A 41,899-nucleotide genomic window follows, 5' to 3' on the forward strand; every position below is an offset into this window, starting at 1 on the left:
TTGCCCAACTGCACCGAACCGCCGGACAGCGTGGTGGCGCCGGTGTAAGTGTTAGCGGCATTGAGGATCAGTTGACCCGTGCCCGCCTTGGTCAAGCCGCCGGTGCCCGAGAGCACGCCGCCCAGGGTCAGCCCGGTATTGGCGCCCTGGACGGTCAACCCGCCGGTGCCCAGCGTGAGCAGGTTAGCCAGCGTCAGGTTATTGGCCGTTGCCTCGATAACCCCGCCATTGGCGGTGATTGCCCCAGTACCGAACGTCGCACTGTTATCGAACTGCGAAATGCCACCATTGAGCGTTGTGCTGCCGCTGACCAACGGCCCCTGCAGCGTCCAGGTGCCGCCGTTGATGGTCAGGTTGTTGAAGTTGACATAGGTGGCGCTGGACGCCGTGCCAGTGCCGCTGCTGCCGGTGGCGCCGGGGTTTTGCAGGATCAAGGTGTTGCTGCCGTTTGCGCCGCCATCCACCTGGCCGGTGGGGGCAAACGTCAGGTTTACGCCCAACAGGCCGCCGAGGCTCAAGCCGATACCGCCACCCGAGGACACGCTCGACCCGGTCACCGCCGTAAAGGTGTTGGTGCTGTTTGCTCCCATCGACACGCCGCCGGAAATGGTCCCGCTGTTGACGAAGGTATTACCCAAAGTGGACGCCTCGAAGGCAACCCGCCCGGTGAGCGTGCCACTGTTGGTCATGTTGACCTGGCCGCCACCTTGCACGGCGACCACTGGCGTGTCAGAGGCAAACAACGTAAGACCCAGCAACGAACTGGAGCCGAGGGTGCCGGCGTTGGTGAGGGTGGTGGTGCCACCGACGCCATTCGTGACGTTCAGCGCCGCACCACCCAACGAAGTCAGATTAAGCCCCAGCAGTGCGCCGGTACCGCGGATGATCCCGGTGGCCGTGTTGGTGATATTCACCGTACTGGCCGCGGTATTGCCCACCACCACACCGCCACTGAGCACGGATACAAACCCGAGCAGCGCCGGGTCGATGGTGCCGGAGTTGTTCAGTGTGGTGTTGTTACCGGTCAGGTTCAACGCAATGCCGCCCAACGTTGCGTTGAGCTGCGCGCCAGGGTTGACGTTGACCGTCAGGTCATTCACCGCACTCGAGAAGGTGTTCAGAAACAGCGGTAACGACGGCACCCCCGTACACGTCACCGTGGCACCCGCCGTGGGGCTTGCGGGCGAGCAGGCCGCCATCGCTTCGGGGCTTGCAAGGCCTATCACCAGCCCCGCTACGCCGAGGCGAATAGCAAGAGAAAGCGCAGAAATACGAGGTACAACGGCAGTAGCAAGTCTTTTATCCACGCTCAACTCCTTGTGGTCCAAGCCTTTCATCCATGGGTGCGTACAAGCTCAACTTTATTGATCCACACGCATCGAATTCGAGATACCTGACCGTGGTGACAATTGATCCAATTTGTCGAAACGGTAGTAGACCTACAGAAAAGTCATTGAATTAAATGGTATTAATACTTTCGTAAACTCCCTGTCAGAATGGGATTACAGCCAGCATCCATTGACTGTCGCGACATAAATACAAGTTTCCAAATGTAAAAAAGGCGCTAATAACGCCCTGTTGATTCGCTTTAAAGATCTGGGAGATCTCAATGCCCCATGAAGGCAACCTGTTACAAGCAGCCGTGGTGTTCCTGCTCGCCGCTGTGTTGACCGTGCCTTTGGCCAAGCGCCTGCAATTGGGCGCCGTGCTGGGCTATCTGTTTGCCGGTGTGATCATCGGCCCGTCGGTGCTGGGCCTGGTGGGCAACCCGCAGAGCGTGGCGCAATTTTCTGAACTGGGCGTGGTGTTGCTGCTGTTTATCATCGGCCTGGAGCTGTCGCCCAAACGTTTATGGGTGATGCGCAAGGCGGTGTTCGGCGTCGGCCTGGCCCAGGTGGTGCTCACCGGCGTGGTGATGGGCGTGGCGGCGCTGTGGCTATTTGGTCAGCCGTGGAACAGTGCAATCGTGCTGGGCCTGGGCCTGGCGCTGTCCTCCACTGCCTTTGGCCTGCAAAGCCTGGCCGAACGCAAGGAACTCAACCAGCCCCACGGGCGCCTGGCCTTTGCCATCCTGCTGTTCCAGGACATCGCGGCGATCCCGCTGATCGCCATGGTGCCGCTGCTGGCCGGCAGCGATCACCCGACGACCGAAGCCCAGGGCGTGCAACACGTGCTGCAGATACTGGGCAGCATCGCCGTGGTGATCATCGGTGGGCGCTACCTGTTGCGCCCGGTGTTTCGCATCGTCGCCAAGACCGGCCTGCGCGAAGTGTCCACCGCCACCGCGCTGCTGGTCGTTATCGGCACCGCGTGGCTGATGGAACTGGTGGGTGTGTCCATGGCCCTCGGTGCCTTCCTCGCCGGGCTGCTGCTGGCCGATTCGGAATATCGCCACGAGCTGGAATCGCAGATCGAGCCATTCAAGGGCCTGCTGCTGGGCCTGTTTTTTATCAGCGTGGGCATGGGCGCCAACCTCAGCCTGCTGCTCAGCACGCCGTTGATGGTGATCGGGCTGACCTTGCTGCTGATCGGCCTGAAACTGCCGCTGCTGTACGCCGTGGGCCGGCTGGTGGGTGATCTCAACCGCGAAAGCGCCTTGCGCCTCGGTATCGTGCTGGCGGCGGGCGGTGAGTTCGCCTTTGTGGTGTTCAAGATCGGCCGCGACCAGGGCCTGTTCGAACCGCACCTTTACGATGTGCTGGTGCTGACCATCACCTTGTCGATGGCGGTGACGCCGCTGCTGTTGCTGGTGTGCCCCAAGCTGTTCAAACACAAGGCCAAGACCGTGGAGGTGCCGGAGGAATACCGCACCATCGAAAGCGATGCGCCCCGCGTGGTGATCGCCGGCATGGGCCGTATGGGCCAGATCGTCGCGCGGATCCTGCGCGCGCAAAACATCTCGTTCATTGCCCTCGACACCTCGGTGGAAACCATCGAGCTGACCCGCAGCTTCGGCGGCATGCCGGTGTTCTACGGCGACCCGCAGCGCCCGGAAATCCTGCATGCAGCCAAGGTCGACCAAGCCGAGTTTTTTGTGATCGCCATGGACGACCCGGAAATAAATATCAAGACCGCCGCCCTGGTGCGCAGCCTTTATCCGCACATGAAAATCATCGCCCGCGCACGTAACCGCCAGCACGTTCACCGCCTGGTCGACCTGGACGCCTCGCCGGTGCGCGAGACCTTCTACTCCAGCCTGGAAATGAGCCGTCGCACCCTGGTCGGCCTCGGCTTGAGCCAGGCCCAGGCCGATGCACGCATTGATCGATTCAAAAACCACGACCACCAGTTACTCGCCGCTCAACACGCGGTGTATGACGACGCGGCCAAAGTATTGCAATCGGCCCAGGAAGCCCGCACGGAACTGGCGCGGCTGTTCGAGATGGACCGGCTTCAAGAGGAGTCCGACAAGGTGTGAACTTAGGGATGAACGATATTGCGAAATTTCTGACAGAATACGCCGCAATTTCGTTCATCCCTGGAGCGTTTCATGGCCACTTTCACCAAGACCGCCGTCCTGCTGGCCCTTGCGCTTACCGCCGGTAGCGTGTTCGCCGCCAGCAAGTCCCCTGCCACCCAGACCATCTCGACCTTGGGCGGCAAGTTCACCTTCAACCTGCCCAAGGCTTTCGTCGCTGACACGTTGCCGACTGGCAAGGTCGAGGATGGCACCGCCGATACCCAAGGCACGCTGTACGCGAACTCGACCACGAAAAGTGTCGTGATCGTCGCCGAAACCGTGCGCAACGATGGGGCAACCATCAAGGACAATGACCCGCAGTTTCTCGATGGTGCCGTGGCGGACTTCGTCAAGGACCAGAGCGCTGCCCTGCCCGACTTCAAGAAGCAAAACGAGAAGAAGCTGACCTTCAAAGGCCTGGGCCTGCGCCAGGTGGACAGTACGGCGACCCAAGGCGGTGGCAAGACCCTGAACTCCACATTCCTCGGCGGTTCGGGCAACCATCTGCTGGTGATCCAGGCGATTTCGCGGGCGGATGACGTGAAGGGGCATGCTGAGCTGGTGAAGCAGATTACCGGCGGCAAGTAACCTGGTTTAACAAACAACACACATCAACTGTGGGAGCTGGCTTGCCTGCTCCCACATTGTTTAACCGCGTTTTTACTTCAAACTATTTTCCAGCCAGGCTTTGAGGTCCTGTATTTCAGCCGCGCTCACGGTATGCGGCATGCCCATATACCCATGAAACTCAGGCTTCAGCCCCAGCCCCAGCAACACCTCATTGGCGCGGGTGGCCGACGCATACGGCAGCGCCTGGTCCAAGGTGCCATGGCCGATAAAAATCGCCAGCTTATTCAATGACTCATCAGGCTTGAGCTCAGCCTTGAGCACCGGCAACACGCTGCCACTCAGCGCCGCAATCCCGCGCACCATGGCAGGCTTTCGCAAACCCACCTCATACGCCATGATCGCGCCCTGGCTGAACCCCACCAGGAACACCCGATCGCTTTGAGTGTGGTACTTGGCCGTGGCCTTGCTGACAAAGTTTTCAATCAGCTGGGCGCTGCGCTGCAAATCCGCCGTCTCGCCGTCGTAATCACCCTCCCCGGGCTTCTTGGCAAACCAGCGATAACCATTGGGATCCACCGGCATCGGCGCGCGGGCCGACAAATAGGTCCAGGTGGACGGCAACGCGTCCTTGATGCCAAACAAGTCTTCTTCGTTGCTGCCAAACCCGTGCAGGAAGATCACCAGGGGTTGGTTGCGCGCATCACTTTGCGTCTGCTCCAGGTAGGCCAACGGCAAGTCCGTGTGCAAGGCATCATCGGCGTGGGCGGCACCGGCGACTAACGCCAGCGTCAGGGCGAACAGTTTGAACATGGGCATCAACCTCAGGGTTTGCGCAACAGATACGTGTCCATGATCCAGCCATTCTCCAGGCGCGCAGCCTTGCGCACCCGTTGGATTTCGTCGGCCACTTCACTGACTTTGCCGCTGATCAGTATTTCATCCGGGGTGCCCAGGTAGGCTCCCCAGTAAATATCCATATCCTGGTCGGCCACAGTGCGGTAGGAGTCCTCGGCATCAAGCATCACCACCAAGGTATCGGCATCACTTGCCTGCCCCGCCGCCAGCCGGCGCCCGGTGGTGATCTCGATCGAGCGGCCGATACGGTTGAGCGCCACCTTATGCTGAGCCGCCAGGGCCTGCACGCTGGTGATGCCGGGGATCACTTCGAACTCAAACTCACAACGGCCGCTGGCCAGAATCGCCTGCAGGATGCGGATGGTGCTGTCGTACAGCGCAGGGTCGCCCCACGCCAGGAAAGCGCCCACTTCACCGTCGGCCATTTGCTCGTTGATCATGCGCTCGAAGGTCAGCTGCTTGTCGCGGTTCAGGTCCTGCACGGCGGTGGTGTAGTCGATATCACCGCGCACGCGCTCGGGGCAGTCGGCCTCGACGAAACGGTAACCGGGCTCGGTGATGTAGGTTTCGCAGATCTCACGGCGCAGGTCGATCAACTTGTCTTTGCTCTGGCCCTTGTCCATCAAAAAAAACACGTCGGTGCGGTTCAGCGCCTTTACGGCCTGCATCGTGATGTAGTCAGGGTTGCCGGCGCCAATGCCGATGATCAGGATGCGTTTCATGGGGTGCTCTCATTGCGGGGCGTGGATTTTGCCATGTTCATGGCACTCGGCGTGAGTTTCCAGGCGCAGGCGCCATACAGTGTTGAAGCGCAGCTCGGTGGCGGACAGCGGCTCGACGTCGATCAAGTAGAACTTCGAGAGGGGAAATTGCATGACGTACAGCAAGGCGGCACGGATCACGAAGGGGTGGGTGACGGCCACGACATGGCCGGGGTGGCTTTCGAGGGATTTGATCCAGTGCCCAACCCGCGTGCAGAGCTGCTCTACCGATTCACCGCCATGGGGTGCGGCGGCGCTGTCGGTCATCCAGGCCGCCAAGGCGTCGGGGGCCAATTGATCGATGGCCTGGCCTTTCCAGGCGCCGAAATCAACATCACGCAAAGCATTTTCGATCTGCGCGTCGGCACCGAACAGGCCCGCCGTCTGACGGCTTCTGGCCTCGGGCGCGCTGACTAACCGCATGGTTTTCTTGAAACGCCCGGCCAGGGATAACGCCGCTCCTTGCCAATCCATCGCGACAGACTCGTCATCGGGAAAACGCCCGTGCTTTTGCAGCGGCGTGACGGCATGGCAAATCAAGGTCAACCGGGTGGCCTGCATCACTCTTCACTCTGTTTCATGGCGCAGTCCGCGGAGACTGGCGAGGTTGTCTCGATATATTACAACACACATGAAACAGGATGCCTCTCGGTACTCAGCAGCCCGTCAATCAAACCACTCCCGCCGCCCTTCAAACGTCCCCACAATCAGCTCCACCACCATCCGCACCGCTTCAGCATCATGCGCCTGGGCATTCACCGCCAGCCACACCTGACGCTGCATGGTCTCGCCCATCAACCCGGGCAACGCCACCAACCCACGGTCGAAGCTGCCCATGTAGTGCGGCAGCAGGCCAATGCACGCGCCGCAACGAATCATCTCCAGCATCAGCGAATAGGCCTGCACTTTCACCACCGCCGCCAAGCGCTGTTCGACCACGCTGTTCCAGGGTTGCAAGGCCTCGACCTGCACATCCGGCTGCCACTGCACCAGCATGTAGTCATCCAGGTCTTCCACACTGTCCGGGCGCGTGGTCAACCGCGAATAGCGCTTGGCGATATGCGGCAAATACTGCAAAAGCGCCAGGCGCCGCGGCGGCTCGGTGGCAAAACTCGGCCCAGGTACCGGCCCGTCGGCATCCGACAGCCATAACACCACGTCCACATCCACCGCCTGCAACGACAATTGGCTGTCGATGGAGATGATCTCCAGACGCACACTGGCATTGCGGCGCAACAACGCGATCAGGTCGCGGCCGAGGATGTCATGCAGGATCGGCTCAGCAACGGCCAGGCGTATCAGCGGCTGTTGCACCATCACCGGCAGGCGCCGCTCGCGAGCCAGGCTCACCAGTTGCGCTTGCAGTTGCAAGCCGTCGCGGCTCAGCGCCAAGCCATTGCCTTGATAGCTGAACAGTGAACGGCGCAGTTGCTCTTCCAACTGCGCCAGGCGCTTGCGCAACAGCGTGGCCTTGATATTCAAACTGCGCGCGGCTTGCATAAAACAGCCACACCGCGCGCTGACCAAAAAGTAGCGCACCACCTCCGGCTCGATCTCCTCTGCCAGGGCCAGCCAGGTGCTGCGCGGCTCGTTTGGCGCGCGATAGGCTGCAGCCCCCTGAGGGCCGGACGGTTCTAAATATGCCATGGGAGACTCCCTGTCGTGTCGGTCGATACATCCAGTGCCAAGCCAGGCCGGTGTTATTCCAGCACCTTGTTCAGTTCGGCACCGTCAATGCTCAACGTCGCGGTATTGAGCATGCCTTCCAGGTAGGCCTTGGCGATCTGTTCCTGGCGTTGGGCGCGCAAGGCTTGGGTGAGGCGTTCGCGCAGCTCATCAAGGCTGGCGGTGCGTGCCGGTTGCTGGCCGGTCAGTTTGAGCACATGAAAACCGGCCGCGCTTTGCAGCGCATCCGACACCGCGCCGACTTTGAGGCGCGAAACCACGCCACGTACTTCCGGCACCAGTTGCTGCAACGGTTGCAACCCGGAGTCACCGCCTTGTTGAGCGGTGCCAGGGTCCTGGGAATATTGCGTGGCCAGGGCGGCAAATTCAGCCGGTGCAGCCTGGGCCTTGCGGCTCAGTTCCTGGGCCTGGCGGCGCACGCTGTCGAGGTTTTGCGGGTCATTGACGGCGAGGAAAATCTGGCTGACCCGGTACAACGGCGGCGTCACCCATTGGGCCTTGCCGCTGTCGTAGGCCTGCTGCAATTCAGCTGCGCTGGGGTAGTCGGCCGGCACTTGGCTGACCGACAGCATGTAGTCACGGAACACTATCTGCTCAGTGGCGGCACGGGTCTGCTGCTCCACCTCCGGGCGCTGACGCCAGCCCTGGGCATCCGCCTGTTCGAGCACGGCTTTTTGCGCCAGGCGTGAACGAATCCAGGCTTCCAGTGCGCCACGGTTGCCGCGCAGTTGTTCGCGGGTTTCAGCCGGCAAGCCGGCCAGCACCGTTTGCAGTTCAGGCAGACCGATCTGCTGGTTACCCAGACGCGCCACCGCCGGGCCTGCGCCTTCGGTGTTCACGCCCGGCGCCGGCTGCTGAGCGGCGACCGGGTCAGCACCCGGTCGCAGACTCAACCCTACCGCCACGACCAGCAATGTCAGCGCACCGGCGCCGACCAGCAGGGTTGGTTTTTTCACAGGACAGGCGCCTCTTCATCCACTGGCGCAGCGCTAGCCTGGGCCTGCAATTGCGCGGCTTGCTGGCTGTAATCGCGCAGGTACACGATAAATTCCTGCAGCAGTCGGTCCCACAATTCCAGTTGGCTGCGCAGGTGCGCGGCGCCCACGCCGGCCACCACCACGTCCATTTCCATCAGCAAAAATTCACCCTGCAACGACAGGCGGGCAAAGCGCCGCGAGGCGTTCCACACCTCGGCCAGCCCCTTGGGCAGTTCACCTTGTACTCGCAGCGCGCAGCTGTAGGTGAAGTCCACGTAGCTGCCCTGCTCGGCCGCCGCGTTACCAAAACGCACGGCAAAACCGATGCCCTGGCTGGCGCTGAGCAGTTGCACGATGCCGTTCTGTTCGGTCTGGTTGACCCGGTAGCCGGCTTCCTGCAGCAACTCGGTGAGGCTTTGCGGGGTGACGCTGGAGATCAATTGAACATCGCTCATAGTGTCTCTTCCTTGTTGATCATTGATTAAGGGCGGTGTGCGGAGCATCAAACCGATTAAGGTATAGCTCATCTCCAAAACCCTGGGCCAGTTCCTCGAACTTGACCCGCGCGCTGCTGGCGAACGGCTGGCGGATGCTCATCACCTCGGCCACGTCGATTTTTTCGTAAGCCGCCAGCAGTTGCCGGGCCACGCCGTACATCTGTTGATTCTTGGCTGAACATTGCTGCACTTGTGTGTCACGTTCGCTCAGTTGCGCCTGCAGGCGGGCACGTTCGGTTTCCTTGCCCTTGGCCAAAACCAAGAGCTCGTCATAGGCCTTCTTGAACTTGCCGATCTGTTCATTGCTCGCCGCCACTTGGGCTTGCGCCTGGCTGTGCAGGCTCTGTTGCTGGCCGGCCAATTGCTCGGCCGCACCCCTGGCCTTTTCCAGCTCGGCCGTCAATTGCTTGATCTGCGCCTGGGCCTGCTTGGCCTGTGCTTCGGCGGCGATACGCGCGGCACTGGCCTGGGCCTGCTCGCTTTGCGACGCCTGCAACTGTTGGGTGGTGCTACGCAGTTGAGTGCGCAGGCGCTCCTCCATGCCTTCGGCCGAAGCGCCCGTGGCCACCAGCACCAGCAACAGCCCGCCTAAGATTCGCGTGTTCATGTGGCATCTCCCTGCGCATCAAAAGCGCGTGTTGAGTTCCAGTTGCATCACATCCACTTCAAACGGCGCGCCATACACTTCGGAGGCGCTCAACCAACGGGCGCTGGCGTAGATGTTCTTGTCGATGCCGTAGTTGCCGCCCACGAAATAGCCCTTGGCGTTGGTGCCGCCCAGGTGAAACGAGGAATCATTGAAGCCATCCGGCAAGGCGTCGGGCTGGATGTATTTGTAGCCGGCCAACAGGTTCCAGTCGCCGCGCTTGCGCATCTCGAACGCGTTGCCGAGGGTGAACTGCACCATCGCCGCATTGCCGCCGCTTTCAAACTGGCCCTTGCTGTTGATGTTGTTGACGATCTGGCCTTCGCTGCGCTTGAGCATCTCGCCCTTGTCGTAGGCCAGGTTGTGGATGTAGTTGCCTTGGGTGCGCAACTTGAAGTCGCTGGGCAGCTCGGCGTCCCAGGCCAGGTTCAGGTCGAGCACGTCGAACTTCGAGGCCAGGCCCACAAACTGCGGCTGCGGGGTCAACCCAGGTGTGGCCGGGTTGGGGGTGATATCGCGCAGCAGGAACACGCTGTTGCCCTTTTGCATAAAGGCCAGGCGCGAGCCGTCGCTGTCGCAGGCGGGTTGGCCGGCCCACGGCCTGCACGGGCTGGAGCGTTGGCCTTCGATATCGTCGAAGTGGTAGTACGCCATCGCACCCTTGAGGCTGTTGCTGCGGTTGATCTTCCAGTTGGCGCCAACCTGGCCGCCGAACAGCCATTTGGTGTCGCTGTCTTCCTTGTCGAAACCGTTGCTGCTGGACGCGTCGGAGGTGTACTCCACGGGGAATACGCCGAGGGTGCCGAATACGCCCCACTCGCTGTTCAGCGCATGGTTGAAGTTGGCCGCAATACCATCGAAGTTCAGGTCCGGCGAGTACAAAATGTCGGTGGAATAGAACGGGTTGGCGAAACGCCCGGCGGTGAGGGTCACGTCCGGGGTGGCTTTCCAGCTCAGGTAACCCTGGTCGAGCCAGATGTCCTTTTTACCGAAGCCGCCGCCCAGGGTCTGGGTGGTGGACACCGGGTTATTGTCCGAGCCGGTGCCGATGCGGATACCGGCGGTCCACTCCGGCGTAATCAGCGCTTTCATGCCCAGGCGAGCGCGCAGGCGAAACAGGTTTTCGCGGTCTTTATTGGCGTTAAGCAATGGCGGCAACTTGGTGTTGGTGTCTTTGTTGACGTCATACGGGCCGCTTTCATTGAGCTTGGCGTAGTCGACGATTTCGTTGCTGTTGTTGCCCGAGAAGTAGCGCGACTCGTCACGCAGGCGAATATCGCCGTCGAAGCTGACACGCGACACCCAGTCCGGGAAAGTATTGGGCTGCGCCCAGTTTTCCTGCTTGGCGGTGGCCATGACTTCGGCCTTGACCTGGTCACGGATCTGGTCACGCACCGCTTGCGGCACGTACTGCACGCGCACATCACCAGGCGCCGCCGTCGGGCCGCTGGCAACCACCGGCGCAGCAGCGGCTTGCCGGGCCTGCTGGGCTTGTTGTTCGGCCTGGGCGATCAACCCGTTGGCGGCGTCCTGGGTCAGCACACCTTGCTGCACCAGCAGGCGGATCAGGTTGATCGTGACGTTTTCCGACGGTGCAACCGGGGCAGCCGTCGCCTGGCCAACCAGGGTCGCGATGACCATGCCGACCGCCAGGGTCAGTCGATTCACGGGGGAAATCATGTATACGCAACTCCTGTAAAAACCTGCAAGAAATGGGTGTGATCAATCCGGGCGTCGGCCCTTGAGCGACAGGCGCACCGGCATCGTCACGGCTGCTGGAACGCGTTGTGTGGCATGGGTTGCGCGCAAGGCGGCGAGCACTTGCGCGTCGGTCTCGGCATCGCCGCTGGACTTCACCAGCTCTGCACGCACAACCTCGCCTGCGGCGCTCAGCCACAAATCGGCCTGCACCGCATACGCCTTTTTGCGTAACTCGGGGTCATCCCTCAGCAGCCGTTGAAACAGCCCCGCCAGGTACTGTTTGTAGGTGCCGGTGCCCAAGCCGCCGCCACCGGAACCGGCCATGCCGCCGCCCTTGCCGGCGCCGATGTTGAACGCGTCGTTGCCGGACTGCGCATCGCCATCGATCTGCATCGGGTTGGCCAAGTCATCGGCGGGCGAAGGCGGGGCTTCTTCCGCCGGCTTGAACTCTTCGGGCTCAGGCGTGGGCACCGGCTCCGGGATTTTTTCTTCAACCTTGGGCTCGGGCTCCTTGGGTTTTTCCGGTGGTGGTGGCGGCGGTGGCGGCAACGGGATAATGGTCGGCACCTTCGGCGCTTCGCGGCGCACGCCACTCATGTCATTGGCCCACTGCCACAGGAACCAGGCCGCCAGGGCGGCCAGCAGCAGGCCAGCGCCCCACTTCAGCGGGCGCAGCAGCTTGTTCTTCACGGGCATGGGCGGGATCGGCATCTGTGCGGTCATGGTTCAACCCTGGCTCGGCTTGCCGGTGACCAGCCCGACCTGGGACAGCTCCAGCCGGCGCAGCAAGTCGAGCACCTCGATCACCTTCTGGTACTGCACCATGGCGTCGCCGCGCACAATCACCGGGAAGTCCGGGTTCTGCGCCTTCTCGATGCGCAGGCGCTCCTCCAGCTCGCCCAGCGTCACCGGGTAGGCGTCGAGAAACACCTGGCCGCCGTCGTTGACGGAGATGGCCTTGGTCTTGGCCTCGGACAGCGACACCGAAGCACTCGCCTTGGGCAAGTGGATCTGGATACCCGACACCTGGGCGGTGGCGGTGAGGATAAACATCACCAGCACCACCATCAGCACGTCCACCAGGGGCGTGATGTTAATAGTGTCGACGGCGGCGTCATCGTCATCGTCGTGGGCGGCATTTACGGAAGCCATGCTGATTCTCCTCAGGCCGGAACGGAGGCGTGGTGGCCGCGCGAGTGGGCGGCTTCACTGAACTGGCTCTCGCCGTGCATTTCCGCCAGGCGGGTGATGAACTCATCGACAAATACGCGCATATCGGCGCTGACTTCCTTGTTGCGCGTGATCAGGCGGTTGTAGCCAAACAGCGCCGGGATCGCCACGAACAGGCCCATGGCCGTGGCCAGCAAGGCGGCCGCCATGCCGGGGGCGATGGCATTGATGTTCACGTCACCGGCCATGGCCGTGCCGAGGAACACCACCATGATCCCCAGCACCGTACCCAGCAGACCGATGTAAGGGCCGCCGGCGATGGCATTGGAAAGGGTCGACAATTTCGAGCTCAGGGCCTGGTTTTCGCGAGTACGCACGCCGTCCATGGAGCAGCGGATTGCTTCGATGGTGGCCGCCGAAACCGATGAGGTATCTGCGCCCTGGGCACGGCGGGTGCGGATCTCCTTGACCGCCACCAGGTACAGGCGCCAGAGCGAAGAGTGGCCCAGGCGCTCGGCCAGTTGGGCGTCATCGGCATACATTTCCAGGCGGGTGCCGATCTGCGCAAAGTGCTCACGGAAGATCTCGTTGGCACTGCTCACGCGGCCGACCTGACGGTTCTTGCGCAGCATGATGAACCACGACTGAACCATCATCGCCACCAGCACCAGGATGATCACCCAGGCGTCAATCGGCACGGCCTTGAGCAAAAAGCCCAGGCTGCCGAAACCGAAGCCCGACTGTTCTTCATCCACGCCATACGCCACCAGCTTGGATTCGGCGCCCTGGGCGCTCGCATCGGCCAGCAGCAACGCGGCCGGGCGCGACACTTTCGACAGGCGCAACTCATCCATGGCGCCAGCAAACGGCAGGTGCGTACTGCCCGCCTCCGGCACATCGGCACCGATCGCCGTCTGTGTAGTGAAGGCCGGCAGGGCCACGGCCAGGTTCGCGGTTTCGCGGCCATTGACGTACAGCGCGACTTTTTCACCCTCGGCGGTGAACGCCAGGTGTTGCCACTGGCCCGGGTTCAACGGTTGGGTGGAGACCGCGCGCTGGCCGTCGATTTCCACAAACGGCGTGCCTTGGTTCAAGCCCAGCAACAGGCTGTGGGGGCCATCGCGACGGGCCAGGACGATTTGCTCGCCACTGGCCTGGTCCAGGCGCAGCCAGGCACTGAAGGTCAATGCACTGCCGGCGGCGTGTTGCAGGGATGGGCTGGCCGGCAGCATCAGCGGCTGGCCGCCAAACTGCAGGGCGCGGCCGATCACGCCATCGATGCTGGCGCCGGTGGCGTTCAGCGCGGTGTTGCTGTAGGCCGTGGTGTCCCGGGCCGGGGTGCCGTTGGCCCCGTCAAAATGGTAGACGCCGGTGTAGTTCGGATCGAAGGTGAGTTGGCCGTTGGCGATGGCCGGGGCTTTTTGATTGCCGTAGTACATCCAGATTTCCTGGCGCTGGCCGCCTTCGACCTTGGGCACGTCGACCCAGATCAGCGCCATGCCCATCAGCGGGTCGAAGCTTTCGACCTGGTGATTGAACACGGTCTTGTCATCGGCGCTGACAAAGCGCAAATCGCTGCCATCCTCCTTCACCCCATCGAAGGTGAAATTACCGGTGTGCAGGCGCACCAGCAGCGCAGTGCGGCCCAGGGCTTGATTGATGGCCGCGCCTTGGGCGGTGGTGTCCACGGTAATCTGTTTGCGGTAGTGCCAATCGTCCTGCCACCAGGCATGGGCGGTGGCCGGAAGCGCGAAGCCCAGGCAGATCAACAGGCTCAGAAATAGGCGTTGCATGGTGAAGTCTCCGGGAGAAAAGGTCAGAAAGTCGCCTGCACACTGAAGTGCAGTCGCGAGTCCTGTTTCTGGGTGTTCGGTCCATCGAGCAGCGGGTAGCCCCAGTCCAGGCTGCCGGATAACCATTTGCTCAAACTGGCGCGGGTGCCGAGGCCGACACTGGCCAGGCTGTATTCGTCTTCTTGCTCGGCCAACGGCTTTTGCAGGCGCAGGCGCGCGCCTTCGGCGAACGCGTAGAAGCGCCATTCCTGCACGTAGCTGCCAAGAAACTTGGCCAATGAGGGCGTGCGCATTTCCTGGGAGAACAGGAGGCCCTCGTCCCCCGTGCGCTCTGCCGCCAGGTAGCCGCGCACCGAAGTGGCGCCACCGGCGGAATATTGCTCGTTGGACACCAGCGGCCCGGAGGCCAGTTGGAAACCGCCCTTGGTTGCCGATTGCCAATCACTGGCGAAGGTGTAGGTGTACGTCGTGTCACCTTTAAGCACCGCAAAACTCGGGCTGGCCTTGTAGCGCTTGTATTCGAATTCCTGGGCATCGCTGCCGTAGCCGAAGAACGCACGGGTGCCGACCACCAGGTTCAGGCCCAGGCTGAGGGCCGATTGCTCGCTGTAGCGATAGCCGTTATAGCCGAAGGTGAATGGCGCATATTTGAGCGGCACCTTGTCGGCATTGCTGCCCAATTTGAGCTGCTCGTCGAAGTCCTTGAAGTCCACGCCGAAGGAGAACGAATTGGCCCAGTTATCACTGGCCGGCAGGTTGTAGATCGCCGACACACCGTAGGAATGGCCTTTGCCCAAGACGTTGCTGCCGCCGATGGTGGCGATGTTGCTGTCGGACTGGTAGCCGGAGAACTGCAAGGTCCAGCGCTCATCCAGCGGCGCGCTGTAGGAACCCGACCAGACCTTGGCATTGCTGCTGTCCTGGGGCGCGGTGAAGTAGGTCAGCGAGATGCTGTGGCCCATTTGCCAGAGGTTGTCGTAGCCCAGGGTCGCCACGGTGCGCAGCTTCTCGGTGTCGGCGCTGTAGTCGTTGTTCAGGCCGATGCTGGCGTGCCAGGGGTTCTGGTCTTCCACTTGCAGGTCCACGTCCATGGTGCCTGGCCGCGCGCCTTCGCGTACCAGCGGCGTGACCTGGCGCCCGACGCCCCGGTTAAGCCCGGCGAGCTGGGTTTGCACACTGGCAAAATCCGGCACCGCGCCCTCCTTGAGCGCCGGCACGTCTTCACGGATTTCCACCGGCGAATAGTGTTTGGCGCCGACCACGCGCACGCGGCCGACCTTGGTTTCGCTGACTTGCAGGTAGACGATGCCGTCATCGACCTTCTGCTCCGGCAGCTCCACAAACACCGACTGATAGCCACGCGCCTGGTAGATCTTTTGCAGCGCATCGCGAGCGCCTTCGATATCACCGAGGGTCTTTTGCGGGCCCAGGAACGGGTACACCGCTTCCTCGATGGCCGCCGCATCCAGCACGGTATTGCCGCGCACGAAATATTCGTTGACGTCGACCCGCCGCGCTGCGCCCTCCTCCTCGGCCAGCGCGGGTTGGGCCAAGGCCCCCAGCGTCAGGCACAGCGCCAGCGTTGACTTGAACAGATGCTCCACACGGCCCCCTGGTTGTCTAAAAAAGTGGCGCGCCTTCACCGATTGCACGGCGTTCGGCCTGCTCAATTGCTGGTGGTCGAAAGATGGCTGTGCCGGGCCAGCCAGGTGTGCAACAAGGCAAAGTTCAGTGAGAACTCCGGCATGTGCAGCAAGGCGCCACAAAACACTTCACCGATGATTTTCTGGATCAATTGCACCGCCTGCGGGTTGTTCAGCAGGCTGGCGATGTCACGCTGCAGGGCGTGGAGGCTCCACACCTTCTGGGTCAGGTCGAGGCCGACAAACCAGCGAAACAGCAGGTTGTAATTGAGCTGCTCGTGCAGTTGCTGTTCGCTGGGCACCGAATACAGCAGTTGCAGCAACAGGATGTGCACCACGGTGTGCGGCGCGATCAACATACCCGGCTCGGGCTGGAGCCAGTCGCGGTACTGTTCGAGCACGTCGTCGATCTGCGGGCGCAACAACACCAGCGAGTGGCCCGCCGGGATGTAGCTGGAGACTTCCTTCAAAGCGCCTTGCCAATCGTCCTGGGAGACGATCCACACCCACGGCGCGCCGTAGCGGTATACCGAAACCGGCTTCTTGCGCGCGGCTTCGACGATCTTCGACAGGCGCTGATCGAGCTCCTGCATGCCGACTTTCGAATAACGTTCCATAGTTCCCATTGCCCCACTCCTGGCGTCCTGCTGACGGCTTTGGAGGCGACTTTTGATCGCCTGCAGCGCGTTACATAGGCAAGACGGGAGTGGGTGGGGGCTACCGAACTTTTGTCATGAAAGCTTCATTTGGGATTGGTTCGGGGGCAATTTTTGCTGAGAGATTGTAGGGGTGTATATCCGTTATTCAGGTAACGGCGGCTATTGGTTGCGCTCTTACAGCGGGTCACTTTTGCAAGGACCGGAATGCCGGCCCAGTCAAAAGTAACCAAAAGGTCCTCGCCCCAACACTCGGTGCCTCGCTATGGCTCGGCATGCCCGCAATCCGCCAGTGATTTGGGGGGCGATTTCAGATCAAGATCAAAAGCGCAGATCAAAAGACCGCTGACTTCGTCAGCGAAAAGGATGTAAGAGCAACAGCAACAGCAGAGCCACACTCGATCAAAGGTGGGAGCTGGCTTGCCTGCGATGGCATCAACTCTGTGAACCTGATGTACCGAGGTGTCTGCATCGCAGGCAAGCCAGCTCCCACAGAAAAGCAGTTCTTCAGTGTATTCAGATTGGTTACTTTTGGCTGGGCCGGCATTCCGGGCGTTTGCCAAAAGTGACCCTCTGTAAGAGCAGAACCATAGGTCGCCATCACCCAAATAACGGATATACACGCAAAAAAAAGGGGCAATCACCGATCGCCCCAAACCTTACAACGAGAGGTCCCGCAAAAACCCTTACAAACTAATCTGCCTACGCTCCTCGTCAGTCAACCGCGCCCGCGCCTGTTCACTCAACGGCCCCGCGCCCAACACCTGCACCGGACTGCCGGGGTTATACCCCGAGGTCTTTTGCTGGCCCGCAGGCTGCGGTTCACGCTCCACCGGCTCAGCGCCAAAACCCAACACCTCCACCGTCACGATCGAAGCCCTGCCCTGCTTCGCCGCCGCCTGCTGACTGCGCGCCGCGTCCTCCGCTGCCTGGGAAGCCGCCGCCCCCGCCGCACTCGCCGAGGTCATCGCCCCAGTGTTGACCGCCGCCGTCACCGGCACCCCGGACGACTTGCCCTGGGTCTGAATATTGGCCGCGTTCACCACGCGCAACGCCGCAATGTTGACGTTGCCCGAAACACGAATCCCCGCCTCGCCCGCATCAATGGTGCCCGCCGGCGCCAACAGGTCGATATCACCGGCCGGCACTTCGGCAATCGGCGCCAACGTCGCAATACCCGCCCCCGCACTCGGCACGTTGGGCGACAAGGTCACATTGCCCCAGTTGTCATACACGCGTTTCGGCGGGGTATAGAGCACGGTGGTTTTCGATCCCCGACCGGCGTTGATATCACCGGCATCGGACCACGCCAGAATCGAGCCGCCAAAGGTGGTCATGATGCGGCTCTGGCCCAACAGGATGCTGCCCTGGGCATACAACTGAATATCCCCGGCACCTTGAGTCAGCACCCCAGCGGTCGCCGGCGGCGCAGTCCCTTCAATACCGAACACCTGCTGCCCGCCAGGGCTGAGCATCTGGATATCGCCGCCAAACCGGGTATGCACCCCGGCACCGCCATACAGGGTGATATCGCCGTCATACACAATCGGGTTGCCCGCCACGTCCTTGCTCGGCAACAACCCGTCGATAGCCGCGCGGCTGCGCAAAAAGCTGCCGGAACGCGGGCCTGCGCTCAGGTTAAATTCACGACCGCCCGCGCGCACTTCAGCGAAATACACCGAGCGCGCAAAAATGCGTTGCTGCTCAGGCCCCAGGCCGGCGAAGTACGCCCGCGCCTGATCGGCATCACCACTGAAGGCATAGCGTTCCTTGAGCCATTGCAGCAGTTCGGTCTCGTAGGTTTTCACCACCTTGCCCGTCTGCCCGGCCAGGGGCACACCGTCGAGCGCTTGGTTGGCGCGGTCCAGGTAAGGCGTGACGAACTTCAGGTAATCCAGGCCATTAGGCCCTACCCCGGCTTCCAGCACGATAGACGCACCTGGCCGGGAATCCCCCACCGCCACCGGGCCCAGGCTGGTGATGGAGGCTTTGTCTTCCATCAATAGATTACGCCCGGCACTGACTTCCAGGGTGCCGGGGCCGGCGACGTTGAAGCTGCTGTAGGTAATGTCGCGCCCGGCAGACACCACCGAGACATCCTCGGGACGGTTATGCACGAACAGGTTGCCGCGGCTTTCGCCTATGTAGTCGCCGTTGTCAGCAAGCAACGCCGGAAACACCGTGGATGTGCCCAGATACGTGCCTGAGCCGACAATATCGCGCCCCGCTCGCATCCACACCGGACCTGCGGATTCATAGCGGACCTGCCCTTGCCGACCGCTGCTGAACGTGATGATTTCACCACTGCGCAAGCCGACGATATCGCCTTGATTGGCATAAAACCTGGCCGGCTGTGTCTGGGCTGGCGGGCGCGCAAGATCGGTTGGGCTGCGCAAGGCAAACAAGGAAAGATCAGCCTGTATCGCGTCACCGCCCAGGTTGTCGATGACGCGATTGAACCCGTTCCTGCCAACAAAGGCTGGCGCCAAAGGCGTCGCTATGGAACTCAGGCTGTCACCCGACTGGTTGACTGCATAGCCACTGGCGTAGATGGAATCGCCGGCCAACATCGCCAGCCGCCCCTGGCTCGATGGCGCCAGCAATAACGAGTAAACGGGATTATTGGGCAGCGGGCCAACGCCCAACGCGGACGCACCGAGATAGATGCTGCCATTGGCTGCCACCACGCCCAGTTTGGAAGGGAAGATAAAACGCCCATCGGAGCTTGAGTAGTTCTGCCCTTGCAAAGGCGCAAGGATGCCTGACCTGGCAAGCGACATGCTCTGCACGCTAGGCGTCAAACTGCCACCTGCGGAAAAAAGGTCAATGGCCGTGCGATCGGTCCACAGCGAGAACCAGGTGGTCCCATTGCCATAGTCTGTGCCGTTGTAACTGAATGCCTGGGTATTTTCGGTAGAAACACGTCCTGGATCGCCTGTCCCCGCCAGCACCAAGTCACCTCGGGTCGACAGGTTGGCCGTGGCGTCCCCCAACATCAACGTGATACCGCCCGTGGCCGTGCCCAGGCTGGCGGTGTACGGTGAGTAAGCACGGCTGTCCTTGGCATCCTGAGATCCGGGCACTTCACCGTAGTTCAAGGCAATGCCCCCCAGGCTGCCTGCTTGCAGGTTCAATGCACCACGCAGGTTGGTCAGTACGCCGTTGAGGCTGAGCACCTGCGCTTTATAATCGGCTGACAACGTAGCGGATTTATCACGGCTCGCGCGGGCATCCAGCCCGGGGTTCAAATCACCGCCCATGCGCACATCCAGATCACCGCCACCGGTGAGCAGCAATTGCCCGTCGACCACCCGGCCAGTGCTGCCAACAGCCAGCACCAACCCTTCGCTGCGCGGTGCTCTGACTGCACCGGGATCGCCGCGACGAACGAGCATGCCGGCATCGCTGCCCAAGTCCAGGGTCAGGTTGCCACCGCCCAGGGTGCCTACACCTGTGAACCCCACCAGGCGTGGAAGCAGGTTTATCTGTGCGCGGTCTTCGAGTTCGATGTTGGCACCACTGTCGCTTTTAACGTAAGTACCAAAATTGATCCACCAACTGGCAGGTGTCGGGGTCACACCCGCAGTGTTTCCGGTACCTTGGCGCCACAACCAATTGCCCAGGTTCGCACTGTTGAGTTGAGTGCGACCGTCATTGGGCATGATCGCGTCGGTGAGCGGCGTCCAAACATCGCCTGTCAGGCTACCACCCGTGCGCAACAACAAATTGCCGCCCCCATCGGGATACCAAGCGGCATAGGGGCTGCTTTTATCGACAAGCGTTTCATACGCCTTGGCCGCGCTGCCCAGCACCGTTCCATCCGCTGAGGTGGCGCGAGCGCGATCAAACTCAGCGGCGGCACTGCCTGCACGAGAAGCACTGGAGGCGCCGGCGGTATAAATACCATAGGGCGACTTCATCGCCACATTGCCCGCGGCTATCAAGTCCAGATCCCCGGTGCCGGTGCGCAGCACGCTAAAGTGCTGGCTCACGGGTGAGACCCGTTTCACCGGCCCGATGGTGACCTGCTCAGGTATTGCTGGAATCGGTTCGCCCAGGGAAACGCACAAATCAGGGTCGCAGGTGCCTTCGTCCTGAGGCGATACCGGCTGGCCCGGTACAAAGCCGAAGAGTTCCCCGAGGTCGCTCCATACGTACTTGACGCGAATACACATGTCGGGTTCATCACACAATCCCGACTCGGACTGCGACACTGGAGTCCCTGCCTCGTAACCGAACAGCTCGGCGGCCAAATCACTCCAGTACCATGCCCCTCCCGGCCGCGCCGGTTGCGCCGGGATGATGATTTTGTCGTGGGTCTCATAGATTCCGTAGTGCGTGTCGGCCAGGGTCAAGTCGCCGGCGTAGGCTGGCTGGATCGCACGGGTATCAGCCGCCTGGGTATCGGCACCGGACACCAGGCGCAATGACCACGACTGCGAGCCCTCGGCCAGCATCGGTGCCACGGCCCAGTTCTGGCGCGCCGTGGCGCCGGTCACGGTGCGCAACGGTACCGACACCGCACCATTGGGCAACTTGACGTCTGTACCATACGGAATCAGCGCCCCGACCTTGAGGGCCATGTCACCGGCCAGCAACACACCGTCCGTTGCACTGCCCGTCACGCCCCCACGGCTGGGCAGTGGCACGCCCGCCGGCCAGGTCATGGCGCGCAGCGAAGCCGCGCCGGCCAAGACCGTGCCCGCCTCCAGTTGTGTTCCGGCCGCCAGCACCACAGGCTGCTGCAATAAGGTGCCCGCGGCGTACAACAGGTTGCCGCCACTGTCGCGCACCGCCGCGCTCAACACCGTGTTGGCCGGCAGGGTCAGTGGCGCGTCGAGTGTGCCTCGGGTCGGCAGCACAGTGCCTTGGGCCAATGCAGTGGCCTGGATCGGTAACGGGTAATTGAGGGTCTTGCCCGTGGGGAATGCGCTGCCGTTGGCGAGTACCACGCCAGGGCCGGGCACAATCACATCGGCACCGAACCCTTGCAGCCCCGGCGTCAGCACCCAGCCATTATCGTCGGGCGTCTTCGGTGGCGGCGCAAAGCCATCGTTGATGCTGCCGTAGACATCCAGGTTGCCACCGGCACGCACCACCAGGCTGCCCACCTCGCCCGAGCCGTACACCGAAGTCTTCGGCGTGTTGGGGTTGACGCTGGCGTAACGGTAGCCGGAAAGGTCCAGGTCGCCGCTCACCACCAGGTCGCCCTGGGTGACGATCTCCACACCTGGGCGCAAGTGGAACGCCTCGGTATAACGGCTGTTATTCAAGCCCGCGAGCTTGCCCTGCATCAGCCCGGCGTTGTTAAGGGCGTTGTTTATGAAAGCCTCGGCAAGCGCGTGCTTTTGCGTGAGGTAGTTCTGGTCAATCACCTGATACGGTCGGCCACTGGCCGACGGTTCTGTGCCCACCGGCGCATCGCTGTAACGGGCCACCGCGTTGACTGCAATGGAGCGGGCGCCCTGGATGTTGACCTGCCCGCTGGCGTCGATGGCCACGTCATTGGCATTGAGCCGCGGTGCGTTCAATTCCAGCGTGCCCCGGGCCACGCCGTCAGAGTGTCCCGGACCACTGCCCGGGGCCGCAGCGGTGCCGTGGCGCAGGTCGATACGCGCGCCATCGGCCAAGGTCAATTGACCGTCGCCACTGTTGAGTTCCACCATCGCTCGGTTCGGCGCATCGATGATCTTGCCGTAGCTGTCGACCCGCAATACGCTGCCGTGCGCATCCAGCAGCGCGCTGCCGGCAAGGGTCACGCCCTGCTTGCCGGCCAGGCGAATACTGCCGACCCGCTCGCCACTGGCATCGATGGTGCCCAGCACCGTCAGGCTGCCGTTATCCACCGAGACATTGACTTGATTGGCCTTGAGTTCATCGCCAATCACCAGGTTGCCCTGCTTGAGCTGGAAGCTGCGCGAGCCAACGACCTGGCCCTGGTTCAAGCGCTGGTTCAAGGCGGCAAAGTCCCCTACCTGCTGCGCGCGGATATCCACCCCACCGGCTTTGTACGGCACCAGGGTGCCACCGGCATCGTAATAACCGCTGCTGCCGGCGCGAACCTGCCCTTGCAAGTCGACCTGCCCGGCACCGGCGTCCACCGCCACAGCCTTGAGCAAGCCACCCTGATTGAATTGCGCAGACAAGTCGATCAGTGCACCTGTCGCCTGGCGAATGTTGCCGTGACGGCTTTCCAGGCTGACATCACCGCCCCAGCTGTATTTACTCACATCGCTGATTTGCACTTTGCGACCACTGAGGTCCAGGCGTGAAGCCGCGCCAAGGGTCAGTTCTTCATCGGCGCTGAGGGTGAGCTTGCCGCTCGGCAGCACCACCGAGGTATCCAGCGCCACGCTGCGACCGGACAGCAGCAGCTCGGCGCCCAAGGCGTCGATGGCCGCCGCCTCTACCGGCGCTGTGCCGCTGGCCGGGGCCCGCACAGTCAACGCGCCACCGACAGTGATGCGATTGACCGAGCCGGCTTCGCCGGTCAACAGCGGCGTGCTGATGTTCAGGTTGCCGCCACTGTAGGCGAAGCCTTTGCCGGCCTCGTACGCACCCTGGGCCTGATGTACCGTCAGGCTGCCTTTGTGGTTGGCCGTGATACGTTCGCTGGCGTTGAGGTTGACCGTGGCAAAGCCCAGCGTCATGCGGCCATTGTTGGCCAGGCTGTCGGGCTGGGCATCGCGGCCATAACCGAACGCGATGCGCCGGGCCTGCAACGCCAGAGTGCCGCTGCCGGTACCCGCCCCATTGCTGATCACGGCTGGCGGTGTGCTGGTGGCGCCACCCCATACCAGGGTGCCGGTCTGGATCAGCGCCACATCACTGGCGCTGCCGTACCCATAGATCGCAGGCGTGGTCAGCAGCAGCTCATCGAGCAGCGACTTACCCGAACTGTCGAGGGTGCTCAGCGTGGTGTTGCCATAAAAATTCAACGATTGCCCGGCGGTCAGCGCCAGGCTTTGCAAGGCCGGTGCACCGCTGGAAGCATCGCCGCGCAGCAGGCGGTCCAGCACCTGCTGGTTGAGGGTCAGGCCCGACGGCAGCACACCCCGCGCAGCGGCGTCGGCCAGCGCTTGGGCACTGCCGACGTTGATCCCACCCACCGCCAGGGCCAGATGGCGGGTGCCATAGCGCACGCTGTCACTCAAGGCAAACCGGTTGGTGGTGGCAAAGGCTATCGAGCCTTCGGAATAGAGTGATGCGTCGCCGCTGCAGGCACTCAGGCTGCATTGGCCGATAAGAATGCTGCCCGGCCCACTGGGGCCGTCACCGTTTACCGGCGCCAGCATCTGCAAACGTCCATTGGAGACTGCCAACACGCTGCGGGTGCCCGGCCGGTAGATAAAACCATCATCGGAGTCATAGGCGGCCTTGCCGCGCCCCAAGGTATTGATCGACGCACCTTGCTCGATTTCAATCGCGCCCGATGACCTGCCCGACACCAGGAACACTTCCGGCGCCGCCAGGGTCGCGTCCTGGCGCACAACCACCGAGCTCGCGGTGATGGCTGCCAGGTCGGACCTGACGAAGTTGCCACCTTGGCCATACACCACCGTCAGTTCACCGCCCACCACCAAACGGGCAGCCCCCAAGGCATTCAAGTCGCTGGCCCGCACCGACGCCATCAATGCAGCGCTACTGGCCGTTGCGGTGTCAGAAACCACTTCTATGTCGCCACTGGACAGCACCGCAACAGTGGCGCCAAAACCGCCCTGTGCGGGTTTGAAGCGCCCCTCACCATCAAAGCTGAACCCCAGGTCTTTTTGACCGCCCACCAGTCGCAATCTCAGGGTTTTGGCATCGGCTTCAAGCGCAGCACGTGGCACACCCAGGCGTGCCGCATCCGCGCGAATAAAGTCTGCGTAAGCGGTTTCGTTGTACTGGGAATAACGGCGCAATACCTCAGCCGGAGTGACAATCAACTGGCTCGATAAACTGTCACGAATGTGAGTACCGGCAACCGACAGCAAGCCTTCGGTTGACCAGGAACCGTTATTCATGGCCGCGGCGCTGTGCATCGCGCCGCTGGCGAACGGCGCGGCCAAGCCGTTGATCTCCAAACGAAACGCCCCTGGCAACAGGGCGTAAGTGGACGGCAGCAAGGTGTAGGTCCCCTGTGGCAGGCCAGGCACACCCGCACCGATATTGATTTGCTGGCCGACCAGAGGCTGGGTCGCGCCCGCTTCGCCGCCGCTCGGCGCTACCCAGGGCTGGCTGCCGGGGACAATCGCATAGATGGGGTTGGTGGCCAGGCCCGGTAAGGAAAAGCGTCCGTCCGCTCCGATTTGCACCAAGGGGTTGTAGCGCGCATCCGTGGAACCGCCGCGCCCGGAAACGAATGCCGCGCCAAGCAATTGGCCGCCACCGGAAAGGTCCAGCACTGCGTCCCGTTGCACATTCAGCGAGCCGCCCGCCAGTTGCACACCCACCGCCGCATTACCTGTACTGCGGGTGCCGCCAACGCCCAACAACTCTACCTGCTTGCCGTCGTAGCGCCACGTCACGCCGTCGACTGTTCCACCATAAGGCAGCACCAGGCCACCTGCGCTGACAGAGGTCAGGCTGCCCGGCAACAGATTGATCACTTTGGTAGCGCGCGTAATACCACCGTCCACACCCAAGCTGAGACTGCCCATAGGCGCGCGAAGCACACCGCCTTGCTCGATGGTCGAGGCGTTCAGCGATAGGCTGCCGAACACTGAGTAAGGCAGCGCCGGGTCCGTACTGCGCACCCGGCCAATGCGCAACGTACGCGCCGGGTCAAATTCACCGCCGGTGTTACCTGCCGTCACCTCGGCAACGGCCCCGGTCGCCGGGTAAATCTGCGCGGCGATCAGGTTCAGGTCGGCTTGGGTGGTCAGGGCGGTTTGGGTTTTGTCGGCGCTTCGGGCCAGAAAGCGCATATCCCCCTGGCTGACCAAATGAGCCTGGTCAAAGGCACGCCGGTCAATACCGTTGGCCAACGCTTTGGAGCGCTCGGCATGGGCGCCGAAATTGACGCTATCACGCACATCCAGCACGTTCGACGCTTCGACGCTCAACAGGCCAGCCGTACCTTGAGTGGAAACGCCGCCCTGGACCGTCGGGCGCACCAGGCTGTCGGTGGCGCTGTTGTTGTTGCCCACCCCGGCAAGGCGCACATAGGGTGCGGTCAAAAACACCTGAGACGGCTTCGCGGCGCTATCGGTCAAAGCCATGGCCCCTGAATACAGGCTCAGGCTCTGCCCCAGACGCAAGGACACATCACCGTCAAAGCTGATCAGGCCGTTGCTCAGCAGCGACAGGTTGTCGAAACCGCCGGCGCTGATCTGGTTGGCCGTCAGCCGTCCGTACCCGTAGGTCAAGCCGCCCGCCACCGCTTCGGGCGTACTGCCGATCGGTAAAGGCGCGCCTGAATCGGCGGCACTGACGATCAATTCACGCGCCTGGCGCACACGGGCAACGGCGGTATCGAGGTACAACGGCGCTTCCAGGGCCACGTTCAGGCTGCCACCCGCCGCACCGGCGCCGCCGCTGTTGGCGCTAAGCGTGCCGTCCAGATAAAGGCCATTGTTGGAAGCCAGGGAGATGTTGCCGCCACGGCTGGCGACCACTGTGGGGCCGGCACCGGACATGTCCAGTAGCGCCTGGCTACCAGAGGCGTCCAGGCGTGCGCCTTCGCGCACCACCACAAACAGGTTGGCCGCGCTGGCGATTCCGGTGGCCGGGTCGATCAGCCCGCCAATCACGATAGTGCCGCCCTGGCCCACCACGCCGTAGCGCCGCCCCAGGCTGTCGACAGCCGTGGCTGCGCGTGCGGCCACGTCCAGCACGGCGTGTTCGCCGACCCAGATCGAACGGTCGTGACCTTTGGCCTCAACACCATCGGCCACCGTGGGCTGCACGCTGACGCCACCCAGGGTGATAGTGCCGCCCCAGGCATTCAACGTGCCGTCCACGGTCAACTGGCCAATGCTGCGCACGCCGATGGACTGGCCCGGATCCACGTTGATCACCGCACCCTGGCCAATGCGCGCCTGCACCGCAGCCATCTGCGCCGCAGTGGACAATGCGGTACCTGCTTGCAAGCTCAGGCTCGCGCCTTTGCGCAGGGTCAACTGGCCCTTGGTGGGGGTTTCGCGGTATTGCGGCGGCGTCCAGATTTGCAATGCGCTGCGCGGGTCGGCGCCGCTCACCAGGTTTTGCGCGGTGTCATTGAGGCGGTAAACCGGCGCAGTCACGTCGACCTGAGTACCGTCGGCCACTAACAAACCTTCGTTGCCGGTGATGTCGTAGGCACCAAAGCCTTTGTTGAAGAACCCGCTGTCGAGTTGCAGCGTGCCCGCCTGGGGCGCGGCCGGCTGATCACTGATCAGCACCTTGCCGGCCTGCACACTCAAGCGCCCGCCGCCACTGACGCCATAGCCGAGCAACTCGCCGTTGAGGGCCAGGTTGCCGCGGCTGTCTGCACTGTTGGCGTTGGCCGCAAGCGTGACGTCGCCGCCCTTGCCACCGATCAGCTGGTTCCTGGCATCCAGGGCCGCGCCGGAAGACACGTCCACCCGGCTGCCGGCTGCCAGGCTCACATCGCCACTGCTGCGCAAGGCCACGTTGCCGCCGTTGAGGTAAGGCAACCGGCTGCTGTCGCTCACACTGAGCAGCTGGTTGCTCCACAGACCGCTGGTATCCAGCGACACGCCAGCATTGACAACCAAGCTGCCGCGACCACCAAGGGTCACGTCGTTCTTGCCGGTCGGCGTAATCTGCGCCTGCACGTTGCCCAGCTGCAGGCTGCCGGAATGCGCGGTGAGGTTGGCATTGACCTCGATCTTGGGACCAAACAAGGTGATGTCACCGGCGGGCTCCACCTCCAGTGCGCCATTGACCAGAATCGAGCCGGTGCTGGCGACCTTGATCGATCCCAGTTTCGTCGCGCTCAACGCCTCACTGTCCAGATACAACGTCGACACTCGATCAGCCGGCAGTGCGCTGTTCAAGTCCAACCCGGCCGCGACGGCAGCGGCCCTTGGCCCCAGCACCACGTTCTTCGCCGTGTTGGCGTCCGCGCCCAAGGCATACTGCAACTGGGCACTGTCCTTGACGTAATACGGCACATAACTGCCCACCACCAGGGCGGCGCCACGGGCCGCGGCTTTTTGCGATTGCAGGTAACCGTCCAGGCCTTTTTGCGCAGCCTGGGTCTGGCGCTCACCCTGGTAGGTGTCGCCGACAATTTGCCCTTCCAGCACGGCGCCGGCAGTACTGACGACCAGGCGCCCGGCATCGCGCCCGACGGTATAGCCGGCTTCGCTGCGCTCGCGCGGGGCGATCAGCGGGTTGTAGTAATAGTCGGTCACGCCCCAGCGCTGGCTGTGGTCTTCGTAACCCTTGTAGATCCCGGTATAGAGCAAATCCCCCGGCGCACTCGACAGTTCGTACAAGCGCCCATCAGGGCCTTTGAGCCAGGTTTGCTGGATCTTGCCAGCCTGCACATCAAGGGTGCCGCCCGACAGGTTGATCTGCGAACCCTGCCGGGTCACCACGTCCTTGCCGCTGAACGTCACGGTGCCACCCTGGGCCATCCATTCGCCAATGCCGTGGTTGCGCGTGCCCAGATAGCCGCCCACTTCCAGCAGGCCGCCCGCGGTGTACCAGCGGTCGGTGGCATAGCCATTGGTGCCGGCCGGGACAAAAATCAGGTCGCGGACATCCACCCACACATCGTTGTTGTTCAGCGTTTTGCCGTCACGGTTGACCGCCGCATCGCGCTGCTCGTTACCCTGGATATTGACCTTGACGCTGTTGGACTCCATCGCCAACTTGACGCCGATGGCGCCGGACACGTCGATCACTGCGCCGTCACGCAGCAAGCTGCGCTGCGCCGCCTTCACGCCGACCTGACCACCCGTTGCCAGCGTCAGGGAGCCGCTGCGAAAGTCCACCGTGCCGTCACTGGTGATTTCCACCAGGGATTGGTCGCGCCGGTACACGTCAGCCGGCACGACGTTACCGGCCTGGTCAGCCGCCGGGGTAATCAACCCGGCGCGCTGGCTGTCGAGGGCGTTGCTGCTGTCGAGCACAATGGCGCTGAGGCTGCCCTCGCCCAGGCTTACGCTGGCGTTGCTGCCGGTGCCCTTCAAATGCACGGTGCCACGTGCTTCCACCGAGGAGCTTGAAAGCACCACGCCGTTTTGCAGCACCTGCTGGCCGGTCAGGGTGATGTCCCCCGTAGAGACCTGGATCAACCCCGTGTTGCTGGCCTTGCCACTGCCGGTGACGCTGACTTCGTTGCCGCGTGTAGTGGAGGTGACATTGCCGTCGGTGCTGTAGCCCTTCTTGATCACAAAACTGTCGCCCGCCGCCAGCACAGTCTGGCCGCGCGCGGTGGAAATGCTCCCGGCGTTCGCCACCTCTTTACCCAGCAGCAACACATAACCGCCACCGGCAGTCGATGTGGCGGGCACCTGGGTCTGGATCTGCGCACCGCGCTCGACCGTCACATTGCCGGCGGCCTGGGCAAAACTCGGTGCGCTGTTGCTGGCGCTGTACAGGCCCCTGGCGGTGAATTGCTCATCGCTGAACCCGGTGGCTGCCGCCACCAGGTTGCGCACATTGACCTGGCTGCTGCCGCTGAACACCACGCCGTTGCCGTTGACGATCATCACCGTGCCGTCGGCCTTGATCGCCCCCTGGATCTGGCTAGGCGCGGTGCTGTTATTGATCTTGTTGAGCACCGCCCAATCGCTGTTCTGCTGGAACTGCACGGTGGTGTCGCGGCCCACGTTGAAGGTTTGCCAATTGAGGATCGCCTTGTCGGCCGTCTGCTTGATCGACACCAGCGTCTTGCCGTTGGCATCGGTCTGCACCGGCCCTTCGGCGTTGACGAACAGCGGCTTGCCATCTGCGCCAATCACCACATTCAAGCCATTACCACCCAGGCCGTTGTGGATGCTCTGCGGCGCCGCGCCCGCGCTGCTTCTGGCAGCGGCCTGCACGGCCTGTTGCGCGGCAATCGCGGCGACGCTGGTATTGAGGTTCTGCAAGGAGCGCTGCAACTGCTCGTTGCCGCGCTGTTGCTGGGACAACGGCGGCGGCGTTCCCGGCATCACCACACCCGGTCGTGCGCTGCCGGCCGTTTGCGCTGCGCCCTTGGCCGCAAACCAGCCCGAACTGAACGCCTGAGGCTGCGCCGCGTGGGCACCACCGGCAAACACCAGCAGCGCAATGACCTGGGCCAGGGGTTTGAGCAGCAACACTTGACCTGAGGTGGCAGGCACCTTGTCGGCACGGGTAGCAGGCAGCTTCAGTCGGGAACGCATCACTTACAGGTCCTTTTGACGGGTCAGGCGAACGACGGGCACGCAAACACTGCGCGGCCACGTGTCGGGGTTATTGCTTAAGGCAGTTGCCGGGGGGCGCGACCGAACTGTTGTCACACAATGTTCACGCAGTGCGGTTCAACTGGCGGGTTGGGCGAGGAAACGACAAAACCGGCAATGACGCGAAGTCATTGCCGGTTGTGGGGCAAACCCTGTCGAGACGGGGCTTACTGCGGACGGCCAATACCGTTGCAGGTGTTGGTGTCGCCCAGGCGCAGGGCGCTGGTGGTGGCGTAGAAGTTGTCGTGGACAGCTTTCTGCCAAGTAGCGGACAACGGGATGAACGAGTGGCTGCTGGTGGTTGCGTTGTTCAAACCGGTGTAGTGACGGTTCAAGAACACACGGATACGCGCGGTGTCAGTGGTGTCTTTGTAGCACTGGCTGAAGACCAGGTTGGTGTAGCCCACAATGGGGTAGCCTGCGGTAGGGTTAGGAAACGTAGGGACCCAGTTCAAAGGATTTTTGGCTTCGTCGCTGCCAAGAACCGGAGGTACAACACCGTCAAGGCTGGCTTGAACGTTGACTTCAGTCGGCAGGAAACCGTTGACCGAAGCAACAGCGGCAGCGCTGTTGAACTGTGCATAGTCAGGGCTGACGTAACCGATGGCACCGTTGTTGTTGGTAATGGCAGTGGCAACACCTTGACTGCCGGTGACCGCGATGTAGCTTGAGCCGGCCGGAGCGCTGGTGGCTGGGTCAAAACCGATGGCGGTGACGAAGCTGTTGCTGACAGCCGGCACCGAAGCAGGTTTTACCGCCTTGAGGTGGTTGGTCAAGATCTCGGTAGTGCCGCTGGTTTCCTGGCGATAGACCACTTTGATCTGCAGGTTTGGACCCGCAGCCCCGTTGAATAGCACCTGGTTCCAGTTAGTGATTTTGCCGGCAAAGATATCAGCCAACTGGCCACTGCTGAGCTGCAGCGATGTCTTGCCGTCGATGTGGTAAGGCACTGTCACCGACGTGGCCTCGGCCGGGATTTGAATCAACGGGCCGTAGGCGGCACGGCCGTTCACGGCGTCAGCATTATAAGCCGCCAGTTCCGCAACGCTAACGATCGAGTCACTGCCCGCATAGTCAACGGTGATGCCGGCAGCCAGTTTCAGCTTGGTCGAATCATTACCGAAGAAGGCCTTTTTGCCGTCGCCGCTGCCTACACCGATATAGGGGTTAAAACCAGGGACGGTGGCAGAGAGGATGCCGGTAGCCGTGGTCGAAGTGGCCGTGCTGCCGTAGAGTTTTTCCGGCAGGGTGGCACCGCCACCGACCACTGCGGCCATGGATTGGGCGGAAGCCAGTGCTGCAACTACCAAAGAGGCTGCGATCATAGTGCGCTTAAACATGAAGAATCTCCTTTCGTCGTGTTTGTACGTTTGGGTAGAGGGCTCTTGCATGACGCTATGGCTTCGATCCCAGGCCGTGCTCCGGGGGTGGCTGGGGTTGAGGCCATGGGTAGGCAATTTCGCAGCATCCGATGACAGCAAAAGGAAAAAACCTCGGGAGGAAGCGCTTGATTTTACGAAAGATTCTCGGGTGTTTCGGTCATGCTTTTGAGCGGTTTGGGGGCAAGTGACAGCGGGGTTTCAGCGGGGTTTTGCTGGATGCGGTGTGGGCTGTGTCGCGGTGGGTTGGATGTGACGGAATGAGGAACCCGAGGTTGCAGTGATGCATATAGGGAGCGAGCAGAATCAACTGAATAAAACCGACCCAGATGTGGGAGCTGGCTTGCCTGCGATGCAGATACCTCGGTACATCAGGCACACCGAGTTGATGCCATCGCAGGCAAGCCAGCTCCCACATTTGACCGGGTGCAATCAGGTCACCAGTTGGTTGATCTCGATGATCGGCAACAACACCGCCATCACAATCACCAACACCACCGCCCCCATCACCACAATCATCAGCGGCTCCAGCAACGCCGTCATGCCCATCGCCCGGCGTTCGATATCGCGGGACAAGGTCTGCGCCGCACGCTCCAGCATCGGCGGTAGCGAGCCGGTTTTTTCGCCGCTGGCAATCAGGTGAATCAACACCGGCGGGAAGACCTTTTCCACTGCCAATGCAGGCGCCAGGTTAACGCCTTCGCGAACCTTGGCGGTGGCATCGTTGACGCACTGGCTGAGGCGGTCATTGGACAAGGTCTGGCGCGCCGCCTCCAATGCCCGCAGCAACGGCACGCCGGCGCCGCCGAGAATCGCCAGGGTCGACGCAAACCGCGCAGTATTGAGCCCCAACACAAACCGCCCGATCAGCGGCAAGCGCAGCACCCGGCTATGCCAATTGAGCCGCGCCAGCGGGTTGCGCAGGTACAGGCGCCAGCCCCAAAACCCACCGACAATCAAGGCAAAACACAACCAGCCCCAGGCGCGGATAAAGTCGCTGGCATTGAGCATCGCCAGGGTCAGCCCCGGCAGGTCCTGGCGCGCCTGGGAAAACGCGCTGACCACCTGCGGCACCACATAGCTCAACAGGAAAATCACAATGCCAATGGACACCAACCCGACCACGCCGGGGTAGATGAACGCCGTCATGATCTTGCCGCGCAGGTTGTTACGCTCCTCGATGTAATCGGCCAGGCGCTCCATCACCTGGGCCAGGTCACCGGATTCCTCCCCCGCTGCAATCAAGGCACGGTAAATCGATGGAAAGTCCCGTGGCCGCGCCGCCAAGGCGTCGGCCAAACGCATGCCGCCGCGTACATCGCCGCGCACGGCGGCCAGGGTCTGGGCGATGTGTTTTTTCTCGGCCTGCTCCACCGTGGCACTCAGCGCCGCCTCCAACGGCAGGCTGGCGCCCAGCAAACTCGCGAGTTGCCGCGTGGCCCAGGCCAGATCGTTGTCCGACAGTTTGGGCGTGAACAGGCTGCCGCCGCCGGCCGCCGCTTGATTACCCTCAATCTGTACCTGCAACGCGGTCAAGCCACGGCTGCGCAACTGGGCAAACGCCGCGCTCTGGCTGTCGGCTTCCACGTGCCCGGCTTCGATTTTGCCGCTGGCATCGGCGGCTTCGTAACGATAGCGATTCATCAGGCGTCCCGTGTCACGCGCAGGATTTCTTCGACTGCGGTGGCGCCGCTGCGTACCCAGCGCTCGCCATCCTCGCGCATGCTGAACATGCCGGCGCGACGTGCAGCCAGGCGCAAATCCTGCTCGCCGGCGCCTTGGTGGATCAGGCTGCGCACATCGTCATCAACGCAGAACAATTCATGGATGCCGGTACGCCCGCTGTAACCGATCTGGTTGCACTGCGCACACCCCACCGGCCGCCAGGTGCCAGGCGCCGCGGGGTCTTCCTGCTTGCAATGCGGGCACAGGCGCCGCACCAGGCGCTGGGCCAATACGCCCAACAATGACGAGGCCAACAGGAACGGCTCGACGCCCATATCGATCAAGCGGTTGACCGCCGACACCGCGTCATTGGTGTGCAAGGTGGCGAGCACCAAATGCCCGGTCAACGAAGCCTGCACGGCGATTTGCGCGGTCTCCAGGTCGCGGATCTCACCAATCATGATGATGTCCGGGTCCTGGCGCAGAATCGCCCGCAGTGCCAGGCCGAAGGTCATGTCGATCTTGGCGTTGACCTGAATCTGGCTGATACCGGGTAAGTCGTATTCCACCGGGTCTTCGACGGTGAGAATATTGCTGGTGCTCGCATCCAGCCGCGCCAGGGCAGCGTACAGGCTGGTGGTCTTGCCGCTGCCGGTCGGCCCGGTGACCAGCACGATGCCGTGGGGCTGGCGGATCAAGGTATCCAGGCGCGCCAGCAGTTGCGGCTGCATGCCCAGGGTTTCCAGCTGCAAGCGCCCGGCCTGTTTGTCCAGCAGGCGCATCACGACCCTTTCGCCATGCCCCGTCGGCACGGTGGACACGCGAATATCAATCGGCCGCCCCGCCACCCGCAGGGCAATACGACCGTCCTGGGGCAAGCGTTTTTCGGCGATGTCGAGCTGGGCCATGATCTTGATCCGCGACACCAGCGCGCCATGCAGCGCCTTGCGCGGCGACACCACGTCACGCAGGGTGCCATCGACGCGATAGCGCACCACGGAATGGGTTTCGTAGGGTTCGATGTGAATATCGCTGGCTTCATCGCGCGCAGCCTGGGTGAGCAAGGCGTTGATCATGCGAATCACCGGCGCGCCGTCCTGGGTATCGAGCAGGTCGGTGATTTCGGGCATGTCCTGCATCAGGCGGTCGAGGTCGACTTCGTTCTCAGCCGCGCCGACCACGGCGGCGGCACTGCCGGTGTCGGCGTAGGCGCTGGTGAGCAGGCCGTCGAGTTCGTCGTCGCGCACATGCTCCAGGCGTGATTGGCCGAACTGGCGCTGGACCTCGCTGATCGACCAGCCGGGGGTTGAGGGGCAAACCGTCAGCACCCTGCCTTCATCGCCGGGGCGCAGGAGGATGCGCTGGGATTTGGCCCAGACGTAGGGGAGCAAACTCATACACCACCGTACATGTGGGAGCTGGCTTGCCTGCGATAGCGGACTTTCAGCTGAAAAATGTTCAACTGACCCACCGCCATCGCAGGCAAGCCAGCTCCCACAGTTTGATCTTCATACTTCAGGTAGATCACGGCCGCACCTGCGAAACCGGCACTGCCCGAATCACCGCCCTTGGCCCCTGCTGCTGCGCCCCGGGAATCGCCTTCTCCACCGAAGGCAACTGCGGCGCCTGCACATCCGGCAGCGCCCAACTGTGCTCCGGCTGCAACCCGCCCTGGGCGCGGCGCATGAATTCATAGCGGTTCAAGGTGATACTGCGCCCAGCGCCACTGTCGCGAATAATGTAGGGGCGTAAAAACACCATCAGATTGGTTTTGGTGACGCTGCGCTTTTCATTGCGAAACAGCGCCCCCAACCCAGGGATATCCGCCAGCCACGGTACCGCGTCATTGCTCTGGCTATAGCCGTCCTGCAGCAACCCGCCGAGCACCATGATTTGCCCGTCATCCAGCAAAATACTGGTGTCGATCGCGCGTTTTTGGGTCACCGTGCCCGCCTCCACCGAGGCGCGTGTGTCGACGCTGCTGACCTCTTGGTAAATATCCAGCTTCACCGTGCCGCCTTCGGAAATCTGCGGCCGCACGTTCAGCTTCAGCCCCACCTCTTCGCGCTGTACGGTCTGGAACGGGTTGTTGCTGGTGCCGCCGCCACCGGTGACATAACTGCCGGTGACAAACGGAATGGTCTGGCCGACAAAAATGCTCGCTGCTTCGTTGTCCAGGGTCAGCAGGTTCGGCGTGGACAGCACGTTGGTGCCGCCTTTGCTCTTGAGGGCGCGGGCCAGCACCTTGAGGTCGAGCACCTTGCCGATCCCCGGAATATCCACGCTGCCGTTGACCAAGCCGATATTCAGCCCTTTGGGCAACACATCGATGCTGGTTTTGCCGGTGGTGACCAGCCCACTGCCGCCCAGGTTGACGCCGCCGAATCCGCCCTTGCCGCCAAGATTGCCTGCCTGCCATTGCACGCCGAACTCACTGGCGTCATCTTCGCTGACTTCAACGATCAGGCTTTCGATCACCACCTGCGCGCGGCGCTGGTCGAGCATGTCGATCACTTCGCGCAGGTTGCGGTACAGCGGGTCGGGCGCGGAGATCAGCAAGGTGTTGGTGGTAGCGTCCGCCTGGATCGTCACACCACCGGCGCTGAACGCAGTGTTCTGATCGCTGGGGGTGCTGCTGTTGGCGCTGCTGCCCGAACTGCTCGACTGGCCGTAGCCCGACGACTGCACACCACTGCCGGTGGGCGTGCCGCTGCTGTTCTGAGTATTACTGCCCTGGTTATTCTGGGAGCCGCCGCCCATCGAGCTGAGTTTGCCACGGGCCTCATCGCTGACCCCGGACTCGCTCTCACCGGTCAACAGCCCGCGCAACGACTGCGCCAGCTTGCCCGCCTGGGCGTTGCGCAGGTACACCACGTGCATATTGCTCGGGTTGCTCTGGGCATTGTCGAGTTTGTAGATCAGGTTACGCGCCAGCTCCGTGCGCTCGGGGCTGCCGGAACGAATGATGATCGAGTTGGAACGCGGGTCGCCCACCACGTTGATCTTTTGCGTCTGGTCGGCACCCTGGGTTTCCAGCAATTCAGCGACCATGGCCGCGATATCGACGGCGATGCCGTTCTGGATCTTCACCACATCGGTGTCGATGGCGCTGGGCGTGTCGATGCCGTCGATAATCTGCGCCACCCGCGCCAGGTTTTCAGCATAGTCAGTGATGACGATGCTGTTGTTGCCGGGGTAGGCGTTGATCGGGTTATTCGGCGACACAATGGGACGCAGCACCGGAATCAGGTTGACCGCATTTTCATATTGCAGCCGAAAGGTACGCGTCTGCATGCCGCTGCTGCCGGCGCTGTAGATCGGCCCGCCGAGCAGCTTGGCATCGGCCTCGGGCACCACCTGGGCGACGCCGCCCACATCCACCACGCTGAAGCCCTGCATGCGCAGCGCCGCCAGCAGCATCTCGTAGGCCTGATGCGCCGGCACCTGGCCTTCGCTGACCAACGTGAGGTTGCCCTTTACACGCGGGTCCACCAGAAATTGCTGGCCAGTGGCGCGGGACAAGGCACGCACCACCGCCTGGATATCGGCGTCCACAAAATTCAGCTGTACCGGCTGGTCACCCAGCGGGTTGCGCGCCTTGAGCACCGCCGGGGCATGGCCACGGGCGCTGTTGGTCACCGGGTGCTGCACGCGGGGGGCCGGCGCCGGTTCGCGCTGGCGGTCCAGCACGGTTTCGCCGCTGCGCCGCGTGTCGGCCAATGGCTGGCCCAGCTCGCTGTCCACCAGCAAAGGCTTGGGTGACTGCGGGTTACTGCACGCGCTCAGGGCCAGCAATAGCAGCGGCGCGACTTTGCGAAAAGGCGCGGAGTTGGGGACTGACCACTTCATGAAGCTTCCTTAGCGCCAAGCGCCTGATCCATGCGAACGGTCCCGGACACAGTGCCGGCCGAGTTGTCGACGGTATCCGGGGCGCGTTGCAAGCGTGCCTCGGACACTTCCAAAGAAAACGAACGGGGGTTACCCAGCAGCCAGTCCACCACAAGGTCGGCCGGGGCCTTCTCGAAGGTCAGCCGCCAGCCACCAGGAGCCAGCGCCTGCAGTTGGTAATGACCTTGCAGGCCGGCGCCGTCGAGGGCTTGGCGCAGCGCGGTTTCATCCGCCTGACGCGGCGCCGCGACGCCCTGCAACAGCACCTGCAAGGCTTCGGCCTGGGAGCGCAGCTTCGGGGTTTCGACCTGCCAATAGTCGATTTTTTTTAGCGCCGGCTGAACCAGCACCAGCCAGGTCAGCAGGCTCGCCAGGATCAGCCCGGCACCGGCCAACATGCGTCTTTCACGCACGGCCAGGCCAGTCCATAACACATGGGACTGACTGCGCACCTGCTGCCACTTATTCATCGTCGTCCTCCTCCGGGGTGACGGTGTTGTCTGCCGGCCCCAGGGTCCAACCTTGCTCATCACGGGTCGCGGCAAAACCGGCTTCCGCCAACGCCGCCTGCCAGTCGCCTTGCGCCGCCGGGCTATGGCTGTCGGCCAACAGGCCCAGGTGCAAACGGCCCTGCTCAAAGCTCAGGCTGTCGACACTGCCGACCATAAACGGCAAGTGGCTGGCCGCCAGTTGCAGCAGGCTGGTAAAGCGTTGGCCGGGATCAGCCGCCGCCCCGCTTTGCCGCGCCGCCAACTGTTGGCGCACCTGCTGCAGAGGGTTGAGGATCACCGGCAGCTCGGGAAAGGTCTGGCGCACCTGTTGGCTCATCAGCGCCTTCAGCCGCTGGCCTTCTTCAGCTTGGCGGGCGGCGTACAGGTTCAGGCCAACGGTCCAGATAATGACGGCCAGCGCCGCACAAGCCAGCGCCCTGCCCCAGCCGCCGGTAGCACGTTGATTGAACTGCCCCTGCAAGCCCCAGGCGGGCACTGCGCCGCTCCAGCGCTGCGCAGCCTCGACCAGCTGCACATCAAGGGTTTGATCCAGGGCGTGTTGCCCCAGTGGATGCACGGTGGCTTGTTGCAGGCTATGTCGCGTGAGCAAATGCCCATCGTCCAGTGCCGCCGTGGCCACCGGCAAGGCGTACGGCGCCGGGTACAGGCCGCGCAGCTTGAGCGGCACCTGCGCCAGTACCTGGCCCAGTTGCGCCAGCCCGGCCTTGGGCACCCAGGCCACCTGCACAAGACCGTCGCTGCCACGCGGGCCGTGAGCCACCTGCATCTGATCGATTGGCCCAAGAATCAATGCCTGCGCGGCGCAGGCCACAGCGGCAGCGGTTTTGGCGGCGGGTAATGGCGGCAACTCCAGGCTGGTCAACAGGCTGTCACGCGGGTGCAGGAAGCAGTCCACTGGCTGGCGGTGCTTGCCCAATTGCTTCAGGCTTTCGCGGCCCTCGGCGATCACCCTGCCAGCGTCCAGCCAGGCGAAGTTCACCGGGCTGTCGACCGTCAGTTGATCAAGTGGCGGCAAGCCAATGCGCAAACGCTTCATACACCCACCCGCGACCAGATCACCTGCGGCTGGCGGTCTTCGGGCCGGTGCAACAACGCCTCGATCGTCACCCGGCGTTGCTCGCGACGGGCCTGGCCCTGCAAACGGAACCACTCGCTGGTAATACCCACCTGCACCGAATCCATCGCCACTTGGGGCATGCGCAGACGATTAACAAAGTCGCCACGGTTGATAAACCAGCGCCCGCTGTCGCGCTCGGCCACCAGCGCCTGGGCCTGGGCCAGGCTGAGCAGCGGCACCACCGCGCTGAGCACTTCGGCGCTGGCGGTATTGCCGTTGACCCAGGTGTTGCCGGGCAGCACGCTGACAAAAGCGTGCAGGCGCCGCAGCACCTGTGGGTCGATGCCTTCAATACCACTGAGGTCATCGAGGCTGCGCAACATCGGGTATTTGGCCGGCAGGCGCTCATCCGACGCGCCTTTGTGTACAACGCGCTGGTCATAGGAGCCGATCACCCGCTGGCTGATGCGACGGCTCACGGCCGGGTCGACGCCGATCAGCCGACACAAGCGTTCGAAGTGCTGCAATTGCTCGTCATCTTGTTGCTGGCGATTGACTAGGTTACGCAGATTGAACTTGCCCTGTTCATCCTCCAGCCGCCCTTCAAACACACCGCCCTGGGCGCGTGCCCACGGCTGGTCGAGGCGGGTCAACACATCCTTTTTACGCGCGTCCCACAGCAACAGGCGGCTCTGTTCCAGCGCGCCCAGCAACAGCCACTGGCCCTGCACCCGCAGTTGCTCGGCCTCAAGGCTACGGGTGAAGACGGTCTGGCGTGTGAGCATGGCGCCAGCGATCACCGCCACCACCGCCGCGATCAGCAGCGCGCTGATAATCGCCATGCCGCGCTGCTTCGCCGCTGCGGGCGAATGCCTGTTCATGGCGGGCCTTACAACTGCCAGGAGCCGATATCGGCATTCACGCCGTCGCCATCCGGTTTGCCGTCGGCACCCAGGGAGAACACATCGACCTCACCATTGGCGCCGGGGTTGAGGTAGTGATAAGGGTTGCCCCACGGGTCGTTGGGCAGGCGCTCCAGGTAGGCGCGCCAGTTACTGTTCTTGGCGTCGGCCGGGCGTTCTACCAGCACTTTCAAGCCCTGGTTCATGCTTGGGTAGCTGCCGTGGTCGAGCCGATAGAGTTTCAGCGCCTGCATCAACCCGCCGATATCCTGCTTGGCCGCCGTGGCCCGTGCCTGGTCGGGCCGATCGAGCACTTTGGGCACCACCATCGCCGCCAGAATCCCGAGGATGACCACCACCACCATGATCTCGATCAAGGTGAAGCCACGTTGGCCGCGCGGGCCTGGCAATGGGGACGTTAGGGGCGCGATTTCCATCTCGACATTCCTTGGCTTGGGTGCATTTCGTGGCGCAGTGTTGCAAGAACACATGTCAGTCGTATTGAAAATCCTCGGGAGGTTTGGTCGCTAATCGGTCAACTGCCGGCGCTAGTCTGCGGGCCTGTTTCCCGGCTTTGAGAGCGCCATGTACAGCCGCCGCAAGGAGCAAGGCTTTACCCTGATTGAAGTGCTGGTGGCGCTGGCGATCATTGCTGTAGCCATGGCGGCCGCCGTGCGCGTGGCCGGGTTGATGACCCAGAGCAACGGCCTGCTGCGCGACAAATCCATCGCGTTGCTGGCCGGGCAAAGTCGGTTGGCGGAGCTGCGGTTGGGCGGACAGCTACGCAGCGGCAAAAAGACCTTCGACTGTGACCAGGGCCGACTGAAGCTGCGCTGTGAGCAGACCATCAACGCCGAGGGCCGCCTGTTTCAGGTCAGCCTGCTGGTGCTCGATGCCAGCCGCGAAGCGCCGCCGCTGGCGCGTCTGGCGACCCAGGTCATGGCCGAGTGAGTGACGGTAATGCGGGCGCGTCCGGCAACTTGTCGAGGTTGACGCGCAGCTTCTCGCCGCCGCGCTCGATCTCCACGCCATCACCTTCAATGGCCGTCAGCCGCACTCCGGGGCCCAAACGCTCGCCGAGCAGGAAGCTGCGCGGCGGCCCATCGTTAAGGCTGAGGATCGCCACCGCGCCACGCGCGCCGGCGAGCACGCCCGAGACTTTGACCTGCAACGCCGAGGGCGCGCTGGCAAACCACTGCAACGCCGGGTTGTCACTGCGCGCCGCCAGCGTCTGGGGCGCGACCTGGGGCGTGTGGGACTCGGCGGATGTCAGCAGCAACGGCGTCCACACCGCCACCCCGGCCAGGGCCGCCAACAAGGCCAGCGCCTGCACACCGTGGGCGGGCGAAAATCGAAGAGCAAATGCCATGAGCGGGACCTCCTGTCTGTGCGTGCTTTCAGCCTACAGGCCAATTCGCACGTTTTTATTTCACAAGCTCACCAGTTGTTCAGGAGTCGGGCGATGAAACAGCAAGGCTTTACTTTGATCGAGTTGATGGTGGTGCTGGTGATCATCGGCATTGCCAGTGCCGCCATCAGCCTGACCATCAAGCCCGACCCGCTGCACCTGCTGCACAAGGATGCCGAACGCCTGAGCCAACTGCTGCAAGTGGCCCAGGCTGAAGCCCGTGCGGACGGGCGCCCCATCACCTGGCGCGCCGACGCCAAGGGCTTTGGCTTCAACCGCCGCAGTGATGACGGTTCAGGTATCGAGACCTTCAAGGGCGACAGCCAACTGCGCCCGCGCCCGTGGGAACACACGCCGATGCAGGTCTCAATCGAACCCGGGCGGGTGCTGGTACTCGACGCCGAATGGATCAGCCCGCCGGTGCGCGTGGTGCTGTCCGATGGCCAATACAGCCTCAGCCTGCAGCGCGATGCGGCCGGGCTGATGCGTGTGGTGACTCAACCATGAACCCATCCCAGCAAGGCTTCACCCTGATCGAAGTAATGGTGGCGATCATGCTGATGGCGGTGGTCAGCCTGATCGCCTGGCGTGGGCTCGACAGCGTGACCCGCGCCGACCAGCACCTGCAGGCCAGCACGGAGCAGACTGAAGCGCTGTTGCGGGCGTTGAACCAGCTGCAACGCGATGTCAGCCTGCGCGCCAGCGTGGAACTGAGCGCGCCTGGCCCAACCGAAGACGACACCGCCAAACCTGCCGGGTTGGCCGCCGTGACGGTGCGCAGCTCCGACAGCAAGGGTTTTACGCTGGAGGTGATTCGCAGTGCACCGGTGGCCGGAGATGGATTGCAACGCGTGCGCTGGTGGCTCAAGGGCGACAGCCTGTACCGTGCGGCGGCGCCTGCGCGGGAGCGCTTTCCGTTGCCGGCGGCCAAAGGCGGGGTTGTGGTGTTGAGCGGGGTCAGTGATGTGCAGGTTCGGGTGTGGGAGGCGGACAAGGGTTGGCGGCAGCTGAGTGGCAATCGGCGGGAGGATCCGTTGGGCATGGAGATCAGCCTGGTCAGGCAGACGCCCCAGGGGGTGGAGCGGTATCGGCAGGTGTTGGGGCCGTTGCGTTAGCCTTATTGCCTTGGCGCGGTGGGCGGTGGGCGGTGTACATATCCGTTGCTGCGGTAACGGCAGCCTATGGTTCCGCTCTTACAGCGGGTCACTTTTGTAAAGACATGTACGGACCGGACACATGGTTGACACATGTGCGGGGACATGGTGGACACATTATTGACCATAATCAGGCTTACTAATGTCGATTGTTC

General features: G+C 62.8%; 29 protein-coding genes (1 of these 29 cut by a window edge). 5 read left to right on the forward strand and 24 right to left on the reverse strand.

Annotated features, from left to right (window positions below; all coding sequences use genetic code 11):
* Positions 1-1,307, reverse strand: partial view of an autotransporter-associated beta strand repeat-containing protein gene (locus tag HBO23_RS21800; protein WP_170039711.1) — the 5' portion only. 10,072 nt of this gene lie to the left of the window's left edge; the window shows 1,307 of its 11,379 coding nt (coding positions 1-1,307); it begins with the start codon at positions 1,305-1,307; the stop codon falls past the left edge of the window.
* A 302-nt stretch (positions 1,308-1,609) separates the two neighbouring features.
* On the opposite strand from HBO23_RS21800, the gene HBO23_RS21805 reads away from it, so the two are divergent.
* Both HBO23_RS21805 and HBO23_RS21810 read left to right on the forward strand, forming a co-directional pair.
* The gene (locus HBO23_RS21805) at positions 1,610-3,418 is read left to right on the forward strand and encodes a monovalent cation:proton antiporter-2 (CPA2) family protein (protein ID WP_017139633.1); all 1,809 of its coding nucleotides are present in this window, start codon (positions 1,610-1,612) and stop codon (positions 3,416-3,418) included.
* Between the two features lie 72 nt (positions 3,419-3,490).
* On the forward strand, positions 3,491-4,048 hold the full coding sequence (locus HBO23_RS21810; RefSeq protein WP_017139634.1) for a hypothetical protein: 558 nt from the start codon (positions 3,491-3,493) through the stop codon (positions 4,046-4,048).
* A 72-nt stretch (positions 4,049-4,120) separates the two neighbouring features.
* On the opposite strand, the gene HBO23_RS21815 is transcribed toward HBO23_RS21810, so the two are convergent.
* The 22 genes from HBO23_RS21815 to gspG form a co-directional block, all read right to left on the reverse strand.
* Complete coding sequence (locus HBO23_RS21815; RefSeq protein ID WP_170039713.1) at positions 4,121-4,840, reverse strand: dienelactone hydrolase family protein; 720 nt, start codon at positions 4,838-4,840, stop codon at positions 4,121-4,123.
* An 11-nt stretch (positions 4,841-4,851) separates the two neighbouring features.
* Positions 4,852-5,607, reverse strand: a complete 756-nt coding sequence (gene cobF / locus HBO23_RS21820) for a precorrin-6A synthase (deacetylating) (RefSeq protein WP_017139636.1) — start codon at positions 5,605-5,607, stop codon at positions 4,852-4,854.
* A gap of 9 nt (positions 5,608-5,616) precedes the next feature.
* Positions 5,617-6,207 (reverse strand): histidine phosphatase family protein, encoded by a 591-nt coding sequence (locus tag HBO23_RS21825; protein WP_170039751.1) that lies wholly within the window; start codon positions 6,205-6,207, stop codon positions 5,617-5,619.
* Between the two features lie 105 nt (positions 6,208-6,312).
* Positions 6,313-7,293 carry a LysR family transcriptional regulator gene (locus tag HBO23_RS21830; protein ID WP_170039715.1) on the reverse strand — a complete coding sequence of 327 codons (981 nt, stop codon included), beginning with the start codon at positions 7,291-7,293 and terminating at the stop codon, positions 6,313-6,315.
* Between the two features lie 53 nt (positions 7,294-7,346).
* Complete coding sequence (locus HBO23_RS21835; RefSeq protein WP_170039717.1) at positions 7,347-8,288, reverse strand: peptidylprolyl isomerase; 942 nt, start codon at positions 8,286-8,288, stop codon at positions 7,347-7,349.
* Positions 8,285-8,764, reverse strand: coding sequence for a YbjN domain-containing protein (locus tag HBO23_RS21840; RefSeq protein WP_170039719.1), 480 nt, complete (start codon positions 8,762-8,764; stop codon positions 8,285-8,287). Before HBO23_RS21840 ends, HBO23_RS21835 begins: the two co-directional genes overlap by 4 nt.
* 19 nt (positions 8,765-8,783) lie before the next feature.
* Complete coding sequence (locus HBO23_RS21845) at positions 8,784-9,413, reverse strand: DNA repair protein (protein ID WP_170039721.1); 630 nt, start codon at positions 9,411-9,413, stop codon at positions 8,784-8,786.
* 18 nt (positions 9,414-9,431) lie between these two features.
* Positions 9,432-11,132, reverse strand: a complete 1,701-nt coding sequence (locus HBO23_RS21850; RefSeq protein WP_099549255.1) for a putative porin — start codon at positions 11,130-11,132, stop codon at positions 9,432-9,434.
* A gap of 42 nt (positions 11,133-11,174) precedes the next feature.
* The gene (locus tag HBO23_RS21855) at positions 11,175-11,876 is read right to left on the reverse strand and encodes an energy transducer TonB (RefSeq protein WP_170039723.1); all 702 of its coding nucleotides are present in this window, start codon (positions 11,874-11,876) and stop codon (positions 11,175-11,177) included.
* Positions 11,877-11,879: 3 nt separating this feature from the next.
* On the reverse strand, positions 11,880-12,305 hold the full coding sequence (locus HBO23_RS21860; protein ID WP_017139644.1) for a biopolymer transporter ExbD: 426 nt from the start codon (positions 12,303-12,305) through the stop codon (positions 11,880-11,882).
* 11 nt (positions 12,306-12,316) lie between these two features.
* Positions 12,317-14,116 carry a MotA/TolQ/ExbB proton channel family protein gene (locus HBO23_RS21865; protein ID WP_170039725.1) on the reverse strand — a complete coding sequence of 600 codons (1,800 nt, stop codon included), beginning with the start codon at positions 14,114-14,116 and terminating at the stop codon, positions 12,317-12,319.
* Between the two features lie 23 nt (positions 14,117-14,139).
* Positions 14,140-15,720: a ShlB/FhaC/HecB family hemolysin secretion/activation protein gene (locus HBO23_RS21870; protein WP_170039727.1), complete on the reverse strand. Its 1,581-nt coding sequence runs from the start codon at positions 15,718-15,720 to the stop codon at positions 14,140-14,142.
* Between the two features lie 62 nt (positions 15,721-15,782).
* Positions 15,783-16,376 carry a transposase gene (locus HBO23_RS21875; protein ID WP_017139647.1) on the reverse strand — a complete coding sequence of 198 codons (594 nt, stop codon included), beginning with the start codon at positions 16,374-16,376 and terminating at the stop codon, positions 15,783-15,785.
* Between the two features lie 725 nt (positions 16,377-17,101).
* Positions 17,102-29,719: a filamentous haemagglutinin family protein gene (locus tag HBO23_RS21880; RefSeq protein ID WP_170039729.1), complete on the reverse strand. Its 12,618-nt coding sequence runs from the start codon at positions 29,717-29,719 to the stop codon at positions 17,102-17,104.
* A gap of 227 nt (positions 29,720-29,946) precedes the next feature.
* Positions 29,947-31,119, reverse strand: coding sequence for a substrate-binding domain-containing protein (locus HBO23_RS21885; protein ID WP_017139649.1), 1,173 nt, complete (start codon positions 31,117-31,119; stop codon positions 29,947-29,949).
* 471 nt (positions 31,120-31,590) lie between these two features.
* Complete coding sequence (gene gspF, locus HBO23_RS21890) at positions 31,591-32,802, reverse strand: type II secretion system inner membrane protein GspF (protein ID WP_017139650.1); 1,212 nt, start codon at positions 32,800-32,802, stop codon at positions 31,591-31,593.
* A complete protein-coding gene (gene gspE, locus HBO23_RS21895; protein WP_170039731.1) occupies positions 32,802-34,220 on the reverse strand; it encodes a type II secretion system ATPase GspE in 1,419 nt (472 codons plus the stop codon). Before gspE ends, gspF begins: the two co-directional genes overlap by 1 nt.
* 127 nt (positions 34,221-34,347) lie before the next feature.
* On the reverse strand, positions 34,348-36,672 hold the full coding sequence (gspD, locus tag HBO23_RS21900; protein ID WP_170039733.1) for a type II secretion system secretin GspD: 2,325 nt from the start codon (positions 36,670-36,672) through the stop codon (positions 34,348-34,350).
* Positions 36,669-37,181 carry a type II secretion system protein GspM gene (gspM, locus tag HBO23_RS21905; protein ID WP_170039735.1) on the reverse strand — a complete coding sequence of 171 codons (513 nt, stop codon included), beginning with the start codon at positions 37,179-37,181 and terminating at the stop codon, positions 36,669-36,671. The genes gspD and gspM overlap by 4 nt, the downstream gene beginning before the upstream one ends.
* Positions 37,174-38,259: a type II secretion system protein GspL gene (gene gspL, locus HBO23_RS21910; RefSeq protein WP_170039737.1), complete on the reverse strand. Its 1,086-nt coding sequence runs from the start codon at positions 38,257-38,259 to the stop codon at positions 37,174-37,176. The genes gspM and gspL overlap by 8 nt, the downstream gene beginning before the upstream one ends.
* Positions 38,256-39,161, reverse strand: a complete 906-nt coding sequence (gene gspK, locus HBO23_RS21915; protein WP_170039739.1) for a type II secretion system minor pseudopilin GspK — start codon at positions 39,159-39,161, stop codon at positions 38,256-38,258. The genes gspL and gspK overlap by 4 nt, the downstream gene beginning before the upstream one ends.
* Positions 39,162-39,169: 8 nt before the next feature.
* Positions 39,170-39,619, reverse strand: coding sequence for a type II secretion system major pseudopilin GspG (gspG, locus tag HBO23_RS21920; protein ID WP_017139656.1), 450 nt, complete (start codon positions 39,617-39,619; stop codon positions 39,170-39,172).
* Between the two features lie 148 nt (positions 39,620-39,767).
* On the opposite strand from gspG, the gene gspI reads away from it, so the two are divergent.
* Positions 39,768-40,133, forward strand: a complete 366-nt coding sequence (gene gspI, locus HBO23_RS21925; protein WP_017139657.1) for a type II secretion system minor pseudopilin GspI — start codon at positions 39,768-39,770, stop codon at positions 40,131-40,133.
* On the opposite strand, the gene HBO23_RS21930 is transcribed toward gspI, so the two are convergent.
* Positions 40,120-40,551 carry a type II secretion system protein N gene (locus tag HBO23_RS21930; protein ID WP_170039741.1) on the reverse strand — a complete coding sequence of 144 codons (432 nt, stop codon included), beginning with the start codon at positions 40,549-40,551 and terminating at the stop codon, positions 40,120-40,122. The two genes, gspI and HBO23_RS21930, sit on opposite strands and share 14 nt — an antisense overlap.
* 93 nt (positions 40,552-40,644) lie before the next feature.
* On the opposite strand from HBO23_RS21930, the gene gspH reads away from it, so the two are divergent.
* Positions 40,645-41,097, forward strand: coding sequence for a type II secretion system minor pseudopilin GspH (gene gspH / locus HBO23_RS21935; RefSeq protein ID WP_170039743.1), 453 nt, complete (start codon positions 40,645-40,647; stop codon positions 41,095-41,097).
* The gene (locus HBO23_RS21940) at positions 41,094-41,705 is read left to right on the forward strand and encodes a prepilin-type N-terminal cleavage/methylation domain-containing protein (RefSeq protein ID WP_017139660.1); all 612 of its coding nucleotides are present in this window, start codon (positions 41,094-41,096) and stop codon (positions 41,703-41,705) included. The genes gspH and HBO23_RS21940 overlap by 4 nt, the downstream gene beginning before the upstream one ends.
* Positions 41,706-41,899 lie beyond the last annotated feature (194 nt).

The organism is Pseudomonas sp. WS 5532 (genome assembly GCF_012985445.1).
Classification (GTDB): domain Bacteria; phylum Pseudomonadota; class Gammaproteobacteria; order Pseudomonadales; family Pseudomonadaceae; genus Aquipseudomonas; species Aquipseudomonas edaphica.

Bases quoted from the DNA above. Each gene is read 5' to 3' on its own strand.
- HBO23_RS21805 (WP_017139633.1), top strand. From the start codon at position 1,610: ATGCCCCATGAAGGCAACCTGTTACAAGCAGCCGTGGTGTTCCTGCTC.
- HBO23_RS21810 (WP_017139634.1), top strand. From the start codon at position 3,491: ATGGCCACTTTCACCAAGACCGCCGTCCTGCTGGCCCTTGCGCTTACC.
- HBO23_RS21815 (WP_170039713.1), bottom strand. From the start codon at position 4,840: ATGTTCAAACTGTTCGCCCTGACGCTGGCGTTAGTCGCCGGTGCCGCC.
- cobF (WP_017139636.1), bottom strand. From the start codon at position 5,607: ATGAAACGCATCCTGATCATCGGCATTGGCGCCGGCAACCCTGACTAC.
- HBO23_RS21825 (WP_170039751.1), bottom strand. From the start codon at position 6,207: ATGCAGGCCACCCGGTTGACCTTGATTTGCCATGCCGTCACGCCGCTG.
- HBO23_RS21830 (WP_170039715.1), bottom strand. From the start codon at position 7,293: ATGGCATATTTAGAACCGTCCGGCCCTCAGGGGGCTGCAGCCTATCGC.
- HBO23_RS21840 (WP_170039719.1), bottom strand. From the start codon at position 8,764: ATGAGCGATGTTCAATTGATCTCCAGCGTCACCCCGCAAAGCCTCACC.
- HBO23_RS21845 (WP_170039721.1), bottom strand. From the start codon at position 9,413: ATGAACACGCGAATCTTAGGCGGGCTGTTGCTGGTGCTGGTGGCCACG.
- HBO23_RS21850 (WP_099549255.1), bottom strand. From the start codon at position 11,132: ATGATTTCCCCCGTGAATCGACTGACCCTGGCGGTCGGCATGGTCATC.
- HBO23_RS21855 (WP_170039723.1), bottom strand. From the start codon at position 11,876: ATGACCGCACAGATGCCGATCCCGCCCATGCCCGTGAAGAACAAGCTG.
- HBO23_RS21860 (WP_017139644.1), bottom strand. From the start codon at position 12,305: ATGGCTTCCGTAAATGCCGCCCACGACGATGACGATGACGCCGCCGTC.
- HBO23_RS21865 (WP_170039725.1), bottom strand. From the start codon at position 14,116: ATGCAACGCCTATTTCTGAGCCTGTTGATCTGCCTGGGCTTCGCGCTT.
- HBO23_RS21875 (WP_017139647.1), bottom strand. From the start codon at position 16,376: ATGGAACGTTATTCGAAAGTCGGCATGCAGGAGCTCGATCAGCGCCTG.
- HBO23_RS21880 (WP_170039729.1), bottom strand. From the start codon at position 29,719: ATGCGTTCCCGACTGAAGCTGCCTGCTACCCGTGCCGACAAGGTGCCT.
- HBO23_RS21885 (WP_017139649.1), bottom strand. From the start codon at position 31,119: ATGTTTAAGCGCACTATGATCGCAGCCTCTTTGGTAGTTGCAGCACTG.
- gspF (WP_017139650.1), bottom strand. From the start codon at position 32,802: ATGAATCGCTATCGTTACGAAGCCGCCGATGCCAGCGGCAAAATCGAA.
- gspE (WP_170039731.1), bottom strand. From the start codon at position 34,220: ATGAGTTTGCTCCCCTACGTCTGGGCCAAATCCCAGCGCATCCTCCTG.
- gspD (WP_170039733.1), bottom strand. From the start codon at position 36,672: ATGAAGTGGTCAGTCCCCAACTCCGCGCCTTTTCGCAAAGTCGCGCCG.
- gspM (WP_170039735.1), bottom strand. From the start codon at position 37,181: ATGAATAAGTGGCAGCAGGTGCGCAGTCAGTCCCATGTGTTATGGACT.
- gspL (WP_170039737.1), bottom strand. From the start codon at position 38,259: ATGAAGCGTTTGCGCATTGGCTTGCCGCCACTTGATCAACTGACGGTC.
- gspK (WP_170039739.1), bottom strand. From the start codon at position 39,161: ATGAACAGGCATTCGCCCGCAGCGGCGAAGCAGCGCGGCATGGCGATT.
- gspG (WP_017139656.1), bottom strand. From the start codon at position 39,619: ATGGAAATCGCGCCCCTAACGTCCCCATTGCCAGGCCCGCGCGGCCAA.
- gspI (WP_017139657.1), top strand. From the start codon at position 39,768: ATGTACAGCCGCCGCAAGGAGCAAGGCTTTACCCTGATTGAAGTGCTG.
- HBO23_RS21930 (WP_170039741.1), bottom strand. From the start codon at position 40,551: ATGGCATTTGCTCTTCGATTTTCGCCCGCCCACGGTGTGCAGGCGCTG.
- gspH (WP_170039743.1), top strand. From the start codon at position 40,645: ATGAAACAGCAAGGCTTTACTTTGATCGAGTTGATGGTGGTGCTGGTG.
- HBO23_RS21940 (WP_017139660.1), top strand. From the start codon at position 41,094: ATGAACCCATCCCAGCAAGGCTTCACCCTGATCGAAGTAATGGTGGCG.